Origin of the sequence: Marinobacter xestospongiae, assembly GCF_023156385.1 — a bacterium.
In the GTDB taxonomy this organism is placed as follows: domain Bacteria; phylum Pseudomonadota; class Gammaproteobacteria; order Pseudomonadales; family Oleiphilaceae; genus Marinobacter; species Marinobacter xestospongiae.
In genome coordinates, this window is sequence record NZ_JAKZAK010000035.1 from 1 (window position 1) to 48,985 (window position 48,985).

Annotated in this window: 50 protein-coding genes and 1 pseudogene; 23 read left to right on the forward strand and 28 right to left on the reverse strand. The window is 55.4% G+C overall.

From position 1 onward, the window contains the following. Positions 1 to 148 precede the first annotated feature (148 nt). On the forward strand, positions 149 to 751 hold the full coding sequence (locus tag MLD24_RS19950; RefSeq protein ID WP_248168854.1) for a GMC oxidoreductase: 603 nt from the start codon (positions 149 to 151) through the stop codon (positions 749 to 751). Positions 752 to 961: 210 nt separating this feature from the next. Here MLD24_RS19950 and MLD24_RS19955 read toward each other — a convergent pair whose 3' ends face one another. The 5 genes from MLD24_RS19955 to MLD24_RS19975 form a co-directional block, all read right to left on the reverse strand. After that, entirely contained in the window at positions 962 to 4,012 is a 3,051-nt protein-coding gene (locus tag MLD24_RS19955; protein WP_248168856.1) for an efflux RND transporter permease subunit, read from the reverse strand. A 1-nt stretch (position 4,013) separates the two neighbouring features. Further along, entirely contained in the window at positions 4,014 to 5,168 is a 1,155-nt protein-coding gene (locus MLD24_RS19960) for an efflux RND transporter periplasmic adaptor subunit (protein ID WP_248168858.1), read from the reverse strand. 21 nt (positions 5,169 to 5,189) lie between these two features. Further along, positions 5,190 to 5,726, reverse strand: a complete 537-nt coding sequence (locus MLD24_RS19965) for a TetR/AcrR family transcriptional regulator (RefSeq protein ID WP_248168860.1) — start codon at positions 5,724 to 5,726, stop codon at positions 5,190 to 5,192. A 162-nt stretch (positions 5,727 to 5,888) separates the two neighbouring features. Next, positions 5,889 to 6,671, reverse strand: coding sequence for a thioesterase family protein (locus MLD24_RS19970; protein WP_248168862.1), 783 nt, complete (start codon positions 6,669 to 6,671; stop codon positions 5,889 to 5,891). A gap of 80 nt (positions 6,672 to 6,751) precedes the next feature. Further along, a complete protein-coding gene (locus tag MLD24_RS19975) occupies positions 6,752 to 7,168 on the reverse strand; it encodes a MarR family winged helix-turn-helix transcriptional regulator (RefSeq protein ID WP_248168863.1) in 417 nt (138 codons plus the stop codon). A 129-nt stretch (positions 7,169 to 7,297) separates the two neighbouring features. On the opposite strand from MLD24_RS19975, the gene MLD24_RS19980 reads away from it, so the two are divergent. The 3 genes from MLD24_RS19980 to MLD24_RS19990 all read left to right on the forward strand — a co-directional run bounded on the left by MLD24_RS19980 (position 7,298) and on the right by MLD24_RS19990 (position 10,196). Beyond that, entirely contained in the window at positions 7,298 to 8,569 is a 1,272-nt protein-coding gene (locus MLD24_RS19980) for an MFS transporter (protein ID WP_248168865.1), read from the forward strand. 185 nt (positions 8,570 to 8,754) lie between these two features. After that, positions 8,755 to 9,357: a TetR/AcrR family transcriptional regulator gene (locus MLD24_RS19985; RefSeq protein ID WP_248168867.1), complete on the forward strand. Its 603-nt coding sequence runs from the start codon at positions 8,755 to 8,757 to the stop codon at positions 9,355 to 9,357. Continuing rightward, positions 9,354 to 10,196, forward strand: a complete 843-nt coding sequence (locus MLD24_RS19990) for a phytanoyl-CoA dioxygenase family protein (protein WP_248168869.1) — start codon at positions 9,354 to 9,356, stop codon at positions 10,194 to 10,196. Before MLD24_RS19985 ends, MLD24_RS19990 begins: the two co-directional genes overlap by 4 nt. Here MLD24_RS19990 and MLD24_RS19995 read toward each other — a convergent pair. Next, complete coding sequence (locus MLD24_RS19995; RefSeq protein WP_248168871.1) at positions 10,133 to 11,083, reverse strand: LysR family transcriptional regulator; 951 nt, start codon at positions 11,081 to 11,083, stop codon at positions 10,133 to 10,135. The genes MLD24_RS19990 and MLD24_RS19995 overlap by 64 nt on opposite strands. A 199-nt stretch (positions 11,084 to 11,282) precedes the next feature. On the opposite strand from MLD24_RS19995, the gene MLD24_RS20000 reads away from it, so the two are divergent. The 3 genes from MLD24_RS20000 (at position 11,283) to MLD24_RS20010 (ending at position 13,880) form a co-directional block, all read left to right on the forward strand. Then, the gene (locus MLD24_RS20000; protein ID WP_248168873.1) at positions 11,283 to 12,020 is read left to right on the forward strand and encodes a type 1 glutamine amidotransferase domain-containing protein; all 738 of its coding nucleotides are present in this window, start codon (positions 11,283 to 11,285) and stop codon (positions 12,018 to 12,020) included. A gap of 114 nt (positions 12,021 to 12,134) precedes the next feature. Continuing rightward, entirely contained in the window at positions 12,135 to 13,217 is a 1,083-nt protein-coding gene (locus MLD24_RS20005; protein ID WP_248168875.1) for an alkene reductase, read from the forward strand. 45 nt (positions 13,218 to 13,262) lie between these two features. Continuing rightward, positions 13,263 to 13,880, forward strand: coding sequence for a LysE family translocator (locus MLD24_RS20010; protein WP_248168877.1), 618 nt, complete (start codon positions 13,263 to 13,265; stop codon positions 13,878 to 13,880). A gap of 12 nt (positions 13,881 to 13,892) precedes the next feature. Here the strand turns inward: MLD24_RS20010 and MLD24_RS20015 are convergent, their stop codons facing one another. From MLD24_RS20015 to MLD24_RS20035, 5 genes are all read right to left on the reverse strand, one after another. Further along, complete coding sequence (locus tag MLD24_RS20015; RefSeq protein WP_248168879.1) at positions 13,893 to 14,513, reverse strand: hypothetical protein; 621 nt, start codon at positions 14,511 to 14,513, stop codon at positions 13,893 to 13,895. A gap of 357 nt (positions 14,514 to 14,870) precedes the next feature. Beyond that, on the reverse strand, positions 14,871 to 15,644 hold the full coding sequence (locus MLD24_RS20020; protein WP_248168881.1) for a DUF5131 family protein: 774 nt from the start codon (positions 15,642 to 15,644) through the stop codon (positions 14,871 to 14,873). A 2-nt stretch (positions 15,645 to 15,646) separates the two neighbouring features. Beyond that, positions 15,647 to 16,030 (reverse strand): VOC family protein, encoded by a 384-nt coding sequence (locus MLD24_RS20025; protein ID WP_248168882.1) that lies wholly within the window; start codon positions 16,028 to 16,030, stop codon positions 15,647 to 15,649. Further along, on the reverse strand, positions 16,027 to 16,335 hold the full coding sequence (locus MLD24_RS20030) for a nuclear transport factor 2 family protein (protein ID WP_248168884.1): 309 nt from the start codon (positions 16,333 to 16,335) through the stop codon (positions 16,027 to 16,029). The genes MLD24_RS20025 and MLD24_RS20030 overlap by 4 nt, the downstream gene beginning before the upstream one ends. 27 nt (positions 16,336 to 16,362) lie before the next feature. Beyond that, a complete protein-coding gene (locus tag MLD24_RS20035) occupies positions 16,363 to 17,166 on the reverse strand; it encodes an isocitrate lyase/PEP mutase family protein (RefSeq protein ID WP_248168901.1) in 804 nt (267 codons plus the stop codon). A gap of 115 nt (positions 17,167 to 17,281) precedes the next feature. Between MLD24_RS20035 and MLD24_RS20040 the strand changes: the two genes are divergently transcribed. Continuing rightward, positions 17,282 to 18,316 carry a GlxA family transcriptional regulator gene (locus MLD24_RS20040; RefSeq protein WP_248168903.1) on the forward strand — a complete coding sequence of 345 codons (1,035 nt, stop codon included), beginning with the start codon at positions 17,282 to 17,284 and terminating at the stop codon, positions 18,314 to 18,316. 186 nt (positions 18,317 to 18,502) lie between these two features. Then, positions 18,503 to 18,697 (forward strand): LysE family transporter, encoded by a 195-nt coding sequence (locus MLD24_RS21775; protein WP_425562318.1) that lies wholly within the window; start codon positions 18,503 to 18,505, stop codon positions 18,695 to 18,697. A 15-nt stretch (positions 18,698 to 18,712) separates the two neighbouring features. On the opposite strand, the gene MLD24_RS20045 is transcribed toward MLD24_RS21775, so the two are convergent. From MLD24_RS20045 to MLD24_RS20060, 4 genes are all read right to left on the reverse strand, one after another. Beyond that, positions 18,713 to 20,116 carry a TolC family protein gene (locus tag MLD24_RS20045; RefSeq protein ID WP_248168905.1) on the reverse strand — a complete coding sequence of 468 codons (1,404 nt, stop codon included), beginning with the start codon at positions 20,114 to 20,116 and terminating at the stop codon, positions 18,713 to 18,715. Next, entirely contained in the window at positions 20,109 to 23,300 is a 3,192-nt protein-coding gene (locus MLD24_RS20050) for an efflux RND transporter permease subunit (RefSeq protein ID WP_248168907.1), read from the reverse strand. Before MLD24_RS20050 ends, MLD24_RS20045 begins: the two co-directional genes overlap by 8 nt. 10 nt (positions 23,301 to 23,310) lie before the next feature. Then, positions 23,311 to 24,486: an efflux RND transporter periplasmic adaptor subunit gene (locus MLD24_RS20055; protein WP_248168909.1), complete on the reverse strand. Its 1,176-nt coding sequence runs from the start codon at positions 24,484 to 24,486 to the stop codon at positions 23,311 to 23,313. A gap of 170 nt (positions 24,487 to 24,656) precedes the next feature. Next, complete coding sequence (locus MLD24_RS20060; protein WP_248168911.1) at positions 24,657 to 25,601, reverse strand: NAD(P)H-dependent oxidoreductase; 945 nt, start codon at positions 25,599 to 25,601, stop codon at positions 24,657 to 24,659. Positions 25,602 to 25,721: 120 nt separating this feature from the next. Between MLD24_RS20060 and MLD24_RS20065 the strand changes: the two genes are divergently transcribed. Continuing rightward, the gene (locus MLD24_RS20065; protein ID WP_248168913.1) at positions 25,722 to 26,639 is read left to right on the forward strand and encodes a LysR family transcriptional regulator; all 918 of its coding nucleotides are present in this window, start codon (positions 25,722 to 25,724) and stop codon (positions 26,637 to 26,639) included. Here the strand turns inward: MLD24_RS20065 and MLD24_RS20070 are convergent. The 4 genes from MLD24_RS20070 to MLD24_RS20085 form a co-directional block, all read right to left on the reverse strand. Further along, a complete protein-coding gene (locus MLD24_RS20070; RefSeq protein ID WP_248168915.1) occupies positions 26,578 to 27,306 on the reverse strand; it encodes an RIO1 family regulatory kinase/ATPase domain-containing protein in 729 nt (242 codons plus the stop codon). The genes MLD24_RS20065 and MLD24_RS20070 overlap by 62 nt on opposite strands. 195 nt (positions 27,307 to 27,501) lie before the next feature. Next, complete coding sequence (locus tag MLD24_RS20075) at positions 27,502 to 28,455, reverse strand: LysR family transcriptional regulator (protein ID WP_248168917.1); 954 nt, start codon at positions 28,453 to 28,455, stop codon at positions 27,502 to 27,504. Positions 28,456 to 28,587: 132 nt separating this feature from the next. Beyond that, complete coding sequence (gene trxA / locus MLD24_RS20080; RefSeq protein ID WP_248168919.1) at positions 28,588 to 28,911, reverse strand: thioredoxin; 324 nt, start codon at positions 28,909 to 28,911, stop codon at positions 28,588 to 28,590. Positions 28,912 to 29,026: 115 nt separating this feature from the next. After that, the gene (locus MLD24_RS20085; RefSeq protein ID WP_248168921.1) at positions 29,027 to 30,052 is read right to left on the reverse strand and encodes a lipid A deacylase LpxR family protein; all 1,026 of its coding nucleotides are present in this window, start codon (positions 30,050 to 30,052) and stop codon (positions 29,027 to 29,029) included. Positions 30,053 to 30,343: 291 nt separating this feature from the next. Here MLD24_RS20085 and MLD24_RS20090 point away from each other — a divergent pair, with 291 nt between their 5' ends. Continuing rightward, positions 30,344 to 30,595, forward strand: coding sequence for a hypothetical protein (locus tag MLD24_RS20090; protein WP_248168923.1), 252 nt, complete (start codon positions 30,344 to 30,346; stop codon positions 30,593 to 30,595). A 77-nt stretch (positions 30,596 to 30,672) separates the two neighbouring features. Here MLD24_RS20090 and MLD24_RS20095 read toward each other — a convergent pair whose 3' ends face one another. Then, positions 30,673 to 31,581 carry a LysR family transcriptional regulator gene (locus MLD24_RS20095; protein ID WP_248168925.1) on the reverse strand — a complete coding sequence of 303 codons (909 nt, stop codon included), beginning with the start codon at positions 31,579 to 31,581 and terminating at the stop codon, positions 30,673 to 30,675. 114 nt (positions 31,582 to 31,695) lie between these two features. Here MLD24_RS20095 and MLD24_RS20100 point away from each other — a divergent pair, with 114 nt between their 5' ends. Continuing rightward, complete coding sequence (locus tag MLD24_RS20100) at positions 31,696 to 32,682, forward strand: zinc-dependent alcohol dehydrogenase family protein (protein ID WP_248168927.1); 987 nt, start codon at positions 31,696 to 31,698, stop codon at positions 32,680 to 32,682. Positions 32,683 to 32,727: 45 nt separating this feature from the next. On the opposite strand, the gene MLD24_RS20105 is transcribed toward MLD24_RS20100, so the two are convergent. Beyond that, the gene (locus MLD24_RS20105; protein WP_248168929.1) at positions 32,728 to 33,390 is read right to left on the reverse strand and encodes a zinc-binding dehydrogenase; all 663 of its coding nucleotides are present in this window, start codon (positions 33,388 to 33,390) and stop codon (positions 32,728 to 32,730) included. Here MLD24_RS20105 and MLD24_RS20110 point away from each other — a divergent pair. Next, complete coding sequence (locus tag MLD24_RS20110) at positions 33,347 to 33,949, forward strand: LysR family transcriptional regulator substrate-binding protein (RefSeq protein ID WP_248168931.1); 603 nt, start codon at positions 33,347 to 33,349, stop codon at positions 33,947 to 33,949. The genes MLD24_RS20105 and MLD24_RS20110 overlap by 44 nt on opposite strands. 3 nt (positions 33,950 to 33,952) lie before the next feature. On the opposite strand, the gene MLD24_RS20115 is transcribed toward MLD24_RS20110, so the two are convergent. The 3 genes from MLD24_RS20115 to MLD24_RS20125 all read right to left on the reverse strand — a co-directional run bounded on the left by MLD24_RS20115 (position 33,953) and on the right by MLD24_RS20125 (position 36,798). After that, the gene (locus MLD24_RS20115) at positions 33,953 to 34,780 is read right to left on the reverse strand and encodes a DUF4437 domain-containing protein (RefSeq protein WP_248168933.1); all 828 of its coding nucleotides are present in this window, start codon (positions 34,778 to 34,780) and stop codon (positions 33,953 to 33,955) included. Between the two features lie 131 nt (positions 34,781 to 34,911). Then, complete coding sequence (locus tag MLD24_RS20120; protein ID WP_248168935.1) at positions 34,912 to 35,829, reverse strand: DMT family transporter; 918 nt, start codon at positions 35,827 to 35,829, stop codon at positions 34,912 to 34,914. 75 nt (positions 35,830 to 35,904) lie between these two features. Beyond that, positions 35,905 to 36,798 (reverse strand): LysR family transcriptional regulator, encoded by an 894-nt coding sequence (locus MLD24_RS20125; RefSeq protein WP_248168937.1) that lies wholly within the window; start codon positions 36,796 to 36,798, stop codon positions 35,905 to 35,907. 98 nt (positions 36,799 to 36,896) lie between these two features. Between MLD24_RS20125 and MLD24_RS20130 the strand changes: the two genes are divergently transcribed. Then, a complete protein-coding gene (locus MLD24_RS20130; RefSeq protein WP_248168939.1) occupies positions 36,897 to 37,397 on the forward strand; it encodes a lactoylglutathione lyase family protein in 501 nt (166 codons plus the stop codon). A gap of 74 nt (positions 37,398 to 37,471) precedes the next feature. On the opposite strand, the gene MLD24_RS20135 is transcribed toward MLD24_RS20130, so the two are convergent. After that, positions 37,472 to 38,362 (reverse strand): LysR family transcriptional regulator, encoded by an 891-nt coding sequence (locus tag MLD24_RS20135; RefSeq protein ID WP_248168941.1) that lies wholly within the window; start codon positions 38,360 to 38,362, stop codon positions 37,472 to 37,474. 107 nt (positions 38,363 to 38,469) lie between these two features. Between MLD24_RS20135 and MLD24_RS20140 the strand changes: the two genes are divergently transcribed. The 8 genes and pseudogenes from MLD24_RS20140 (at position 38,470) to MLD24_RS20175 (ending at position 45,436) form a co-directional block, all read left to right on the forward strand. Further along, a complete protein-coding gene (locus MLD24_RS20140) occupies positions 38,470 to 39,642 on the forward strand; it encodes an MFS transporter (protein ID WP_248168962.1) in 1,173 nt (390 codons plus the stop codon). Between the two features lie 55 nt (positions 39,643 to 39,697). Then, positions 39,698 to 40,618: a TIGR03571 family LLM class oxidoreductase gene (locus MLD24_RS20145; protein ID WP_248168943.1), complete on the forward strand. Its 921-nt coding sequence runs from the start codon at positions 39,698 to 39,700 to the stop codon at positions 40,616 to 40,618. Further along, positions 40,608 to 41,597, forward strand: coding sequence for a zinc-binding dehydrogenase (locus MLD24_RS20150; protein WP_248168945.1), 990 nt, complete (start codon positions 40,608 to 40,610; stop codon positions 41,595 to 41,597). The genes MLD24_RS20145 and MLD24_RS20150 overlap by 11 nt, the downstream gene beginning before the upstream one ends. Before the next feature lie 3 nt (positions 41,598 to 41,600). Continuing rightward, positions 41,601 to 42,407 carry a 2,5-didehydrogluconate reductase DkgB gene (gene dkgB, locus MLD24_RS20155; RefSeq protein WP_248168947.1) on the forward strand — a complete coding sequence of 269 codons (807 nt, stop codon included), beginning with the start codon at positions 41,601 to 41,603 and terminating at the stop codon, positions 42,405 to 42,407. A 77-nt stretch (positions 42,408 to 42,484) separates the two neighbouring features. Next, complete coding sequence (locus MLD24_RS20160; RefSeq protein WP_248168949.1) at positions 42,485 to 43,084, forward strand: TetR/AcrR family transcriptional regulator; 600 nt, start codon at positions 42,485 to 42,487, stop codon at positions 43,082 to 43,084. 72 nt (positions 43,085 to 43,156) lie between these two features. Beyond that, positions 43,157 to 43,621 (forward strand): DMT family transporter, encoded by a 465-nt coding sequence (locus tag MLD24_RS20165; protein ID WP_248168951.1) that lies wholly within the window; start codon positions 43,157 to 43,159, stop codon positions 43,619 to 43,621. 286 nt (positions 43,622 to 43,907) lie between these two features. Then, positions 43,908 to 44,916, forward strand: a pseudogene (locus MLD24_RS20170) (MFS transporter); the annotation flags it as partial. Between the two features lie 355 nt (positions 44,917 to 45,271). Beyond that, entirely contained in the window at positions 45,272 to 45,436 is a 165-nt protein-coding gene (locus MLD24_RS20175; RefSeq protein WP_248168953.1) for a hypothetical protein, read from the forward strand. Between the two features lie 87 nt (positions 45,437 to 45,523). On the opposite strand, the gene MLD24_RS20180 is transcribed toward MLD24_RS20175, so the two are convergent. Genes MLD24_RS20180 through MLD24_RS20190 form a run of 3 tightly spaced genes read right to left on the reverse strand, consistent with a single transcriptional unit; the run spans position 45,524 to position 47,681 of the window. After that, complete coding sequence (locus MLD24_RS20180; RefSeq protein ID WP_248168954.1) at positions 45,524 to 46,222, reverse strand: pirin family protein; 699 nt, start codon at positions 46,220 to 46,222, stop codon at positions 45,524 to 45,526. 16 nt (positions 46,223 to 46,238) lie between these two features. Then, complete coding sequence (locus MLD24_RS20185) at positions 46,239 to 47,198, reverse strand: quinone oxidoreductase family protein (RefSeq protein ID WP_248168956.1); 960 nt, start codon at positions 47,196 to 47,198, stop codon at positions 46,239 to 46,241. 39 nt (positions 47,199 to 47,237) lie between these two features. After that, the gene (locus tag MLD24_RS20190) at positions 47,238 to 47,681 is read right to left on the reverse strand and encodes a DoxX family protein (RefSeq protein WP_248168958.1); all 444 of its coding nucleotides are present in this window, start codon (positions 47,679 to 47,681) and stop codon (positions 47,238 to 47,240) included. 112 nt (positions 47,682 to 47,793) lie between these two features. On the opposite strand from MLD24_RS20190, the gene MLD24_RS20195 reads away from it, so the two are divergent. Then, a complete protein-coding gene (locus tag MLD24_RS20195; protein WP_248168960.1) occupies positions 47,794 to 48,735 on the forward strand; it encodes a LysR family transcriptional regulator in 942 nt (313 codons plus the stop codon). Positions 48,736 to 48,985: the final 250 nt, after the last annotated feature.

A 48,985-nucleotide genomic window follows, 5' to 3' on the forward strand; every position in this document is an offset into this window, starting at 1 on the left:
GAATGAGGGTACCGGCAGCGACCCTCCTTCCTCCACCTCGTTATCTCAAAGTGCTGCGGTTATTGTCTGACATCAGGACGAGACAGTCACCAATGTCACTTCCAGCAATGAAAACCTAAACTTTGCCCAGGGGGTGACCATTGGCTCGGTGCTGAATACCGACGAAAACAGCCACGTAGAGCCCATTAACCACAATTCGAGATCGGGCTTCATGAGGTTCCTGAGTGCGCCGAGTGTTCAGGGAGAGAGCTTTATCGCCAGGCTCGCCTCATTCATCGCCTTAATGATGAAGGAGCCCCGACAACATTTCCGGGTGTTGTTTGCCAGAAATTGGGGCAAACGGACGATCATGCTGCTGTTTATGCAGCACTTGGACAGCACCCTCAAACTGAAGCGCGGCTTTGGCGGTGTCCTCCAGAGCTCGGAAGGTGATGGCCCCGTTCCCTCACGCACAATCCCGGAATCGCAGGCAGTCACCCGGGAAGTGGAGCAACTGGTCGATGGAAAGGCAACCACCGGTATAACGGAGGCCTTGTTCGGCACTCCGTCGACCGCCCACATACTGGGAGGGGCGGTGATGGGCGCCACTGTTCAAGAAGGGGTGATCAACGATAAATGCGAGGTCTATGGTTACCGCAATATGTGGGTGTGTGACGGGTCTGCGGTGTCTGCCAATCCCGGGGTTAATCCGTCTTTGAGCATTACCGCGATATCCGAATGGGCGATGAGCCACATTCCCCACCGGAACTGACCTACTCCCCAAGGCAACCGGTGTCCTAATTCAACATTATTGGAGCTTTATTGCCGATGCCATAGAGCGAAAGCGAAAGTTTAGGACTTTCTGTGGTCGTCTACCGGGCTCGCTCCTCGAACATCGTCGCTTGCTCCAGATCATCCAGAACAAGCAGCGATGTGGGCAGAGATGTTTTTCGAATCCCGATTGCGGATTAAGAAATCCAGATTAAGGATGGTATGAAATTCTCATCAGTGTGCAATACACCACTGGCAGAACTACGAGCGTCAAAATGGTTGCAATGCCCAGGCCGAACACAATAACCACCGCCATACTTGCGAAAAAGGCATCACTGAACAGAGGAATCATCCCCAACATGGTAGTTACGGCCGCCATGAGTACAGGTCGGACCCGGCTCACCGCTGCCTCAACCACCGCAGTGAATGCATCATCCTGCCGTTCTACCTGAATCTTGATCTCCTCAACCAGCACAATGGCATTCTTCAATACCATACCGATCAGACTCAGAGTCCCTAGCAGCGCCATGAATGTGAAGGGTGCGCCGAGCAATACCAGTCCACCAATGATTCCAATCATCATGAGAGGAACAATCATCCAGATAGACAGAGCCTGTCGGAAGCTGCCGAACAACAGCATTGAGATAATGAACATGCCCAGCAGCCCCAGAGGCAGCGAGGAAAAAAGCGAGGTCTGAGCCTCGGTTGAGGTCTCGTGTTCCCCACCCCACTCAATGGAATAGCTGTGGGGAAGCTCCAGCGCGTCGACCTGCGGGCGGATCCTTTCCAGTACACTCGCCGCTGTCTCTCCCGACAAAGGCATGGGTTCGGCATAAACCGCCAACATCCGCTCCCGGTTTCTGCGTTTTATCAACGGATCCCGCAGTTCCGTATTGATGGCATTGATGACGTTGCCCGCGCTGACATAGCGGCTCTGCTCTTCACTCCATACATTGATCGACGTGAGGTTTTCGATATCAAATCGCTGCTCCTCTCTTGACCGCATAATGATCGGGATGAGGTCGCTCCCCTCACGGTACACGCCAACCCGCTGCCCCTGATTGTTCAGCAATAACGCCTGGTGCAGTGACTCGCGAGATACGCCAAGGCGCCTTGCCTGTTCTTCAAGGAACTCCGGTACGATCACGGCTTCCCTATTGGCCCAGGACAATCGCACGCTGTCGGCCAGAGGTTCACTTTCAAAAACCGCCTGTACGCGCGCACCGATTTTCCGGAGTTCTTCAGGATCTTCTCCAAAGATACGAGCTTCGAGACTGGCTTTCGCTGAGGGCCCCACCTGTAATGCCTGCACTTTGTACTGCACGTTCGGGAAGTTTGCGCGCAGTTGCTGAATGACTTCCTCCATACGAGCCTCTCTCGACGCCTTGTCCCGGGTCTCTACGATTAACTGGCCAAAGCTGGCGTATCGCTGCTCCGGTGAATACGTCAACGTAAAACGCTGGGCTCCACCGCCGGTGACACTGGTGACCTGAACGACCTGTTCCATGTCATTCACGCGCGATTCCAGCCGCTTGACGGTCTCTTCGGTTTGCAAGATGTCGGTGCCTTCCGGCAACCACAGATCAACAAAAAAAAGTGGCGTTGTGGCGTTCGGGAAGAAAGCATTCTTCACCTGTCCCGAGAACGATAGAACCCCAGCAAGTAGCGCGATAGCGAGCGTGATTGTCACGAAGCGATAATGAATTGCGTAGGTCAGCAGGCGGCGGAAGATGACGAAGACAATGCCCTTATAAGGATCGTTATCGGATGACTGATCGACATTCTCTAGCTTGTCGGGATAGAACATATCAAAGAAAAACGGGGTCAGAGTCAGTGCCGTCAGCCAACTCAGGAAAAGCGAGTAGCATAGAACCCAGAACAGGGAGCCGATGAATTCACCGGTAGTGTCTGGTGAGAGGCCGATAGGAGCAAAGGCCGTTATGGCAATCACGGTAGCACCGAGCAGTGGGAAGCGATTCTGCGAGACCACTTCTTTGGCTGCCTGCCTTTTGGACTTGCCTTTGGATAGGCCAATCATCATGCCCTCGGTGACAACGATGGCGTTATCGACCAGCATCCCCAGCGCGATGATCAGCGCACCCAATGAAATTTTCTGGAGCTGAATACCGTGTATTGCCATAAGCACGAATGTACCCATGATGGTAACCAGCAGGATCAGCCCCATGAGCAGACCACTTCGCAGCCCCATGAACAACAGTAGAACGATTATGACAATGCCCACCGCCTGAGCGAGATTCATGAGGAAAGCCGATACTGCCTCCTCGACGACCTCGGGCTGGTTATACACTGTGGTCAGCGTCATTCCGATAGGCTGCTGTTTTTCAAGGTTTTTCAAAGTATCGCTAAGGCGCTCGCCTACATCAACAACGTTGGTGCCGGCCGCAAATGACACGCCGATGGTCAAAGCTGGCAATCCATCGGAATGGTAGAGCAAGGCGGGTGAGTCGTTGGTCACCCTGCGAACTTCGGCCAGATCGCTGAGCCGGATAATACCCGAATCAGCGCTTCCAACCGCCAGTTGCTCAAGGGCGTCAACGGAATCAAGCTGACCGGTTGGCTGAACTGATAACGACAGCCCTTCACTGCGCAGGTGGCCCGCGTTGCCCACCGTATTCTGGGCATTCAGAAGGCTGGCCAGGTACTCTGGCGAGATTTCAAGAGCACGCATACGGTCGCGGTCCAGTGACACGATCATCTGCTCGTCAACACGGCCACCGATGCTGACTTTTGCAACGCCCTCCAGCAATCGCAGTTCTCGCTGAATGAGGTCTGCATGGTCACCAAGATCTTTTAGTGAGTAGCCGTCACCACGCAACGTGAGCAGCAGGCCGAAGACATCGCCAAAGTCATCGTTTACGATAGATGTATTCACGCCTGGAGGCAGACCAGCCTGGGCATCGTTAATTTTTCGCCGAAGGATATCCCAATACTGGTCTAACTCCCCTTCTCTGACCGTCTTCTTGAGTTGGACAGTAATCTGCGACAAGCCGTCCGAGTTCACCGAGGTAATGTCATCGATTCCGGGCATCTGCTGGATCGCTTTTTCCAGAGGCAGCGTGACCTCTTCCTCGACTTCAAGAGGCGTTGCCCCGGGATATTGGGTGGTCACCAAAGCGGAACGTAACGTGAACTCGGGGAATTCAAGCTGGCCAAGCCCCAGAAACGCGAACATGCCCCCAACCCCAAGTAACAGCGTGACCATCCAGCTGATGGACTTCCGGTCAAGAAAATAATCGACCATCTCAGAGCCCACCCTCTTTTTCCCAGGGACGGACCGAACGATCCCTGTTCATCCGGTGAGCGCCGGCAACCACGATTCTGTCGCCCGGGCTGAGCTCTCCCCGAACAAGCACGCCATCGTTCATTTTTTTGCCCGGTTCGACATCGACTGGCTCGACGCTACCCGTGTTATCGCCTTCGTCACCGTCCGCAGCAGCCACGTATCGCCAAACCACGCTGGTTCCAGGTTGGGTGTCAGGCGTTACCAGCGCCGCAGATGGTATCAGCCAGGACGGAGCGCTCTCTCCAGCCAATGCGCCGTAATCAAGCAGAACGGTCGCGCTCATGCCCGAAAGCACGGTAATGTCCTCGGGTTCAGGAAGAGTTACGGTGACTTCGTAACTGAGCGACCCCTGAGAGGCATTGCTATCATGCTCTTTGTAACTAGCGGCGTAGCGTTTGTCTGGAACCTCTGGGAACTGGACCCAGGCGATGGTGGTGCCATTAGCACGAACGTTCCTGGATTTCTGAGGCTGAAGGCGGCGGACCTGTTGCTCCGGCATCTGGAACGAGACGTCAATGGAGCCGGGCCGCTGCAATTCGGCAATGGCCTGCTGGGCTGATACAACCTGAAAAACATCCACCGGTACCCGCGAAATGACGCCATCAAACGGTGCCTTGAGAATGGTATAGGAAAGTTGGTCTTGAGCGCTGGCCAATTGCGCCCTGGCAGAAAGGTACTCGGCTTCGGCCTCATCGAAGCGGGCCCGACTGATGGCCTGTCGCTCCAGTGATATGCGCATTCGCTCAAAGGTGGCCTGTGCCAGATTGAAATTTGACCGGGCGTTCTCCAGGCTGGTTCTTGCGTCCCGATCGTCCAGACGGGCAACAACCTCCCCTTTCTCTACAGTGTCGCCTGCTTTAACGGCCAGCTCTGTCAGCTCTCCCCCCACTCGGAAAGAGAGTTCTGAATGGTCAGACGCCGAGACTCTGCCCGGATACTGCTTGAGCGTTCCTGACTGCGCCTGCTCTAGTGTCATGAGCTTAACTGGGTAGACGGTTTGCTGGGTCAGAGGGGGCGTCTCCGCCGAACACCCCATCACCAGGAGGCTCAAAAGCATCGCAATCACTTCCCGTCCGCTCAAAGGCGCGGCTGTCTTGAATATTTTTAGTTTCATAACCCGTAACTCTCTAAAAAATCAGGTATTACGACGATCGGCAACCGCATCCCACGCCATATTGAAGGCTAATTCGATATGGTCATCGGTCCCCTCAAACGATCCTTGCAGGCACCGTTGAACGAGATGGTAGATAGGGCGGAACATAAAAGTTTCTAGAAGAGGAAAAGGCACCGGTTTAATCAACCCGGATTGCCTCCCCTGGTCAACTGCCTTCAAAAGCGTTGCGGCTCGTGTTTCGTTTCGCGCCTGAATCTCGGGAGTCATCCGGGCAGAATGCGTGAACGACTCGTGATAGCGGAATAGTTCCGGACGCTCAAGGCCGAGCCGGAACAGTGTGTGCCACTGGCGCCTCAGTCCCTCACGCAAATCCTTCCCGAGAGAAAAACTGTCCAGGGCGGCATCAATGACCTGATCGCTGACGTAATAAAATGTCGCCAATAAAAGCTGTTCTTTATCTTCGTAATAGATGTACAGCGTGGCTGGTGACAAACCCGCAGCCTTGGCTATCTTGCCAACCGAGGTTGCTGAAAAACCGTGATCTGCTACTTCCCTCACGGTAGCTTCCAGGAAGGCTATTCGTTTCGAGTCGTCTCTTTGCCGCATTCGCTTGCTCAACGCATCAATACTGTACCCCTAAAATAAATGAACATTCACTTATTTTCAAACCAAAAATATAGGCGCATACCGAAGCAGGCGCCCCCCTCCAGTGCGCCGGGTTCAGGCAAAAATCAGGTTGGTCTGCAGGCTCTTTGCAACCAGCCGACCATCCGGCGTCCAGATATCTGCGGTTGAAGAGCTGACTCCATCTGAACCGAAGTTGACCTTGGCCAGGTACCCCAAGTGTTCATCGTTAGGGACACTATCAACCTGGTCCGTAAAATGGATAGACCAGCTAACAGTTGAGACTGGCTTGAACCCTGTATAAAACGGAGCTGCCGTCGGAGGCCATGCATCGATCAAAGCCACGAGATGGGCCTCTGTAATCTTTTCTGGCGATTTGAGAAAACGCATCCAACCCCCAAGCTCCGGGACATTGTGCCCCTGGAAAGGCACGCCCTCGGTCGTCACGAAATTGTCAAAATGACCAACAAAGGCTGGGAGACCGACCCCACTCAACGCAGTTCCTTGATTCGGCTGCTTCAGTTTTGGTGGAGTAAATGTCTCAATACGAACATCTGATTCAATCGGCCTGACAAAATCAGCTCTGGCAGTGACCCGTATCTTGTCGTCCTGAATCAGGCGCACCTCTCTGGAAGTTAGTGTTTTGCCGTGGGAAATATCCTCAGATACGACTTGATAGGGGGTCTCCGCCAGGGTCGGACGAACAAACTCCACTTGGAAATGTTTCAGCCGACGGTCCGGTTCAACGCCTTCTGAGGCAACCTGGCAAAGGATGGCACCGGTGATTCCGCCAAATAGTGTTCTCCCCTGGGCCCACGAGGATTCGACGGGCTCGAAACGCTGCTGCTTTATCTGATTTAGAATCCTGTCGATGTGCATACCCACTCCTTCTTCAAATAGCCGGCTATTGTCTTGCATGCAAGATATATAATTAAGCTCGTCCCACGTTAACCAGTTTTTCAGAGCTGTTTCAGAAATTTTTTGAGAGCAGCAACTTCGTTCTCTGTCATGCCGTCCAGGAAAGCCTCGTTTGCAGGTACTACTCGGTCATTTATTTTTTGCCCGAGTTCATTACCCGCTGGAGTCAGGAAAATTCTTGCTACCCGGCGATCATTTTCATCTTGTCGCCTTTCGATCAGGCCCAGTACTGCTAACCGGTCCAGCACCCCCGTTATGGTGGCGCTATCAAGTTCAACCTGTTCTCCCAGCTCAGTTGCACGAGCGTCGCCCATCACCCATAAAAGGTTGAGCACGCGGCCCTGCACTGCCGTCAGGCCCAGATCTTCGATGGCTGCCTTGAAGGCGCGTCCACCACGGCGAGCTGCGCGGGTCAAAAGATGAAAAATGCATTCATTCGGGTGTTTCGATATATCCATGGTTTGACAGTAGCGACATTTTATCTTGCATGCAAGATAATGAATGGTAGTATTTCAACTGCCCAGCGAAACGCGCGCTCTTTTAAGTCCCCAAGGTACCCTCGCCGCATCGTCCCACGAAGGCCCCCAGTGCAGACAGCAACAACCAGCAGAGTACAAGATTCCCTGATTAATCCGGTCCTTATTGCCGGCTGCATCATCATTCTGGTGAGCTTTGCAGTAAGGGCTTCCTTTGGGCTATTCCAGTTACCCATCGCGCTGGAATTTGCCTGGCCGCGGGAATCTTTTTCTCTGGCAATAGCTATCCAGAACCTGTTCTGGGGTATTGGGCAACCCATTTTCGGTGCGCTGGCAGAGCGCTTTGGTGACCGAAAGGCAATTTTTGCCGGCGGAATGGTTTATGCGCTGGGCCTCGTGCTATCAGCGTTCGCCATTACACCAGGACAGCACCAGCTTCTCGAAGTGCTGGTAGGTTTCGGCATTGCCGGCACGGGTTTCGGTGTCATTCTCGCGGTGGTTGGCCGTGCGGCGCCTGAGAAACACCGGTCAATGGCGCTGGGGATTGCCACCGCGGCAGGCTCTGCAGGCCAGATCGTAGGGCCACCCGTTGCTCAGATGCTGCTCAGCCAGATGCCCTGGCAGTCGGTATTTATCGTGTTTGCCGGCGTCATTCTGGTATCCATGTTCGCGCTTCAGATGATGCGCGCCCCCGAGCGTGTCCAGACTACAGCCAGTGATGAGCCCATGGGCCTTGTATTAAAGCGGGCTCTGAAAGACCCCACTTTCTGGCTCATTTTCATCGGCTTTTTCTCCTGTGGCTATCAACTTGCCTTCATCACTGCCCATTTTCCGGCGTTTATCACCGAGATGTGCGGCCCTATCTCACCAGATAGCCTGTTGTACGTGCTCGGAGTGACCTCTGCGTCCGGGCTTGGTGCCATCTCGATCGCGATCATCGGCTTTTTCAATATCGGGGGCACGCTGTTGGCAGGTTGGCTTGGGCATCGTTTTTCTCGAAAGTACCTGCTGGCGGTTATTTACCTGCTCCGAACGCTCGTATCAGCGGCATTTATTATCACCCCCATTACGCCGGAGACAGTCGTTCTGTTCTCAGTTGCCATGGGCTCTTTGTGGCTGGCGACCGTTCCGCTGACATCCGGCCTGGTGGCACACATCTACGGCTTGAGGTACATGGGCACGCTTTACGGCCTGGTCTTTTTCTCCCATCAACTGGGCGGTTTCCTGGGCGTTTGGCTCGGCGGGGCCATGTACGACATGTACAACGACTACACCATCGTCTGGTGGGTTGGCGTAGGAGTTGGCGCGATATCCGCCCTGATCCATCTCCCGGTGAAGGAATTTCCATGGGCGCAAAGAGCGCAAAAGGCGCAAGCTGCTTGATCGCCTAGCCGCCCACCCCCTTTTATTGTTGCTCGGCGCCTCGTGCGCCGCTCCTATCAACGTGCTGTGCCATTAAGGCCCTGATTAGTCACCGCCCTATTCCACGCATTCAATCTGTTGACAAGGCCTCTTTCCCTTTATTAAATTGAATTCAATTCATTTTTTGATCTTAAGGCAACGGGTAAATGGTTGGGAAAAAAATCGCTGCGCATGAACGGCTGCTTGCTGCCGCCGAACAGGAGTTGATCAAAAACGACGGGCACATGGAAATCAGCGCCGTTGCAAAGCGCGCTGGCGCGTCAGCCGGATTGACCTATCACCACTTCGGATCAAAAACGGGTCTCGTTGCCGCAGTCGTTGACCGCTTTTACGAACCCCTCAGAGACATTCTCCTCGGCGATGCCATTTCTGCCGATCTTGCATGGCGTGAACGGGAACGCGCGCGAACCAGCGCCATGATCGACTATTTTTACGAGCACCCTTTGGCACCGCTCATCGCCGGGCGCCTGGCTCGTGAGCCTGAAGTGCTGGATATCGAACGATCACACATGCAGGCCCTTCTCTCTCATGGGGCTCGCAACATTGCACAAGGTCAGAAGCTGGGGCTGATCTGCCCTGAACTTGACCCGGATATCGTGGTGGCCATGTTAATGGGCGGAATCAGATTGGCCATCGATCAAGCCCTTCTGGATGACAATCCACCTTCGAAAATTGAACTGCTGAACCAACTCTGGCAGTTGATCAGCAACACACTCCAACTTGAGCCCATCGGAGATCAAAAACAATGAGCGACAACTTCGACACTCAGGCCTACAACACTGCCGACCACGCCAAGACCCATCGCAGACTGCAGCCCGGCCCTGAGCGCAACACGCCGGAGATCGAGCGGGATTTTGAAACGGTGATGCGCGATGGCTACGTGATCATCGAGAACCTGATCCCAAGGGAAACCTGCAAGGCGATCAAGGAGGAAGGGCTGGCACTGCTGGGCCAGACCGGGCGCAATCCTTTTGAGGGCCACAACACTCAGCGGGTATACAACGTGCTGGGCAAGACCCGGGTCACCGATCAACTGGCCGTGCACCCGCACATTCTGGGTCTGATGGACCGGCTATTTGAGCCGGGCTTCCTGCTTTCGCAAAGCCAGATCATCAATATTCTCCCAGGGGAAGCGCCCCAGGGTCTCCACTACGACGATGTCTTTTACCGCCTGCCCCGCCCTCGTCAGCCCCTGGGCGCGGCCACCGTGTGGGCCATCGACGATTTCACCGAGGAAAACGGTTCGACCGTGGTTATTCCGGGCAGTCACGAATGGGGTGCTGACCGCCGACCCACTCAGGCAGAAGCCATACCGGCGGTGATGCCGGCGGGATCGGTGGTGTTTTTCCTCGGCACTACCTGGCACGGCGGCGGCAAGAACCGCTCTGATCAAGCCCGTTTTGCCATCACCCACCAGTATTGCGAAGCCTATGTCCGGCAGCAGGAAAACTACCTGCTGGAACTGTCGAAGGACACCGTGCGAGGGTTATCACCGGAACTGCAGGCTCTTGTCGGCTACTCCATTTACCCGCCCTTCATGGGAATGGTTGAGGGAATGCACCCGCTGCGTACGCTGGAAAGGGACTGAATCTGTCGGCGCAACCAGGCCCTGAGCGGATCATCGTGTGTCCGCTGGTGCCAGGTTTGCAGGATCTCGATCTTGGGCAGATCAATCGGTGGCGGGTAGCGCACAAGATCGAGCTGTTGATCGCAGGCGTGTTCGGCCACCGAGCCAAGACAGGTAATGATCAGGTCTGTCCCTTCGATCACCGAAGCCGGCGACAGAAAGCTGGACACGCCGGCCACCACGTTACGCCGATGCCCCAAGCTCTCGAGTTGCCGATCAACCACGCCATCCAGGTCGCCGGTCAAAGTCGTGACCAGGTGGTCGCATTCCAGAAACGCCTCCAAGGTCAGCTCCTCAACAATCCGTGTGTTGGTCCGGCTCGCCAGCACCGAAAATTCCTCCTGGTGAATTTTCTGCTGGTAAAAGGTATCCGGCAGACCCTCGAAAAATCCGGCTATGGCGATGTCGCAAGCACCAGTTTCCAGCTCGCTCCTTGGCAGCTTCCCCCGAGTGTTGTGGAACACCAGCTGGGTATTCGGAGCCTGTTCCCTGAGTACCGGCAGCAGCTTTGGGAGCAATAGCTGCTCGATGTAATCCGTCGCAAAAATGTGGATTCGATCCGCCCGCAGTAAAAAGCTTTCCTCGTCGCAGTAGTCGTAAAACGATTCCAGCGAGCGAACCAGTTGCTGAACCAGCGGCGCCAATTGATGGGCCCGCGGTGTGGGCGTCAGTCCCCGAGGCGCTCGGGCAAACAGGGTGTCGTCGAATTCCTCTCTCAGCTTGGCGAGTTTATGACTCAAAGCCGGTTGGCTCAGGTTGATCCGCTCGGCCGCACCCGAAACACTGCGTTCTTCGTACAGCACCTGAAAAAGTTTCAGCAGGTTCAGGTCCTTGCCCCTGATATTCATATTCCGAATTCCAGATATAGAAACGTTAGATTTAATTTATACCAAAGACTCGCTTAGCATGGCCAACCATAGCTCTTTGAGCACTGAGTGACGCGCATTGCCTTTATTTCAAATTCAGCATCTTAGGTGTCACTCCTAGAAACGTAGTGAATTTCTAACCGACCCATTGCCAAAGGAAGATTACGCTATGAAATCTGTCATGAAACTTTTTACAGTCTTGGTATTGGCCGCAACCTCGGCCTTTGCCAGTGCCGAAACCCGCGCTCTGATTGTCGTAACCAGTCACGACCAGATGGGTGATACCGATGAGAGAACCGGGCTCTGGCTGGCCGAGATGACCCACCCTTATCACGAACTGACCGAAGCGGGCATCGAGGTCGAACTCGCCAGCATCAAGGGTGGCGCCGCCCCCATTGATCCGCGAAGCCTGGGAGAAGACGACGAGATCAACAAGGCGTTCATGGCCAACCCGGAAACCCGCACCCTGCTGGACAACACCCTGAAGCTGGCGGATGTGGACCCAAGCCGTTATCAGGCCATCGTGTTTGCCGGTGGTCACGGCACTGTCTGGGATTTCTCCGAAAGCCAAGCAGTGAATGACATTGGGTATGCCGTCTACCAGCAGGGTGGATTCGTTGCCGCCGTGTGTCATGGTCCGGCAGCTCTGCTCAACATCCGCGACAACAACGGCAACCTGATCATCGACGGCAAACAGGTCGCAGGATTCAGTAACGCCGAGGAAGAAGCCGCCGGGCTTACCGGTGTGGTTCCGTATCTGCTACAGGACGAACTCGTGAAAAGCGGAGCCGACTACCTTGAAGGCCAGATGTTTGAGAGCTTTGTGGTTCAGGATGGACGTCTGATTACCGGTCAGAACCCCCAGTCAGCGATGGAACTGGGCAAAACACTGGCCGCCTCCCTGGCTGATAACAGCTGAACAGCCTGTCGCATCAGTCAGGATGATGATTGATATATCTCGTCCGAATTAGTCCGCCCGGCCAACGGGCGGATATTTTATCAGCTCTTGTACACAAAATTTCCCGAGGATGCTATGAACACACTTTTTACTCCCCTGAAAATGGGCGCCAGTGAATTGGCCAATCGGGTCTTCATGGCCCCCCTCACCCGCGTCCGTGCCGACGCTGATCACGTTCCCACGGATATGATGGTTGAGTATTACGCCCAGCGTGCCTCTGCCGGCCTGATCATCGCTGAAGCGACCATGGCCATCGAAGGCAATTCGGCCTTCTGGCGCGAGCCTGGTATCTATTCCGAGGCGCAAGTTGAAGGCTGGAAGAAAGTCACTGATGCGGTACACGCCAAAGGTGGCAAGATTTATCTGCAAATCTGGCACGGTGGCCGCGCCTGCCACCCGGTGTTAAACAACGGCAAGGATCCGGTAGCGCCCAGCGCCATTGCCATCACCAGCGATGAAGTGCACACACCGGAAGGCAAGAAGTCCTACACCGTTCCCCGCGCACTGGCCGACAGCGAAATCCCGGCCATCATCGACGGTTTCCGCACCGCCGCCGAGAATGCCAAGCGCGCCGGCTTTGACGGTGTTGAGGTTCATGGCGCCAACGGCTATCTGCTGGACCAGTTCCTGCGTGATGGTTCCAACCATCGAGATGGCCCCTACGGTGGCCCGATCGAAAATCGCGCCCGACTGCTGCTGGAGGTGATTGAAGCCGTATCCGGCGTGTTCGGTTCCGAGAACGTCGGTGTTCGACTGAGCCCCCTCAACAGTTTCCAAAGCATGAAGGACAGTGATCCGGTCGGTCTGGTTACCTGGCTCGCCAAGCGCCTGAACGACTACGGCCTGGCCTTTGTTCATTTGATGCGCAGCGACTTTTTCGGGGAACAGCAAGCGGACGTCATTACTCCGGTCCGCGAACACTTCAAGGGCAAGTTGATTCTCAACATGAGCTACACCGGTGAAGAAGCAGAACAAGCCATCGAATCCGGACTGGCCGACGCTGTCGCCTTTGGCGTGCCCTTCATTGCCAACCCGGACCTCCCGGAGCGCCTGAAGCTTGGCGCCGAGCTCAACGAAGCAGATCCCTCGACTTTTTACTCCCAGGGGGCGGAAGGGTATATTGACTACCCTTACCTTGAAGAGTTAGCTGAAGCATAATGTCGTGAGGGGGCTGTTAGCCCCCTTTTTCGTTGCGGAGAAATAATGACCCTTGAAAGCGCGATCTCCTTTCTAGCCGCCGTTTTTATTTTCGGTATTACGCCGGGCCCCGGTGTCTTTGCGATCCTTGCACGGGCCCTGGTCAACGGTGCGGGGTCCTGTTTCACGCTCGCCCTCGGCATGACCGTCAGCGACATCGTATACCTGGTGGCAGCCTGCTTTGGCCTGGCGGCGATGGCCACCCATTGGGGGGACGCCTTTACGGTGGTCCGAATCGTAGGCGCTGCTTACCTGATCTATCTCGGCTGGAAAATGTGGAACGCCCCACTCGATCTCGAGGCGGTTGAGGGCAAAGGCAGCCGGTCCGGGTTGGTACTCGGCTTCATGCAGGGTTTCCTGATTTCCGCCTCCAACCCAAAGGTGATTTTGTTCTATATAGCTTTCCTGCCGACTTTTATGGACCTTTCAGTGTTGGACGGCGGCGACATCCTGCTCGCCTCAGCGTTGACACTGGTGGGCCTGATGCTCGGCCTGATGATGATTGCGATCTTTGCCGCGAAGGCACGAAGTTTCTTCCAGTCTGAGGCCGCAGTTAAGAAGCTGAACCGAAGTGCCGGATCCATCATGGTGGCGGCCGGCGCTTACCTGGCCAGCCGGCACTAACACAGTTTTGATCTATACCTGTACCGAACGACTCAGAAACCAGGTGAATGCGGCATTATCGCCGACCAGAGAAGGGTCAACTTGGGATTTCATCCGGTCTATATGACCTTTTAAGCCCATATAAAACCCATAGTCCGGCAACGGGCGATATACGAGATCATTCAGCTCGTATTGGGCGATGATCTTCTTGATGGTCGTCGGCTTTACGAAAACTTCCCGATTCGGGGCGAAGTAGTAGGGAATCACGGTAATCACCGGCCATTTGGCCAATTTGTGCGGCTTGAGCAGACTCACCATGGTGTCGAAGCCCCGCTCCTGATCGCCGTGCAACATGTCAAACAGAGAGAACGCGTATTGCTCCCGATCGCTCCATGTCATGTTCTCAATGAGGCGCTTGAACGCAGGCTTTTCAAACCGGGAAACCAGCGAAGACTGGGTGACGATCTTTGCCATATGCTCCGCCACCACCTGAGGCAAGGCGAATGCTTCATTGCTGAACCACTCCTGCGCCTGCTTCGTTCTGTGTTGAACATGATGCTTTTTCCCTTCCGCTACGAGAGCAGGATTGTCAAAGCCACCGGGAAAGATCGATAAAAATTCCCGCTCAGCTTGTTCGAGTTTTTCTTGATTCATAGCGCTTAACCTTCTCATGAAAAAGTACTAGACACTCGGGTTCGGCTTCCGAGTCAGCTTCCGTCAACGTCGCAGGTTCAGGGCATTCAAACGCGCCGTTGGGAGGAAGACTTGAGCAAAGTTGCTAATGACCTCGCACTGACTCCATGGAGAAAAATACTGCAGGTAACGTTGAGAGCGACGACATAAACGGTTGGAGAGCTTTCTGAGATAACCCCGCGGTCAATGAGAAACGCGATCCCTACCACGAAAATGGCAAGATAGACTGAGGACGTAACGGTATAAAGTTCGTTCACCAGGTTATGTCTTCCATGTACTTGCAGGGCTATTCGGCGAGCTTGTCCGCAGCCAGGTTCGTCACAGTGCAAGCTCTTCGGGAATAGACAGGTAGGACTTACCTTCGATCAAGTGCCCCGTTCGGCTTTTGCTGCTGCGAGAGCCATCAGGGCCATAGGTTCCCCATTGTTTCCAATATAGGTGCACGTTCTGGGCCAGGCATTGATCCCGGAGTGACGTTACCCATTCTGGCATTGCGCGCCGAGCCTCCGGACCACTTTCTCCGCCTCCTACAACTAGCCGTATGCCGGACAAGTCGAGCTCACCAAGGTCACCAAGGAGAGGCTCACAACAGATATGCTTGTTCCTAACCCTCGTTTTCTTAAGATCTTCAAGGCGAGGGAGGCCATATTCCCGGTCTTCAACAGTCACTCCCGCCCAAAGGTTGTCTGGAGCCTCTCTTCTATCGAAATACGCCCGCATTTTTTGGCTTCTTTTGGTCAGTATGTAGAACACATGCCAGTGGGCTTTTCTGACAATATCCATCACCCGGTCGATGCTCTCATCGTCCGCATCTTCGTGAAAGATGTCGCTCATGGAGTTGATGAAGTAGAACGTCGGCTTCTTGCGTTTCAGGGGCGCAGCTTTTTCTATGCGATCGGGGTGCACCGTAAACTTGAAGCCGTTTTCATAGCCGGGTGTGCCCCATTTATGGAGTTTCGCGGCGATGGTTTCTGCGTAGCAGTGCTTACAACCCGGGGAAACTTTCGTACATCCGGTAAACGGGTTCCAAGTCTTGGCGTCGATCTTCATTTCCTGATCGTAGGAGATCTTTCCGTTATCCGTCGTTGTCATGGTTACTCAGGCCTTTTCTCGCCGGCTTTGTCATAGTCCCAATAAGCCGCCTCAATATTGTGACCGTCCGGGTCGATAACGAAAGCCGCGTAATAGCCTGCCCAGTAGTCCTCGCGATAACCGGGACCACCGTTGTCCGCCGCCCCCTCGGCCAGTGCGGTTTCGTAGAATGCACGAACCTCTTCTTTGGTCTTTGCCTCAAAAGCCAGGTGCGTCGGAACGACGTCCTCTTTCAGAACCCACAGATCGGTGTTCTTGCCATCGTAAAAGCCAGCCGCTTGGCCAACTTCCATATTGTTGGTGTATCCAAGGGTGGCAAGAACCTTCGTGTAGAACTCCTTGGACTTCTCATAATTGCTAACGTGAAGATGCGTGTGGGCTATCATTTCGCGGCCTCTCCGCTTACTGTTCCATGGCTTCGTGATACCGACGACTGCGTTTCGTAGCGCCAGCTATTTGCTTTGCGTGCTTGCAACACGACCTGCCACTTGCTGTCGATCTTCCTCCAGATAGTGACGTACTTCTCTGTCAGCTGGCTTCCGTCCGGAAGTTTCATGGAGATTTCACCGTAGGCAAAGGCCATGTCACCGGATGAGCTGATCTCAGCACCCTTCGGTTCGAATGACATGTCCAAGCCTTCGGTGTCCCGGGCCGCCTCCAAGGCTTCTTTTTTCGTGATAATTGCCGACAAGAAGTTCCACTCCCGGGTTTAGGAGCTTCACGTCAGCAGCGGTTCTATTGCGTTTTCCGATGAGAGCTTTTTCATCCAATCGAAAGTGCCCTGTTTCTTCATCTCAAGCGCCCCCTCGATCAGTGCAGCGTAGGCAGCCATAGCCATAGCGCCCCCGATACTTACCCTTCTTGCGCCCGCCTCAGCCAGTTTCGCAACCGACAGATCGGGCGACATTGCCACAACGCTCAGGGGTGTATTGATCTCATCCACCACGGCTTTGACTTCTTCCACCGTGCGTAATCCCGGGGCAAACAAGACATCAACGCCTGCGGCTTCATAAGCCTGCAGCCGCCGAATGGTGTCATCCATATCATTTTGCTTGCGTAGTAGATTCTCGCAACGACCGATGACAGCAAACGGAAAATCGAGCGACCTCGCAGCCTCGACTGCTGCCTCAATCCGCTCGACAGCATGGTTGAAGTCGTAGATGCCCTCACCACTCCAGTCTTCAATTGAGCCGCCAACTACGCCGGTTTCCGAAATCCGGCGGATCGTTTCCGCAACACCTTCCGGGTGGTGAAAATAACCATTCTCCAAATCGGCAGTAATCGGGATTTGAGTAGCTTCTGCAAGAGCGCGGCAATGGACCACCTTCTCTTCAAGGGTGACCTCTCCATCAAGCTTTCCTAGGGAGTACGCCAAGCCACCACTTGTAGTAGCCAGCGCCTGAAACCCGAGAGACTCGAATACCCTCGCGGAAGCGACATCCCACGGGCCAGGAATCAGAAAAGTCTCCGAACCCTGATGCAGATCCCTCATTGTTTGTGCTTTTTCAGATTGTGATGGCACTTCGAATTCCTCCCGACACAGTCGTGAATAGGTATTTAATGGTAGGCACTGGAAATTACTGTCACAATGACAAAACATCAAAGGATCATGCCAATTAATAGCATAAGGTTTTCCAATGCCCCTCTACCGAGTGCCGACGCTGCAGACTCCCCTGGACCTTGAGAAAACCCCGCGCCGGGTCGTCATTGTCACAAACCGCGCGTCCTCATCGCTGGAGTACATAGGCTTTCTGCAAGTCTTCGCAGAAACCACCTTTTTTCTTGAGCAATCCGGCTACTGCCCCGCCTATGAAGTTGAAGTCGTATCTCGCGGTAAAGGCTGCATCTATGAGCGCAACGGCCTTTCTATAACAGCCTCCCGATCCTTCGATGAGCTCCAAGGTTCCGTGGACACACTGATCATTCAGGCGGCCGATGACCACGATGAGTGTCTTCATGACAAACAATTCATCGACTGGATCAAGGTGATGGCCAAGAACGTCCGCCGTATCGTGAGCGCCTGCACGGGCTCTTTTATACTGGCAGAGGCAGGACTGCTTGATGGAAAACCGGCAACCACCCACTGGGCCGCCGCTGAGGATTTCCGTGCCCGGTACCCCGAGGTTCGCCTCACCCCGGAGCGAATCCATGTAAAATCTGGCAATATCCACACAGCCGCTGGTGTTACCGCCGCCACGGATCTTGCCATTGCTCTCGTCGAAGAGGATTTGGGCTCCGAGCTAGCGCGGCGAGTCGCACAGGCGATGGTCGTTTTTATGAATCGACCAGGTAACCAGGCCCAGTTTTTTGGTACATCAACACAAAGCGTGACTGAGCACCGCCTCGATGCTTTCGCGGACTACATTCAGGAGCATTTGTCCGAGGATCTGCGCTTAGAGACCTTGGCCGACCACTTCAACCTCAGTCTTCGAAGCTTCAATCGCCAGTTCCGAAAGCGAGTCGGAACTCCGCCCGGTCGCTACATTGAGCAGTGTCGCGTCGATCGTGCTCGTCGGTACCTGGAAGAAAGCACTGCGACCATCTCTCAGATCGCTCAGTGGTGCGGCTATGAAACCTCCGATGGGCTTTGCCTCGCGTTTGAAAGGAACCTCGGCATAACTCCTCGGCAGTATCGAAACCGCTTTACGACTTCGCTAAAAACTGAAGCATGATTATCTAGTAATTTTAGGGTAACAGCGGCCTCTTGCAGGGAGGGGGGCGCGCGATCGTTTGTTTGCCCGCCGTTTTTATTTTCGGCATTACTCCGCGCCTCGGTGTGTTTGCAATCCTTGGACGGGCCCTTGTCAACGGCGCTGGGCCCTGTTTCACGTTTGCCCTCGGCCTGACGGTGAGCGACATTGTGTGCCTACTTTTGCCTGGCAGCGATTGCCAGCCATTGGGGCGACCTCTTTACGGTGGTCCGAATCGTGGGCGCCGCTTATCTGATCTACGTGGGCTGGAAAATGTGGAATGCCCCTCTCGACCTGGAGGCGGTTGAGAAAAGAGGCAGCCGGCACAAAAAAGGGAAGCAGCGCTTCCCCTTTTTCACCTAAACCATACCCTCTTCCTCAAGACTCGCCACCCATTGCCTCCAGCACTCGCCGGTGCGCCTCCGACGACCAAACTCCACTGAATTCCTCAATCACCCCAATCTGGGCCGCCGCATAGGACAACCTGGCGGAAAGCCGGTCCTGCTGAGCGGAAATGAAGGTTCGGTTGGCGTCCAGCAGATCCAGGTAGCCGATGGCGCCCTCACGGTGCATAGTTCTGGCGATCGCGAACGATTCGTTGGCTGCGTCAAACGCCCTGCCCGTTGCCTGATCAGCTTCAAGCGCCCGTCCGTATGCAAAGACGGCAACACGCGCACTGGCGACCGCGTCAATGATGGTTTGGCGGTAACGAATGTAACTTTCTTCCGAGACTGCATTCTGGCTTTCGACCCGTTGCAATATGACCGGATAACTCAACAGCGACCAGGAAATGCGAGGAGCAATGCTGCCGGTACCTTCAAAGCCATCGGACACTTCCGCCACGTTGGTCAGGCCCAGAAATCCCTCGACCGAGAACTGGGGATAGAGTTCTGCGCGAAGGGCGTTGCCAACCGCCACATCCCGGGCCAGCGCTGCAAGCGCACCGCCGATATCCGCACGCAGCTGCATGGCCTCGTTGGCCCGCTCCGCCTCCGGTACCCCAATGGAAGCGGCCAGTGCACCTGAGGCCGGTTTCAGGACCAGCGATTCGGGATCTTCATTGACGAGCACGGACAGCACGGCTTTGGCCCGATAGAGCTGGGCTCGCGCGTCAGGAAGCTTGGCACGCTGCTGTTCCAGCAGCGTGTCTGCGCGGGCGAGATCAAGATTCGGCGAAACGCCTTCCTCCACGCGCAGGGCCATGACTTCCCGGGTGTCTTCCAATGCCCGGACGTCCGCCTTGATCAACTGGACCCGCTGGCGAGCGGCTTCCCACTCCAGATAGGCTCGGACAACTCCAACGGTGACTTCTTTCAACACCGCTCGCTGGTTGTTCAGGGCAACCTCAAGGTTGGCTTCACCGGCATCGATCAGCGCGCTCAGCCGGCCAAACAGGTCCACTTCCCAGGTGGCCGCCAGACCGACCGCAGAAGATTCCTGAACACTGTTTCGATCGATCGCCTCGTATTCGCCGGTTACTCCGCCCTGAGGAAGCAACCGGTTCTCGTCCGCACCCAGGTCCGCAAGCGCCTGACGGACCCGCTGCCGGGTTGCCAGCAGATCGAGGTTAGCGGTCTGCGCAACCTCGACCAGTTGATTGAGCTGCGCATCCTCGTAGCTCTTCCACCACTCGACGGTGGTGGCGTCTGTGCTCTGAACACCGAATTCGAGGCTGTCGAGGTAACGCTCGTTCGCCTCCTGCTGGGGCTCATAATCCGGGGTTGCAGCGCAGCCGACCAGCAGCGCTGACCCAAACAAGACACTCACCGCCCGTTTAAGCATGGTCGTTCTCCGTGATCTGTTCAGGAATTGCCTTGGCGCTGGCAGGCGCCTTGGTATCGGCCTTCGCACGCTGAATCACCGCGTAAAAGACCGGGGTGAACAGCAGGCCGAACACGGTGACACCAATCATTCCCGAGAACACCGCTATGCCCATGGCGTGACGCATCTCTGCACCGGCTCCGCTCGCAAGAACCAGCGGTACCACGCCTGCAGTGAAAGCAATCGAGGTCATCAGAATGGGCCGTAAGCGCAAACGACACGCCTCTACAATGGCCTGATAATGACTGCGTCCCTGGAGATTGAGATCCCGGGCGAACTCCACCATCAGGATGGCGTTTTTACTCGCCAATGCCACCAGAACAATCAGGCCAATCTGGGTGAACATGTTGTTGTCACCATCAGTCAGCCAGACCCCGGCCAGAGCTGACAGCAAGGTCATCGGCACAATCAGAATGATGGCAAACGGCAGTCGCAGGCTTTCGTATTGAGCCGCCAGCACGATGAATACCAGCAAGATAACCAGCGGGAACACATAGACCATCGTGTTGCCGGCGAGTTTTTGCTGATAAGTCACCTCGGTCCATTCAAACGCCATGCCTTCCGGCAGGGTCTGTGCGAGAACCTCTTCGATAGCAGCCTGAGCCTGATCCGAACTGAAACCCGGAGCCGGAGACCCGTTGAGTTCAGCCGTTGGATAGCCGTTGTACCGCATCACGCGATCCGGGCCGATGGTCGATTCGACATTCATCACCGCGGACAGCGGGATCATCTGGCCCTGCTGGTTGCGAACCTTCAGATTCAGGATGTGCTCCGGATCAAGGCGCTTGTCAGACTCGGCCTGGGCAATCACCTGATAGGTGCTGCCGAACATGTTCACGTCATTGACGTATACCGACCCCAGATACACCTGCAGTGTGTCGAACACGGACTCCAGCGGAATGCCCAGCAGCATCGCACGCTCCCGATCGATATCCAGGTCAAACTGGGGTACCTGAACCCGGAAGCTGGAGTAAAGACCCGTCAATGCCGGATGCTTGCGAGCTTCGTTGATGGTGGTTTGCAGGGTATTGAACAAGGCTTCAAACCCTTTGCTGCTTCGATCTTCGATTTGCAGTTTGAAGCCACCCGTGGTGCCCAGGCCCAGGATCGGTGGTGGTGGGAACACCGCCACAAACCCTTCGTCAATGCCTGAAAACGCGCCGTTCAACTTGCCTGCAATCGCCCCCGCACTGAGCTCCGGAGACGTGCGTTCGGTAAAGTCGGTCAACGGCAGGAACACGATGCCGCTGTTCGGGCTGTTGGTGAAACCGTTCACGGACAGGCCCGGGAACGCAATGGTGTTTGCCACACCCTCGGTCTCCAGCGCGATTTGCTGCATTTCGTTGACCACGTCCACGGTCCGGTCAAGGCTCGCGGCGTCCGGCAGCTGGGCAACAGCGACCAGATATTGTTTGTCCTGCTGTGGAATGAAACCACCCGGTACCGCGTTGAACAGGCCTCCGGCGAAAATGGTCAGTCCCACATACACCACGCCAACGATGGCGCTGTATCGGATCAGCTTCTTCACCAAGGCTTCATAGGCATTACCTGTGCGGTCAAAAAACCGGTTGAACGGCCGGAACACAAAGCGACCAAACACCTTTTCCAGGCCGCGGGAAAGCCGGTCGGGCTTCTCGTCTTGGCCCTTGAGAAGCAGCGCGGAAAGCGCCGGCGACAGGGTCAGCGAGTTCAAGGCGGAGATCACGGTTGAAATCGTGATGGTCAAGGCGAACTGCTTGTAAAACTGACCGGAAAGACCCGATATGAAGGCTGTCGGAATAAAGACCGCACACAACACCAATGCAATGGCGATGATCGGCCCCGTTACCTCATTCATGGCCACTTTGGTGGCTTCACGCGGCGATAGCCCCCGATGAATGTTCCGCTCCACGTTCTCGACCACCACGATGGCGTCGTCAACCACGATACCGATCGCCAGCACCATTCCGAACAGCGACAGCGTGTTGATGGAAACACCCAACCACTGCATCACGGCGAAGGTGCCCACCAGCGATACAGGCACCGCAACGAGCGGAATGATGGACGCCCTCCAGGTTTGCAGGAACAGCACCACCACCAGCACAACCAGTAGAATCGCTTCCAACAAGGTGGTGATGACCGCGTCGATGGAGCCGCGAACAAACACAGTCGGGTCGTAAGCGATTTCATACTCAACGCCCTGCGGGAAATCCTGCGACAACCGCGTCATGGTTGACCGAACATCGTCGGAAAGCTGAATGGCGTTAGCCCCCGGGCGCTGGAAAATCGGCATGGCAACCGCCGGCTTCCCATCGAGACCCGCTTCAAGGGCGTAGGTGTTCTGGCCCAGCTCGACTCTCGCAACGTCAGAGAGACGCGTGATAGCTCCGTTGTCACCGATTTTCAGAACAATGTCCCGAAACTCATCCAACGAGGTCAGGCGTCCGCGGACGTTCAGCATCAACTGGAACTGATTGTCGTTCGGTGCAGGCTGAGCACCAAGCGTACCGGCTGCAATCTGGCGATTCTGGGCACGGACAGCGTTCACCACATCCGAGGCGTTGAGATTCCGGGCGGCCAGTTCATCCGGCTGCAGCCAGAGACGAACCGCAAATTCACCGCCACCGAACAACTGAACGTCACCAACGCCGCCAAGGCGGGAGAGTTCATCTTTCAGATTCAGCTCGGCGTAGTTGGCCAGATAGGTAATGTCCCGGCTCTCATCCGGAGAATGAACGTGAACAACCATGCTCAGGTTGGGGGATGATTTCTCAGTCACCACACCCAGGCGCTGCACCTCTTCCGGCAAACGCGGCAGCGCAATATCAACCCGGTTCTGGACTTGGACCTGCGCCTTGTCGAGATCCGTACCCAGCGCAAACGTTACCGTCAGGGTCATGCGGCCATCGGCAGTTGCCTGGGACGACATATACAGCATGTTCTCCACGCCGTTGATCTCATCCTCTATCGGCGACGCGACCGTTTCTGCAATCACCTTCGGATTTGCGCCCGGGTAATTGGCGGTGACCACCACCGTGGGCGGAACCACTTCCGGATACTCACTGATCGGCAACTGGAACAGGGAGATGCCACCCCCGATCAGAATGATCAGGGACAGCATGGAGGCGAATATTGGCCGGTCTATAAAAAAATGGGGAAATTTCATCACTCAGGCCTCAGAACTTTACGCCAGCGGTCTGCTGGACTTCCGGTGCGTGTTCTTCAAGTGTGAAGGCCACGTCGGACGGTGCTTCTGACAGCATGACCGGAGCGATGGTCATGCCCGGACCAACCTTGGCCGTTCCGTTCGCCACCAGCACATCGCCTTCGGCAATGCCCTGCTCAACCACACGGAAGGTACCGAAACGCTCACCGACGGTGACCGGGGTGTAGCTCGTCTCCCCCTGCTCGTTGACCGTCAGCACGAAGCGGCTGTCGAGATCGGTCGCGATGGCACGATCAGGAACCATGATCTTCCGCTCGGTTGCGGCCACGGCAACCTTCACACGGGCAAAGGCACCCGGTACCAGAGCCTCTCCGGAATCGGCCAATACCGCACGCAGACGCAGGGTGCCCGTGTTGGTGTCGATGGTGTTATCAACGAAGTCGATCTCGCCCACTTGGGGGAAGTCCTGCTCACCGGTCAGTTGAATGCGCACTGGCGCGCCCAAGGCACGATCACGGGCGCGGAAGAATCGATACCAGGTGCCCTCATCCATATCGAAATAGGCGTACCGGTCCTGATTCGAGGCTATGGTGGTCAACCGGCTCTGGTTGGCGGTCACGGTATTTCCGGCGGTAATGTTGGCCCGGGAAATAACCCCGTCGATTGGCGAACGGATCGTGGCGTAGCTCAGTTGCAGTTCCGCCTCCTTGAGCTGGGCGTTGAGTGAGGACACCTCGGCCTCGGCCTGCTGGCGCGCGGAATCCCGCAGTTCAGCCTGTTCTTCAGAAATGGCGTTGCTCCGCAGCAGGCGCCCTGCCCGTTCGGCTTCCGCCTTGGCCTGGTAAAGGGCCGCTTTTGCCCGGGCCAGTTCGGCATTTAGCTGCTCCACTCGGGCTGTCAGGTGACGGTCATCCAGTTGGAACAGGATGTCGCCCTTGCTCACCTTCTGGCCTTCTACAAAGTGCACCTCATCAACCACACCGGACAGTCGGGGCCGCAGCTCGACGTTTTCCGGGGCTTCAATACGGGTGGTGTAGGTTTTCTGGGGCTGAACCCGGGCACTGGCGGCGGCAACCACCTCTACCGAAGGCGGCTCCGGCTGGCTCGCGGTGCCCTGAGCTGCGCTTTCGCAGCCGGCAAGAACAAACACGGCCGCGCTGAGCACGGCAAGAATTCGATAAGTCATGGACTCGATCCTTAATCGTTCATGATGGGGACTTCGGCGCCGGCGCGGACAGGTTGGTCCTGAGACCCGCGCCGGAGTGGTTCGTGGCGGGAATTATCTTTGCTGGAGCAGGCTAAAAATAATCACCATGCGGTATTGCGCTCATCACCACTGGTGATAATGTTCAGGATTTATGCAGGGGTGACCTGGTACTCATGAATAAGGAATTCGTTATCGTCACCCTTGGCGACCACCCAGCGCTCGTTCATCAGCAGGTTCACTGAACCGCCCTCATACAGCTCAGCCGTCAGGCGCACCTGCACGCGAGTGATCAGATGTGTCGCCTGCACCTCAATCTTCACTTGCTCAATCTGATGGGTGCAGCCGGGCTTGAATTCGCTTCTGATCAGGCGATACCAGTCTTTGAACCCGGCATGGCCGTGAAAGGTGCCCTCGGGCATGCTCCAAACGACTTCCGGTGACAGATGCGAGAGGAAAAAACGGTTGTTTTCCGGCAACTCGTCGAACGTTGCAAACCAATGCTTGATAAATTTCCGCAGTGCCGGTTCGGGAGATGTGAGTACATGTTCGATGCGATCAATCAGACGATTCGCATGCTCCGCCGCTTTTTCCAGAACATCTTCAAGGGTGTTGTAAACCCCCGGGATGTAAACCATTCCGTGGGTGTATACCGGTGATAGATAAGTCATCCCAGTGAGATAAGCCGTCTGTTGCAGCGGACGAACCAGTTGCTCGATGGTGAAGTGATTAAAACCGAGAGGATCGTAGGCTTCTTCTGAACCACCCACCGTTGTGGAAATAATGAAGTTCTTGTCTTTCAGTTTGTCACCACGGGAGCCGTAGGCAAAGTTGTAGGCCAGAACCTCATCGATCCACACTTTCATCAGCGCCGGAACCGAGTACCAGTAAAAGGGAAACTGAAGCACGATGACCTCGGCTTCAAGCAACGCCGCCTGCTCCCGCTCGATATCGATCCGGTAATCCGGGTATAGCTGATCCAACCGTCTGATATCGACCCGCTCAAGCCGTTCCTCTAATTGCTCCAGAATCAGTTTGTTGGCGTTGCTCTTTTCAAGATCGGGATGTCCCGAAATCACTACCACTTGTGAAGACATAACCAGCCTCTTTCCGTTCGTTCATTGATTGCCTAACGATAAGGGCCGATGAATATTTCGAGAAGGCTAGCAATATCTATAAAATAATTAGGCCCAGACTAATAATCGGAGATCTGTTTAATGGATGGTTCCTTGTATAACCAACTCACTGTGTTCCACACGGTGGCGGATACCGGCGGTTTTAATGCGGCGGCCCGCAAACTTGAAATTTCGGCCCCCTCTGTCAGCCAGGCTATCCGCTCGCTGGAACAGACCCTGGGACTGCCAGTGTTCACACGTTCAACACGAAGAGTGGAATTAACGGAGACCGGACGACAGCTTCGTGCAGACACCCGTGGGCCAATGGACCAGCTGGCCCACGCAATCGAACTGACCAAAAGCCAGAGCATGCATGCCCGGGGAACGGTGCGCATTACTGTGCCTAGGTTCGCCTACGAATTTTTGATCAAACCCAACTTGAACGAGTTTTGCCAACGCTATCCGGACGTTACCCTCGAGGTCGCTTTGGCCGATGCCGTTGTCGATATCGTTGAGGAGGGGTTTGACCTGGGTATCCGCTTTGGCGACCGGGTCAAGGATTCAATGGTGGCCATGGAGCTAGAACCGAAAATGCGAGAGGCGCTGTTCGTATCCCCGGAGTACGCGAACACTCGGGGGGTGCCACGCAACCTCAAGGAACTGGCGGAACACCGGTTGATTGATTACCGGTTTATCAGCTCAAACACCCTGGCGCCGTTGAGGCTGCGCAGTGATAACGAAGTGATTGATGTGAAGCTGCAATCCGCCTTGGTGGTCAACGACACAGGCGCTATGGTTGACGCGGCCCTGGCGGGCGTGGGAATTGGGCGCCTGGTTCTGCCAGGCGTCCAACCAAAGCTAGAATCCGGTGAGCTGGTTCCTGTCCTTGAGGATCATTGGTTCACGTATCCGGGGCTTTTTCTCTATTTTACCCAGAAGAGCCAGAACGCTCTCAGAGTCAGGGCTCTGATCGATTTTTTGCGAGAGAAGGCACGGGAGCGAAAAGAGCGTAGCCCGTGACCCAGCGGCGCGCCGCTTTGGCAAATCGTTTAGGCGTATAGATGTTCTTCCGATAATGTTTCCGGAAATAGTCCTGCAGCAGCTCGGGCATAGACTCTCTGTCAAATCGATCCCACAACTTCAGCACGCCGATCAGATCTTTACGCAAAGCCCAGTCTTTCACCATTGGCGGCAGCTTGTCCGTGGGTATCGCGGATCCGAAATCAATGACGACTGGATGACCTTCTCTGGAAACCAGAACATTTCCGGAGTTGCCGAGATCCAGGTGAACCACACCGCTCTGATGCATCGTTTTGACGTCGTTGAACAGCTGCGAGAAGAAACCCTCCGGTGCGCCGTTGCTCTGCGCGACTGCCTTAATGGCGTTCCCTTCGATGAATCGATAGTGGATAGTCGGCGAGGCACCTAGGTGCCTATGGACCTGGCTCGGCGTGAACTTAAGGTGTTCGACCTTTTTCAGCATTTTGAACTCGTGGAGAGCGAGAAACCGAAAATAGCGGCCCAGGAGACCTCGGGAAAACCTGAAGGCCTTGTAAACGTGTTTTCTGCCTTCGCTGTCAGCTCCTACAGAGATCACCGGCTTATACCATGGTTGACCAGTGGCCAGCTCAGATTTGGCGGACCCAATGCCGGAACCCATCGCTGGGCAATTCGCGTGGCTGTTCATTTCCCCTCCTAATTCTCAATGCGTGCGGATTGACGGAGCAGGAACGACAAACTGGAAGTGGCCAACTCATCTCGCCTGCAAATGCCGCCTCACGCGCCATTTGCAGGGAATTATTGAGGGTTTGGAGAGTTCTGAATAATTCTATTGCGGTATCTTTATCATCACCGGAAATGATGATTGCTTTGGCAGGCCAGTTCAGGCGATGGCTTTTGTCATGGGTTGACCGCAAGGGGAATTTGTCATGATGTCATGCCAACGTTCGCGGAGCAGTCGCTCCATGTGGTCCCGAAGCCAGACTATACCGGGGTCCCGGTCATGACGAGCGTGCCAAATGAGATACAAGCTGGTGGCATCTACCTCGAAGGGCAGTTGCCCCATCCATAGCCCCTCAAGAAAACCGCAGTCCTGGCTGATCAGTTCGGGAACGGCCGCTATGAGATTGGAGTCTCTCAGAACCTGGGGAACAATCGAGAAATGGTTGACGGTAGCGGCAATGCGGCGGCTGTATCCCTTCTGATCGAGGTAGCTGTCAACGAATCCGTGAGCATCACCAGACATGGTCACGAGCAGATGCTTGGCCTCGAGGAACTCATCCATAGTGATCTGCCGGCCTGCCAATGGATGGTCCTGACGCATTGCCAAAACATAACCGCCCTCGAATAGCCAGGTACTGCGCAGGCTGTGGTCGTGTTGATTAAGCATTCCCACCGCAAGGTCCACGTGCGCCTCACGCAGATCATCGTAGGTACCATCCGGCGTGTAAGGCACCGCGTGAATATCAACCCCGGGTGCCTGATGCTCCAGAAGCTCAATCAACTGGCGCCAGATCATCTCGACAATGACATCAGTGACCGCGATGCGAAAGGTGCGCTTGGAGCTCGGTGGATCAAACTGCGTTGCACTGACTGCGTTGGTCAACGCAAACATGTGATCGCCCACCTGATCCCAGAGGCTAAGAGCATAAGACGTGGGTTCAATCTGACGGCCCTTTCGAACGAAAAGGGGGTCATTCCAGATCTGACGCATTCGGGATATGGCGTTGGACACTGCGGGTTGCGTCATGGCAAGGCGATCCGCTGCACGGGTGACCGACCGCTCCGTCATGATGGCGTCAAAAATATACAACAGCTGGAGTTCTTGCGTTTTCATTGCGTGTTCCTGGCGATTGAAACCGCCTAAGTCTGGCCCGGTTAGCTCTGAACCGCAATTGCGATATTCCTGTAGGCCTTTTGCGGCCCACGAAACGCGAAAAGCCTCCGCGAGGGAGGCTTTAATGCCGCTTTATAGGTTGCCTTTTACAAAGGTTCTTAGTTCCCCAAGACTTCCGGCGCCAGTTTTCTGGGCGACCATGCCGCCGTCATCAAACAGTGCCAGTGTGGGAATGCTGCGGATACGCATCTTCGCGGTGATCTCGGGGCTGTCATCCACATTGACCTTTGCAATCGTGAGCGCTTCACCGAATTCATCGGCGATCGCTTCAAGCATTGGTGCAACCGTTTTGCACGGCCCGCACCAGGGAGCCCAAAAATCAACGAGCACCGGCTGTTCGCTTTTTTCGACGGCCTCTTTGAAGTTTGCATCGGTTACTTCGATGATGTTGCTCATTTAGATACCTCCTTTACCCTTTGGGTTAGTTCAAGAATGAGGTCTCGACGCGGTAAAGACCAATTCCAGTGCGGTATATGTTTCATTCATCTGGCTGATGAATACCCTCTTGCCATTACAGCCGCGTGCTGAGCACAATCCCTCCCCAGGCGAGGGTGCGGTCTCCTTTACCCGATTTGATTTCAGAGCTTTGCACTCGCAACACATAACTGATCTCGCTGCCACCAACGAAGCTGTGGGTGTAGCCGCCCCAGACTTCGGCCAACAGAACGTTCAGGTCATTGGCGCCCAACTCGTGGTCCGAATCACGGAACTGCCCCTGAAGAAAGGCGTTGTAGGCCCGCGCTTTCACCGACAGGCCTCCCCAGAAATAGCTCTCACGGCCGCCTGGGGCCGACACTCCCGGCGCACGCTCGCCGTAGGCCATCAGCTCAGGATTAAAGCGGTTGTCGGGCGAGGAGATTAAACCATCACGGAACACCAGAGCCGCGCCAAATTCCGTCAAATAGCCAACGGACCCAAAATAGGTGACTTTGTATTTCTGGTTAGGTTGGCTGGCGTCCAGATACTGGTGATACGCTGCCGAGTACCTGAGCGTAGCCTCACCGCCGTCTGAGATCTGATGATCCCAACCGTTTGCCCGATCGCTACCCACCAGTTTATGGACCGCATTTTGACTTGCGTTGAACGCGTTTAGCCCCAGAACTCCGACAGTCATCGACGTTGTCCAGCCGGAGTCTGCGTCTGGCGATTCGTAACTCTGGCTGGCAGACAGGTAGACCAGGCTGCTATACGGCCGATCACTTCGATCAATGTCCGATGCGCTGATCTCTTCAGGGGTAAACCCGTACGCACCTAACTCAAGCGCGGCGCTCTTTGGTATTTCAACGCGGCCACCCAGAACAGGCAGTAACACCCCATCCAACCCCTGACTCACTTGCGAGACGGGGTTATCAATGAATTCCGCGGAATTGGAGGAATAGGTAATCGCGAGACCGGCTGTGTAGTCTCTGTCTGTTTGTGTCGGCGCAAACAGGTCATTGTCTGTCGAAATTGCGAGTACCGAGTCGCCAGACTGAGCGTGCGCAGAGGAAGCGAAACCAACGGTTGCCAGAGAAGCGATCAATAAACGACGAAACATAGCCAACTCCGAATTCAAATCGGTCGAAAAGTTGGCTGCTATTTTTCAAATCAGGGACTGGCAGGACTAATCATGCGTTGATATTCAAAACATCACTCAATGTTATATGTAAGTAGTAATACGACCCGAAAATGCCCAGTCTCGAGTCAGAGCCATCACAAAAGATGATGTTCTCCATACCGTTTCAGAATTATTCTTTGAAAACCTTCGCTCTCATAATTCTCCCATCTGATGCCCGACCGAATTAGGCGACGGGATCAGCTGAACTCACTCAATGATTGGAGAATTGAAATGCGTAAAGCTGCACTGATTAGCCTGGTTTCACTCATGGCTGCGACCGCCCTGCCCGCCCACGCGACCCTGGCAGACCGCAAGTCGGACCAGCTAAACACCGAAGAAGCGCGCCCCGCACCCTACAGCGGACAGGTCGTCATTCGTGGGGAGATTCAGGATCGCAACGCGAACCATCAGGACGCGGAGCCTGCGCCATACAGCGGTCAAGTTGTTATCCGAGGCGAAGTTCGTTCCGAAAGCCACGGCTAAGGAACGCGTTTTGTAGAGGTTTCATTTGCGTCTTTGCACCAGGGATGGTGCCTTTTATTCAGCTTCTTGCTTCATGTTTATTTAATCAGCCAGGGCGGCTCCCGTCCGATCTTATCCACCAGAAAGTCGATAAAAACCCGGACCTTCGCGGTCAGTACGTTGGATTTCGGATACACCAGCCAGAGCGCAGGCTCCGCATCCATTCGATAATCCTCCAACACCTGCACCAGCGTTCCCTCAGACAGCTCACGGTGAACACTCCAAAGTGCATGCAAGGCAATGCCCGCGCCTTCCAGCGTGGCAATTTTATAGCTTAGTCCATCGTCAATAATGAGTCGGTTCTGGGTGTTTCGAGGATCCAGGCTTTGCTTCACTCCCCCAGGCCCAAGCAAGGCAATCGAGGTTTGCGACTTGAAGGCAATCAATTGGTGAGAGGCCAGATCCCCCGGGCTATCGGGTGTGCCCCATTTCATTAGATAGTCCGGTGACGCGCAGAATACACGCCGGTCATCTGCGAGCCGGCGCGCCTTCAGGTTGCTGTCCGGCAACACCGAATCTCTCAGTGCCAGATCAAAGCTCCCTTGAATGAGATCAAGCTCCATATCAGAAAGCCTCAGATCCAGATTGATTCCGGGATACTGCTCAAGAAAGGTAGGCACCAACGGCACAATATATTGCTGAGCGAAGGTACTGGAAGCGGTGAAACGGAGTGTGCCGGACACATGCTCCCGCCTGAAGCCCAGAGCCGCCATCGCAGCATTTTCCTGAGCCAGGATTTCTCTGGCAAACGGCAGAAACTCGGCGCCCTCGGTCGATAGGGCAACTTTTCGGGTTGAGCGCCTCAAAAGGTCAGCGCCGACCACATTCTCAAGCTTCGCGAGCCGGGCGCTAGCCACTGCCGGGGGCATGCCCAGCTCCCTACCTGCGGCACTGATGTTGAGTTTTTCGGCTGCCAGAACGAACAGCTTTACACCTTCGGTATCCACGCTTTATATCCAATTTGCGAATTCTGAAAACGATTATTGACCGTTTATTCAGGTTTATCGAGTCTTTATTCTGTTTTCTACCGCTAGAAACCCCCTACAAACTGGAGTTAACCAATGAAAGCCATGGTTCTGAGTCAGTACGGCCCTGAAGCATCATTCGAGCAGACCGAGATGAAAGCACCTCTGGCCAACCCGGGCCAGGTAATCGTCCGCGTTGCGGCAACGAGCATCAACACCGTCGACACCATGATTCGCCAGATGGGCAAGGACCTCCCGCTGGCACCGGACCTGCCGGCAGTGCTCGGCATGGACTTCGCCGGAACCATTGAGGCAGTGGGCGAAGGCGTGACCAGTTTTGCGCCCGGTGATGAAGTGTATGGTTGTGCTGGCGGTTTGGCCGATCTGCAGGGCGCACTCGCCGAATTGATGCCCGCCGACGCACGGTTGATTGCCCACAAGCCGAAACGTCTGTCGATGCGTGAAGCAGCTGCATTGCCGTTGGTTGGGATCACGGCATTTGAGGGCCTGCAGAGAGCCGGCGTAAAGGCCGGGCAGAAATTGCTGGTGCACGGTGGCACCGGTGGTGTGGGCCATGTCGCGGTTCAGTTGGCCAAGCACTTTGGTGCCACTGTTTATTCAACCGCCTCCGGTGAGCAGGCATTCGACATCGTCAAAAGCTACGGCGCTACCCCGATCGATTACAGGACTGAAACCGTTGCAGACTATGTGCAGACCCACACCTCAGGTAACGGCTTTGATGTGGTCTTCGATTCGGTCGGTGGCGAAAACATGACCAACAGCTTTGATGCGGCAGCCCTCAATGGCCATGTGAGTACGACTGTCGCCATGGTTGAACTTGATCTTACCACCGCTCACTTTAAAGGCCTGTCGATTCACGTTGTCTTCATGCTGATTCCCATGCTGCACAACCATCACCGGGAAGCGCACGGTGAAATCCTGGCCCAACTGGCGCAGATTGTGGATCAGGGTGGAGTCAAGCCGCTTCTGGATGAGCAGACATTCAGCCTCTCCGAAGTGGGCAAAGCCCATGATCGTCTGACCAGTGGCCAGGCCATCGGTAAGGTGGTCGTGGAGGTGTGAGAAAAACCGAGACCGCAGGGTTCGCCGGACTCGACGGTCTCTTGTTCAGAGATTCTGGTTGGCGACCTCAATGCCAATCAGATTCTCGAACACCTTTTGGGGCTGCCAGGTGGAACCCAACAGGCTCAGATCTTTCAGGTACAGAGTGCGAACATCCAGCTCCACCATTGGCCCTGCAATGGCACCGGAGGCCACATACCGACCACCCCTTGCCAATACCTCCAACAGCTCCGGCCATTGGGGGCCTGCCACCAGATCTGCCACAACCTGAATACTGTCTTTCTCCAGACTATTCAGCAGCGACTGCCCCCGTGCAATGACGTGATCCGCTCCGGGCCTGCGAACCTCCTCAAACTTGGACTCACCACTGACGGCGATGACTTCAGCTCCGCGGCGCTTGGCCAGTTGGATAGCCGCTGACCCGACACCGCCCGAGGCGCCGGTAATGAGTATCCGTTCGCCGTTTTTCAAGTCAGCCTTTTCGAGCATGCCTTCTGCGGTCGAGTAAGCGCATGGGAATGAAGCGAGTCCTGCATCGCTCAGTGAACTATTCACTGCAAAAACTTCGCTGGATCGTGCAACGGCATACTCGGCGTAGCCACCGTTGCATTCGGAACCAAACGTGATCAGATTGTAAGAGGACGGATTATCTGGCGATTGCTGCATGGGGCGAACCAGTACCCGTTCGCCAATCCAGCCTGAATCCACGCTGTCTCTTCCCAGAATTCACGATGCCTTCCCTGAACTGGTGCCCAGAGTTACTTGTGGGCGCAGCCGTAGACTCCGGGAGCTGGTGAACACTGGCGAGCTTGACGTGGCCATCGTGACGAGTGAGCAGCAGTTCGAGCCTGAACAAAGTCTCTGGTCAGAGGCTTTGTGCTGGTATGCGTCGTCCAGTCTTTCGGTAACTGGAGAAGACACGCTGCCCGTCGCTTTGCTGGAGAGCGACTGCGCACTCAGGGATATGGCCGCCACTGATCTGAAGCAGGCTGCCCTCAATTACGAGGCGGTTTTGACAAGCACTGACGTAGATAATCTCTACGCCGCAGTGGAATCAGGATTGGCCATGGCCCTACTCCCCGAATCTTCTGTAATCTCGCCCAAAGTGCGCCCGGTTCGACTGAACCAACTGCCGGGGCAGAGGCAATTGACCATGAATATCATCACCGCTGGCACCCTGAGCTCCAGCTTTAATGAACCTCTTCACGAATGTTTGCTAGCTGCCGCCCGGGCCACTCATGACCGGGCAGCAGCCAGGTCGGGATAGGCATTATTGTACTGAGTAGCGGGTATTGGTGCGGATGTACAAAGTAACTTCCCCATCCCCGGAATTCGCGAGATGGTGCGTATAGCGGCCGGTGGACTCCAGATAGCTTCCAGCTTTGAGGATCTTCGGTTCTTCGACATCATGAGCGTCATAGGACACCTCACCGCCAATAACCACAGCCCGGAATTCACTGGCGTCCGTCATCAGTTCGCCTTCGAAACCGGCCCCAAGTTTAATCATCGAACCGCCCATATCAGCAGTGCTGCCCCAGACATGAGTGATCTGCACATTGTCTGCATTGATGGCGTGAAGGTCGCTTTTCTTGAGCCAGACGACGTTGTCGGCGTGCAGGTTAAGTGGCCGCTCTCCGTTGTCAAATTGCTCGTCAGAAGGTTGTACCAGATAAGGGCCGGAGTCGATCTCCAGATAAATCAGGTTAGTGTCGCCGTTGGCCGCTGTGGTGTGGTCTTCACCGGCGGGCTGAGTCCAGAAAGAACCTGGCGGCATCCACATCTTGGCTGCAGAAGGATCGTCATTGTGCATCATTCCCTCAATCACAACGCCGCGATAGGTAATGTTATGAATGTGGGGCGGGGATTCGAAACCTTTCTTGAATCTAACGAGCATGCCTGTCGCGTTGCCGCTGGTGCGGTCTCCCCAGAGATCAGCTGCGCCAGGGCTGAGAACGCCGCGCAATGGATTGAGGTAGCCCCATTCCACCTCCTCAGCCGACGTGATATTTACCAGGGAACCTGTGTCTTGGTTATCGGCATTCACCAGTGTCGCGGTACTGGCAAGGATAATGATGGATATGACTCTGCGCGAGACCATTTGGTAGCTCCTTCTGCTTAAAAATTAAACCAGATAGGCAAGCTACGCTCGTTTAAAAGGAATAAAAACGGGCCATTCCAGATTTCAGTTTTCGTAAAATCCGCATAATCATGACGGAACTTTTGTGAGTGTCAGGAAGCACCTGCCCTGACAGGCTCCGCTTGGCCTTCTGAGTCGCCGGTGCGGGTAGAAAGCCACGCCTGAGCAATGCCTGAGGTTATGATCAAAGTGCACCCTGCCAGTTGCAGGTTGTTCAGGCCTTGATCGAAAAGCAGCCAGGCGAGCGCCACGACGGTTATCGGCTCTAGGTAGGCCAGTGTGCCGAATGTGGCGGCCGGCAATGACCTCAGAGCGATCACGGCCAACATGATGGCCAGAAAGCCCGGAACAATCCCGGCTGCGACCAGCCAGCCCCACTGATTGAGGCTCATGGGTTCTATCTCGAGCGCCATCAGCGGCAGCATGCATAGCGCACCGGCCAGCATCTGGTAACCGCTACGGGTCAATACCGGAATACGGTCATCAATCAGACGGTTGGTCAGCATGAAGGCAGTGTAGCAGAGCATCGCCAGCGCGGCATAAGCGAGCCCCACCGCTTCGTCTGCACGGCCACTGATGCTGAAATTGAACTCCATCATCATCGCAAACCCCAGCAGTGCCCCGCCTATCAATCCTACACCCAATGAGGTCAATCGCTCTCCAAGGAAAAAATGAGCCACCAGCGAGGCCGTGACTGGCGCCAGATAGAGCACCATCACCGCATTGGCCATCGCCGTGTAATCAACCGCCATGATGTAAAAAACGACGAACCCGGCCAGAAACGCGCCGGTCAGAAGGACTTTGCCTCCGGGCCACATAAAGGCCTTCTGGCGTTGCCCGCTGGCCAGCAAATAAACCGCCATGAGCACGGCGCCGATAAACAGACGGAAGAAGGTTACAACTTCTGCCCCGGCATTCGCGAATACCGAAATCGCGCCAATGGTGCCCATGAAAACAGCAGACAATGCCGCTGCCCACAAGAAAACGGCGGTGCCTTGTGACTGGTTCATACTACTCCTGACCGGTTTTATAGAGCGTTGGGTGGAAGGTGCTGAGTGAAAAGTGTTGGCAACCCGCGTTTTTGTTCACGCCTCACGTGGCATTCCTACCAACTTTTTGATTTCAGTGGCTATGGTTCGTATGCGAGCAGGTTGTTCTCGCCCGAACAAAGAGACCAGATACAAGGTCTCCACGACCGCAACCGCAAGCTCATGCACGTAGACTGAAGAACCAGCAGGGTAAGCTTCGACGGCATGACGAGGCAGTACGGTAAAACCGAGCCCTCGGCTGACGGGCTCCAGAATTAGACCGATCTGATTTGAAAAACCTCGTCGTGTCAGAGAGTTGAACGAATGTTGTGAGAACTCTTCGAAGTTTGCACCCAATAGAATCTCAGCGTGGTGTTGGCCGTCCGGGTGATCGATGAACCCCAGTGCCTGCAATACTGCCCAATCAGGATGGGTCAGATTTTTTGGCGTCACCAGCAAAAGGGATTCCTCGCCAACCGCTTCCCAATGCAAACCGGGTTCATTGGGCTTTCGAGTCGTGAGCCCAATATCAATACGATCATCCAACAGGGCTCGCTCGATATCCGGGTTGGGAGCGAATCGATAGTCCAGTGCCAGGAGCGGATGCGCTTGCTGAAGGTCCAGCAAGCGCGGATAGAGTTTCAAGCCAACGCTCCCCGGGGACATTAGGCGAACCTCTCCGGCATCGGCCGGGTCCTCTCCCACTTCTGTCGCCAGGTTTGTCATCGACTGAAGAATGTCACAGCCCCGCGTGTACAACGTCCGCCCAGAATCGGTCAGCGTGAAGCGTTTTTTGTCCCTGACCAACAGGGTGACCGACAGCGAGTTTTCCAGTTTGCGAATGTGCTGGCTGACCCCGGATTGGGTCATGAACAGTTTGTCTGCAGTGCGGGTGAAATGGCCGGTCTCAACCAGCGTGCAGAAGGTTCTGAGCCAAATCGGATTTATCATTACATTACGTACTCAATACCAGTCTAAATGATAATTTTACGTGATCTTTGGCCCATTGCACACTGATGCAACACGTCACAATACAGAGAGGCCATACGATGACTTATCCCTACCCCAGAACCTTTTCTCACATTGGGATCTCAGTTCCCGACCTGGAACGCGCCGTGGAGTTTTATACCCAGGTGCTTGGCTGGTACCTGATCATGGAACCAACCGAGATTGAGGAAGACGACAGCGCCATTGGCGAAATGTGTACCGATGTTTTCGGCGCAGGCTGGGAACGCTTCCGGATTGCTCACCTCTCCACAGGAGACCGGATCGGCGTTGAAATATTCGAGTTTCAGGGTCAGGAAAATCCAGAAAACAACTTCGAGTATTGGAAAACCGGCATTTTCCATTTCTGCGTGCAGGACCCCGATGTGGAAGGACTGGCGGAGCGCATTGTCGCTGCCGGTGGCAAAAAACGCATGTCCGAGCCCCGCCACTACTATCCCGGTGAAAAACCTTACCGCATGATTTACATGGAAGACCCTTTCGGAAACATTCTAGAGATCTATAGCCACAGCTATGAGCTGATCTACAGTGCTGGTGCCTATTAACCGGGTTGGTAATCGCCGAACGGCTGGTTGGAGAAATCCGACCAGCCACCAAGCGTCAAGGTTCAGAAACCTGATCAGTCGTTGCAGGCATTCCAATGTTCCTCAAAGAAGTCGAGGAATACCTGAATGCGCGACGACAGCGAGGTGTTCCGATAGTAAACGGCGCTGACCAGTTCACGGGGATTAGGTCGGACCAGCTGATCGTTCAACACTTCTACCAATCTGCCCGAGGCGAGATCCTCGCGGATCATGAAATGAGACAGGTAGGCCAGTCCGTTTCCCTCCAGGCACAGTTGGCGCACGGTTTCTCCGCTGCTGGCACGGATGGTTGGGCTCACTTTCAACCCTTCTCCCAGATGCCACAGATTCAGCGATTCTGGCGCAGTGAAGCCGATGATTTCATGCTGGCCCAGGTCCGAAAGAGAGCGGCATTGCCCACGACGTTGAAGATACTCCGGTGAAGCCACCACAGACAGTGGCGAGCGGCCGAGCGCTCTGGCATGAAGCGTCGAATCGTCCAGGGGGCCAATCCGGATCGCGATATCGATCCGTCGCTCCAAAAGATCGACGATCTGATCGCTGGCCGTTAATTCGAGCTCAATATCTGGATAGGTGTCCCGAAATTTCCGAACGTGGGGCACAATCTGATGAAGCAGGAAAGGGTTCGCGGCGTCTACTCTCAATCGCCCTGCCGGTCTCTGTTTTCGAACAGCCAGCTGTTCTTCTGCCTCCTCCAGGGAGGCAAGCCCCTCACGAACCTTGTCAACGAACACCCGCCCCTCTTCAGTAAGCCCCACTTTTCGGGTGGTTCGATTCAGCAGAGTGGTATTCAGGGACTGTTCGAGACGAGTGACGGCTCTGGAGACTCGCGTTACCGATACCTCCAGCTGTTCTGCCGCATTGCTGAAGCTCCCACTATCGACCACTGACAGCAGGAAGTGGAGATCGTCCGACCGGCTTTTCATTTCATTTACCGCAAAAGTTATTTTCGAAAACGACCGTTTATCGCAAAAGTATGCGGCCTCAGACTTACCAGCGTCAATTAATCCTCCTCTATGAACTGGAGTCCGCTATGCCCATTGCACTTTTCGCGCTCACGTTGAGCGCCTTCGCAATCGGGACCACCGAATTCGTCATCGTTGGTCTGGTCCCGACCATTGCCCAGGATCTGGGCGTCACCCTGCCATCAGCTGGCCTACTGGTCAGCCTCTACGCCCTCGGCGTTGCCGTCGGCGCCCCGGTGCTGACCGCACTGACCGGTCGCTGGAACCGAAAACTGGTCTTATTATCGCTGATGAGTCTGTTTATCGTTGGTAATCTCCTTGCCTGGCTGGCGCCGAATTACGGGTCGCTGATTACCGCCCGCATTCTCACCGGCCTTGCCCACGGTGTGTTCTTCTCGATCGGCTCAACCATCGCTACCAGCCTGGTGCCGAAGGAAAAAGAAGCCAGTGCTATTGCCATTATGTTCACCGGGCTCACTGTTGCCCTGGTAACCGGTGTTCCCCTGGGCACCTTTATCGGCCAGACCTTTGGTTGGCGAGCCACCTTCCTGACTGTTGCCGCCCTCGGCGCAATCGCCCTGATCGGAAGCGCACTTCTGGTGCCGAAGAACCTGAAGCAATCCAAGCCGGCCACTCTGCGTCAGCAGCTTGAGGTGATTACCCATCCACGGCTGTTGCTGGTGTATGCAATGACCGCCATCGGCTATGGCGGCACCTTCACGGCGTTCACCTACCTGACGCCCATTCTTGAGGACGTTACCGGGTTCGCGTCCGGCATGGTAAGCCTGCTGCTGCTCGTGTACGGCGTCTCTGTGGCAACTGGCAATATCTGGGGCGGCAAGCTAGCCGACCGACTGGGGCCAACTTCTGCGCTGTACATCATTTTCGGCGGTCTGGCAGCCATCCTTTTTGTGCTGACGTTCACAGCCTACAACCCGATTGCGGCAGTCATCACCCTGCTGATCTGGGGAGCCTTCGCCTTCGGCAATGTCCCCGGGCTGCAGGTTTACGTGGTCCAGCTGGCTGAACGCTACACCCCGCATTCAGTGGATGTGGCCTCCGGCCTCAACATCGCCGCATTCAACATCGGTATTGCCGTGGGCGCCTGGCTCGGCGGCCATGTCGTGGCCGATATGGGTCTGATGAACACCCCGTGGATTGGCGGGGTTATCGTCCTCGCGGCACTGCTGCTGACACGACTTTCGGCTTCGCTGGATAGCCGCCAGACAGCCGTCGCCTAAAAATCAATCGAATGAAATGTGAAAGGCCCCCACAAGGGGGCCCAAGAGGATTTATATGGACCTTTCAAGATTGACTTCGGGGCCCCTGACCCTTGGTCTTGAACTGCCACTGGACAATGACTGGACTCAGGCAGGCCAACGCCAAAGGATGCTCGACAAGCGACCGTTTGGCGTACCGGATCTCAGCGAGCACCAATCGCTGGCCAGGCTGGCTGATGAGCTGGGTTTCAGGGCTTTGTGGGTTCGGGATGTTCCCCTCTATGACCCTTCGTTTGGCGATGCCGCCCAGGTGTTCGATCCACTGGTGTATTTGGGGTTTCTGTCTGGAACTACCCGTAACATTCTCCTTGGCACGGCAGCTGTTGTGCTCCCTCTGCGCAGCCCCTGGATCGTCCGCAAATCTGCGGCGTCGGTCCAGGCACTGAGTGAGGATCGCTTGATGCTTGGTGTGGCAAGTGGAGATCGCCCCTCGGAGTACCCGTTATTTGGCGTGAACTACGAGAATCGTGGACAGGCCTTTCGGGAAAGCGTGGAGATCCTGACCGGTAAACAGGATTCCCGACTGTCGCCGGGCCAGTCCATTTTGCCCGAAACCCGGACACCGCCGCTGCTGTCTGCCGGGTTATCACAGCAATCACCGGGATGGATTGGTCAACACATGAGCGGCTGGCTGGCGTACCCGGGAACGCCGGAGGAGCACGTGCACCGGGTCAAGCTGTGGCGAGAGGTTGCCGGTGAGAAGCCCTATGTATCATTCATCCATCTGGACTATCTCGACGAACCCTACGCGCCGCGCCGGCGTCACCGCTTCGGGCTGCAAACCGGTCGGGATGGCCTGTTACGGGAGCTGGAAGAGATGCAGAGTGCTGGCGTAAACCACATAGGGCTTCATTTCCGGCGCAATCAGGCGCCGGTCGACGAGTCAATGCGGCTCATTGCTCAAGATGTTCTGGGAGTATTTCATCATGAAAACTGAAAGGTTTATGGCCTGGGGCGTGAAGGAACAGAACACGCCCATCAGGGCCCTCCAAAGCAAGAGTACAGACGCAATACCAACTCCGGGACCAAACGACGTCGTCATCCGGAACGAGTACATCGGTCTTAACCCTGTTGACTGGAAAGTGATCCAAAATTGGCCCGTTTCCTGGGCCACCGGACACATACCCGGCGTTGATGGCGCCGGTACAGTGGTTGAGGTGGGCAAGGACGTGAGAGGGGTTGTTCCCGGCCAGAGAATCGCTTATCACCAGGACCTGCACCGTAATGGCAGCTTTGCCAGCCACACGGCCGTGAATCAAAAAACGCTACTGAGAGTCCCGGATATACTGCCGCTGTCACTAGCTGCCGCGCTACCCTGCCCGTTGATGACCGCCTGGCAGGCAATTGAAAAAATCCCACGCATGCCAGAGGCCGATGTACTCATTACCGGTGCCGGCGGCATGGTAGGCCGTTTCCTGGTTCAACTGGCCGTGCAGCGGAATTACCGGGTGACAGCCATGGCCTCGGCCCGGCACCACAAAACGCTTCGTCAGCTGGGCGCAGAAACAACGATCGGCTGGAATACCGAACAGTCTGAAAGCGCATTTTTCGCTGTGTTTGACACCGTGAATGCGCAGCACGCCTCGTCAATGGCCGGCCTGGTTGAAGCCAATGGCCATATCGTTTGCATACAGGACCGCCTGGAAACACCGCCGCTGCCAGCCTTCGACAAGGCCCTCTCCCTCCATGAAGTGGCCCTTAACGGGCTTTTCCGGGCAGGCAGCGATCGGCAATGGGCTCAATTCCGGCAAGCCGGAGAGGACCTTCTCACCATGGTGACCCATGAAAAACTGAGAGCTCCGGAACCACACATCGAGCCCATGACAGCGCTTCCTGAGGCGCTGGAGGAACTAACAACTCAGGATCGTCCACTCAAGACGGTCATCGACGTCCGTCACTTCACAAACGAGGAGTAAACCATGACAACTGCTATTCCGAATCCCGGCCTTGGCACCTTCCGCCTGAAAGGCGACGATCTGAAGTCTGCTGTCACCGAGGCACTGGATCTGGGTTACCGTCACATCGACACCGCCCAGATCTACGAAAACGAAAGTGAAATCGGCGACCTGCTCGCAACATCAGGAGTGGATCGCTCCGAGCTGTTTATAACTACCAAGGTCTGGTACACCAATCTTACACGGGATGCGTTCATACCCAGTGTGCGCGAGAGCCTGGCCAAGTTGAAGACAGACTACGTTGACCTGTTACTGATCCACTGGCCCTCGCCCGATGAGGAAGTGCCGATGGAGGAATACATCAGCCAGCTGCTCGAATCCAGGGAGCTGGGCCTGGCCAGAAACATTGGCATATCCAACTTCACCATTGATCAGATGGAACGAGCCATCCACATCGCCGGAGAAGGTGAAATCTTAACCAATCAGGTAGAGGTTCACCCTTTCCTGCAAAACAATGCAGTGGTTGAGTTCTGCCAACGCAATAACATCGTGGTTACCGGATTCATGCCATTGGCCGTCGGCAAGGTGCTAGAGGACGACACCCTAGCCATAATTGCTGAAAAGCATAACGCAACAATTGCACAAGTTGTCCTGGCTTGGCTAAAGCAAAGGGGTATCGTGGTGATTCCCTCCTCCACCAAGCGCGCCCATTTGGCGTCCAACCTGGCTGCCTTTAATCTCAGCCTTCCCGAAGAGGACATCGCTGACATTCAGCAACTGGATGCTAATCACAGGATCGCAGCACCTGATTTTGCTCCTACCTGGGACTAACCCCGAGTCCGTCAGTTTGACATGATGCCCATCATACGAAATACTATTTCACATGATGGGCATCATGGGACACCGGCATGCAGACTCGATTGGAAAAGAAACAGGAATCCAGGCGCAGAATTCTTCAATCCGCCTCGAAACGACTTCGTCGAGAAGGTTTAAATGGTGCAGGTGTGGCATCGGTTATGGACGATGCCGGGCTTACCCACGGCGCATTTTATTCCCACTTCAGGAACAAAGGTGAGTTAGCAAGAGCCGCCCTTGAAGAGGCCTTGTTGCATAATCGAAAACGCTGGACGGGGAAATGGCGCGACGGCTCCTGGTCGAAGCATCTCTCTCGCTTGGCAAGTCGCTATCTCACCACCAAACACAGAGATAATCCAGAAGACGGATGCGCCCTCGCCGCACTATGTTCGGAGGCTGCACGTAGCGACCCGGATTTCCAGCAAGCCTATGAAACTGAGTTGCTAAAAACCCTCCGCGCAATTGGTGGGGACATTGAAGCTGATATCGAAGGCCAAAAACGTGATGACGTCCTTGCGTTCTTCTCGTTGGTGGTCGGCGCGATAGCGCTCTCGCGGGCCGTATCCTCAGAACAGCTCTCCAATGACATCCTCGAGTCGGCAAAGGAAGCAGCCGGTAAACTCGTGTCTGGAGAGATAAAAAATGAGCATTAATCGCCCTCTACTTCGCAGAAACCACTCCCCTGAAGATCAAATTGCCTACTTCCATAAAACGAGCGCAGGACTATGAACAATTACGTTTTGTATTCGATCGTCATGCTGGTCGCTGGCATCGGGATTCCGGTCATGGCGACGCTAAATGGTGGACTGGGAGCAAAACTCCAAAGTCCAACGCTGGCCGCGACCATTCTTTTTTTCGTCGGCCTTGTTTGCGCACTCGCCTATTTGCTTTTGACTGAAGGCTTGCCGGGAAGGGTCTATCAGCCAGATACCCCTATTTATTATTATTTTGGCGGTTTCTTCGTACTCTTTTACATTTTGACGATTACCTGGATAGCGCCCAGGTTCGGTATTTCCAATGCCATTGCCTTCGTTCTCTTGGGCCAACTGATCGCAATGAGTCTAATTGACCATTTTGGACTGATGGGGGCCCAGAAATTCAGTATTGATAGCCAAAGGCTTGCAGGCTTGGTTTGCATGGTTTTTGGTGTTTTCCTTGTGTTAAACAAAACCACGCCGGGGACTAACTGATTCTTTTCCCAAGGGTGTCCTATCTCGGTGACAATAAGCTGCTTCGGATTTAACTGCCTCCTCAGCCTTTGATTAGGCAGGTCCTGTTTCGTTCCAAGGTCTCACCAGATTAGAGGTCGTTACTTTTCATTTTTGGTGGACGCCAGATTTAGTACTTTGCGTGGAAACCTAAACGAGCACCCTATTCTAGAATTTACTTTAAGTTTGTTTAGCACTTTGCGTGGAATTTGGTGGGTAAGTCACTGATATTATGCTGCAGTAATTTAGTACTTTCTTTGGTCGTCTACCTGTCCTTACTGCACTAACAGGACGCTGGAATCGAAAGTGGGTTCTGCTATCCCTGATGAGTCTTTTCATCATCGGTAATGTGCTTGCGTGGATGGCCCCAAATTACGCCTCGCTAATGACCGCTAGAATCCTGACGGGGCTCGCCCACGGTGTGTTCTTCTCAATTGGCTCAACGATTGCGACCAGTCTTGTTTCAAAAGACAAAGAGGCCAGCGCAATAGCCATCATGTTTACCGGCCTGACGGTGGCACTGGTTACAGGCGTTCCTCTGGGCACGTTTATCGGGCAAACCTTTGGCTGGCGCGCTACGTTCCTGACTGTGGCTGTGCTTGGCGCAATCGCCTTAGTCGTCAGCTGCCTTCCTTGTGCCCAAAAACCTGAAACAATCAGCCCCAGCTACCCTGCGCCGACAGATTGAGGTCATTACTCATCCCAGACTGTTGCTCGTATACGCAATGACCGCAGTCGGCTATGGCGGCACCTTCACCGCATTCACCTACCTCACGCCCATTCTGGAGCATGTGACTGGGTTTGCTTCTGGCGTCGTCAGTATCTTGCTACTGATTTATGGCGTTTCCGTAGCGACCGGCAACATCTGGGGAGGAAAGCTGGCAGACCGTCTTGGGCCGACTTCAGCCCTGTACATTATCTTTGGCGGCCTCGCAGCGATCCTGTTTGCGCTCACATTTAGCGCCTACAACCCCATTGCAGCCGTCATCACGTTACTGGTTTGGGGCGGTTTTGCATTTGGCAACGTACCTGGATTGCAGGTCTATGTGGTGCAGCTGGCCGAGCGATATACCCCGCACTCCGTCGATGTTGCATCGGGCTTGAATATCGCAGCTTTCAACATCGGTATTGCAGGCGGCGCCTGGCTTGGCGGCCACGTAGTCGAAGGCATGAGTTTGATGAATACGCCCTGGATCGGCGGCATTATCGTCCTGAGTGCGCTTCTGCTGACGCGGATTTCAACATCGCTGGACAATCGTCAAACAGCAACCGCATAAGGCGTGAGTGGCCTCCCGAACGGGAGGCCCAGAGAGGTCTGTTATGACTATTTCAAAGTTGACTTCAGAGCCATTGACCGTTGGCCTTGAACTGCCCTTGGATAATGACTGAGTGAGAGAATACCAACGCTTCCGAATGTTTGAGACTTTTGGGCCCGAAGGTCGCAAAGCGAACGTTCAGACGGATCGACCGAAAATTACCTGCAGAGAGATTCAGCCTCTTTTAAAGAATGTTCGCAGGGAGGCGGGAACTAACCGAGCGATATATGGCACAATCCATGCGTTCCGGCAACTGCCAAGTTATGCCGGATAAAGTCGAAGAATGCCAGTGAGTTGGCAGGGATTCCGGAGGAACGTGACCGATGATTCCGGAAAACTACCCGAGACCGGTCACGATGCGCCGGAATATGCAATGAACGCTCAGCTTCTGGCCGCCGCCTATGCCGGTGGAGGCGAATACGCTGGCAACCATTTTCACTTCCTCTTCCTGTATGTTTGCGTTGTCGGAATCGCCCTTTAGGCGGGCGATCCAGCCACTCAATAATCCCATTGGAGCGTCTCCGACAACCGTAGTTCAGACGCATGGTTTCGGCCACCGCCGTCGCTTTCAGGCCACATCCACCAGGACAATTTCGCTGTCCTCAGAAGCGGTGACCTGCAATCGCTCCTCGTCACAAATCGCGACGCCGTCGCCCGCCGAGGCCGCCACGCCGTTTACCATGATTTTCCCCGTCGCCGGCACCAGGTACACCTTGCGTCCCTTCGCAATGGCGTATTCGGCGCTGTGTCCGGCCTGAAGGGTTGCCGCTGCGAGGCGGGCGTTGGTGCGGATGGTCAGAGCTTCGGTATCTTCGGTAAAACCGCTGGCCAGAGTGACAAAAGCGCCGCTGCGATTGCCTTTGGGGAACGGCCGGGTGCCCCAGGCCGGCGGCAAGCAGGTTTCAGTGGGGATGATCCAGATCTGGAAGATCTGGGTGGTTTCGTTTTCCAGGTTCATTTCGCTATGGGCAATGCCAGTGCCGGCGCTCATCACCTGCACATCGCCGGCTTCGGTGCGGCCGCGGTTACCGAGGGTGTCCTCGTGGGTAATGGCGCCCTTGCGAACATAGGTGATGATTTCCATGTCGCGGTGCGGGTGGCGTGGGAATCCCGAGTGTGGCGCGATGGTGTCGTCATTCCAGACTCGGAGATTCCCCCAGTGCATACGCCTGGGATCGTAATATTCCGCGAACGAGAAATGGTGGCGGGTATCAAGCCAGCCATGTTTGGCACCACCCAGTTCGTTAAAAGGTCTGAGCTCAATCATTTCAGAAACTCCTGTGTCATGGGATCAGGACCACCTTTTCGGAGCCGACCTGGTCAAGCTTTTGATAGGCAGCAATAGCATTTGAAAGCGGTAGCTCGATAAACGTGCCGGGGAGCGGAATGGCATCCTCGAAGGCAGCCGCTATGCGCTCCAGCATCCTCGCGCACTCCTCCAGGCTGTACAGCAGTGAGTTGACACCTATGATGGAGCCGCCCCGGCGATAAAGGTCAAGGACCGGGGTGCTGACCAGCCCGTCTGCCGGTGCTGCAATGACTGCAATCCGACCGAACGGCGCCAGGGCGTTAATCGCCGCCCCGAGCCAGTGTCCTGTGGTGTCGAAGATGACCTCGGGCGAGTTCTGTTCGAATCTGTCCCGCGCCTGCTCAGCGAGCCGGTCTTCACCCTGCAACTCAAAGGCTGTGACACCCTGGCTACCCAGCTCCTGAACAACCTCTGCGCGCCTTGCTCCCACTACAACACTGGCTCCCCTGGTCTGGGCCAGCGCCTGAGCAGCTCTGGCGACAGCCCCGGCACCGAGAATCAGTACACGGGTTCCAGTTCCCACCTTGCTTCGCTCCAGGGCATCCCATGCGGTGATAAACGGGACGCCGATGGTGGCCGCCTGGGCAAAGGTGAGCGACTCTGGCTTGAGCGCGATGGCATTGACAGGGACAGCCACGTACTGCGCGTGGCAGCCGTCCCGGGTAAAACCAAAGCCCTTGCCAGTGCCGCCCCAGACCGCTTTACCCAGCAGTTCTTGCGGCCCCTCCACGACAACCCCGGAAAAATCCCGACCGGGAATACGCGGCACCGTGGTGTAGGGAAAGCGCCCAAGGACATTCTTTACGTCACTGGGATTGAGGCCCGCTGCCCGAACCTCAACAAGAACTTCCCCGGCTACCGGTACCGGCCTGGGCACGTCGCGTAACTGCAACGAATCCAGTGTGCCGGTGGATGAAAATTGCAAAGCTTGCATCACATCAACCTCGAAAATTGGGTGTGGCTCAGTAAACCTTTACTTGCCGCTACTGAGTGCGCGATCCAGCGAAAAGCTGCCGCCGCCGCTGAATGCCAGGGCGACCGATATGGCCAGCAGAGAGAGGCCAAACTCATAACCGTTGTTACTCATGAACAACCCATTTGAGATATGAACGGTCAGGATCGCGACGATCATCGTGAACGCCAATACGACGGCTGCTGGCCGGGTCAGCAGGCCAATCAGTAAGGCAATGCCGCCAAAGAATTCTGCGCTGCCCGCTCCAAGCGCCATTAGGAAGCCAGGCTCCAGGCCAATGGAGGCCATCCACTGCCCGGTGCCTTCCAGTCCGTAGCCGCCAAAGCTACCAAACAGCTTCTGGGCCCCATGGGCGACAAAAATGATGCCGGCGGGAATGCGCAGCGCAAGGCCGGCCAGGCTGTTGTCGGTAGACAGTACGCGATTGATAAAGGTGTTATTCATGGTAGTTCCTCCAGTTTTTGTCAGTGCTCTTGATCGATGGAACTACTATAGTTGACGTATTTTGGAACAAATAGCGGAACAAATTGACCTGACTGATCAGGATTACTGAACTATGATTTCGCCCATTACCCTGGATGCCTTGCGAACATTGGATGCCATAGAGCGCCGCCATAGCTTTGCGGCCGCTGCCGAGGAGCTGTACCGGGTTCCATCAGCGGTGTCCTACACTATCAACAAGCTGGAGGAGGACCTTGGGGTTGCCTTGTTTGACCGCAGTCGACGTAAAGCAGAGCTAACCCCGATCGGCCGTTTGGTCCTGACGCAGGGCAGGCATATCCTGAAAGCTACCGATGAGTTGACGGCGCTGGCTCGCCAGGCCGCTGACGGCTGGGAAGCGGAACTTCGGATCTGCGTTGACAGCGTGCTGAGCTGCGACCCGGTCTTTGAGCTCATTGAGGCTTTTCAATGCATACAGCCCAGGACAGAAATACGGCTCAGCGAGGAGGTTCTTGGCGGGAGCTGGGATGCTCTGAATGACGGGCGCTGTGATCTGGTGATCGGCGCGGAGGGCGCGCCGCCTGCTCAAGGGTTCGGGGTTCAGTCACTGGGGCAGGTAGTATTCGAGTTTGCGGTGGCAGCCGGTCATCCTTTGACGGAACTGCCGGCACCCTTGTCACCGAATGCGATTCAGGATTATCCCACGGTCGTCGTGGCGGACAGCTCACGACATCTATCCACTCGTTCCTCAGGGCTCTTGGATGGCCGTAGTCGCATTATTGTGCCCTCGATCGAGCGTAAAATAGAAGCTCAGTGCAAGGGGCTTGGTGTCGGCTTCCTGCCGCGTCACCGAATCACACAAGAGCTGGCTGAAGGAAAACTAGTACTTCTCCCACTGGATGTGCCACGCCCCCCCGTAGAGATATCGGTTGCCTGGCAACGCAGCAACACCGGCAAGGGGCTCAAGTGGTTCGTCGACCACCTTAATAAGATGCAGTTTGACGCCGACCGGGGCATCCTGCCGGAAAATCCCACACAAGCAGGAGAGAAGCGATGAGCACACACTCAACCAAACCGGACGAGGCTTTTCAGCAGGACTGCGTGAAGCCTGAGGGATACAGAGCGGTCGAGCTATTGATCGAGCCGCTCGCCGGAGATATCGGTGGTTTCATGGTCAGGAGGCTGCTCCCGACCCGACAAAGGCGAGATACTGCATCGCGACTCCGTTGGCAGGGCGGTCTCCAACTCCAAGTGCAACACCCCGGGTTAATGAACGCCTGACGGCGCTTCCTGGGTTCGCTTGATCA

Bases quoted from the DNA above. Each gene is read 5' to 3' on its own strand.
- MLD24_RS19955 (WP_248168856.1), bottom strand. From the start codon at position 4,012: ATGGTCGATTATTTTCTTGACCGGAAGTCCATCAGCTGGATGGTCACG.
- MLD24_RS19960 (WP_248168858.1), bottom strand. From the start codon at position 5,168: ATGAAACTAAAAATATTCAAGACAGCCGCGCCTTTGAGCGGACGGGAA.
- MLD24_RS19970 (WP_248168862.1), bottom strand. From the start codon at position 6,671: ATGCACATCGACAGGATTCTAAATCAGATAAAGCAGCAGCGTTTCGAG.
- MLD24_RS19975 (WP_248168863.1), bottom strand. From the start codon at position 7,168: ATGGATATATCGAAACACCCGAATGAATGCATTTTTCATCTTTTGACC.
- MLD24_RS19985 (WP_248168867.1), top strand. From the start codon at position 8,755: ATGGTTGGGAAAAAAATCGCTGCGCATGAACGGCTGCTTGCTGCCGCC.
- MLD24_RS19990 (WP_248168869.1), top strand. From the start codon at position 9,354: ATGAGCGACAACTTCGACACTCAGGCCTACAACACTGCCGACCACGCC.
- MLD24_RS19995 (WP_248168871.1), bottom strand. From the start codon at position 11,083: ATGAATATCAGGGGCAAGGACCTGAACCTGCTGAAACTTTTTCAGGTG.
- MLD24_RS20000 (WP_248168873.1), top strand. From the start codon at position 11,283: ATGAAACTTTTTACAGTCTTGGTATTGGCCGCAACCTCGGCCTTTGCC.
- MLD24_RS20005 (WP_248168875.1), top strand. From the start codon at position 12,135: ATGAACACACTTTTTACTCCCCTGAAAATGGGCGCCAGTGAATTGGCC.
- MLD24_RS20010 (WP_248168877.1), top strand. From the start codon at position 13,263: ATGACCCTTGAAAGCGCGATCTCCTTTCTAGCCGCCGTTTTTATTTTC.
- MLD24_RS20015 (WP_248168879.1), bottom strand. From the start codon at position 14,513: ATGAATCAAGAAAAACTCGAACAAGCTGAGCGGGAATTTTTATCGATC.
- MLD24_RS20020 (WP_248168881.1), bottom strand. From the start codon at position 15,644: ATGACAACGACGGATAACGGAAAGATCTCCTACGATCAGGAAATGAAG.
- MLD24_RS20025 (WP_248168882.1), bottom strand. From the start codon at position 16,030: ATGATAGCCCACACGCATCTTCACGTTAGCAATTATGAGAAGTCCAAG.
- MLD24_RS20040 (WP_248168903.1), top strand. From the start codon at position 17,282: ATGCCCCTCTACCGAGTGCCGACGCTGCAGACTCCCCTGGACCTTGAG.
- MLD24_RS20045 (WP_248168905.1), bottom strand. From the start codon at position 20,116: ATGCTTAAACGGGCGGTGAGTGTCTTGTTTGGGTCAGCGCTGCTGGTC.
- MLD24_RS20050 (WP_248168907.1), bottom strand. From the start codon at position 23,300: ATGAAATTTCCCCATTTTTTTATAGACCGGCCAATATTCGCCTCCATG.
- MLD24_RS20055 (WP_248168909.1), bottom strand. From the start codon at position 24,486: ATGACTTATCGAATTCTTGCCGTGCTCAGCGCGGCCGTGTTTGTTCTT.
- MLD24_RS20060 (WP_248168911.1), bottom strand. From the start codon at position 25,601: ATGTCTTCACAAGTGGTAGTGATTTCGGGACATCCCGATCTTGAAAAG.
- MLD24_RS20065 (WP_248168913.1), top strand. From the start codon at position 25,722: ATGGATGGTTCCTTGTATAACCAACTCACTGTGTTCCACACGGTGGCG.
- MLD24_RS20070 (WP_248168915.1), bottom strand. From the start codon at position 27,306: ATGAACAGCCACGCGAATTGCCCAGCGATGGGTTCCGGCATTGGGTCC.
- MLD24_RS20075 (WP_248168917.1), bottom strand. From the start codon at position 28,455: ATGAAAACGCAAGAACTCCAGCTGTTGTATATTTTTGACGCCATCATG.
- trxA (WP_248168919.1), bottom strand. From the start codon at position 28,911: ATGAGCAACATCATCGAAGTAACCGATGCAAACTTCAAAGAGGCCGTC.
- MLD24_RS20085 (WP_248168921.1), bottom strand. From the start codon at position 30,052: ATGTTTCGTCGTTTATTGATCGCTTCTCTGGCAACCGTTGGTTTCGCT.
- MLD24_RS20090 (WP_248168923.1), top strand. From the start codon at position 30,344: ATGCGTAAAGCTGCACTGATTAGCCTGGTTTCACTCATGGCTGCGACC.
- MLD24_RS20100 (WP_248168927.1), top strand. From the start codon at position 31,696: ATGAAAGCCATGGTTCTGAGTCAGTACGGCCCTGAAGCATCATTCGAG.
- MLD24_RS20110 (WP_248168931.1), top strand. From the start codon at position 33,347: ATGGGGCGAACCAGTACCCGTTCGCCAATCCAGCCTGAATCCACGCTG.
- MLD24_RS20115 (WP_248168933.1), bottom strand. From the start codon at position 34,780: ATGGTCTCGCGCAGAGTCATATCCATCATTATCCTTGCCAGTACCGCG.
- MLD24_RS20120 (WP_248168935.1), bottom strand. From the start codon at position 35,829: ATGAACCAGTCACAAGGCACCGCCGTTTTCTTGTGGGCAGCGGCATTG.
- MLD24_RS20125 (WP_248168937.1), bottom strand. From the start codon at position 36,798: ATGATAAATCCGATTTGGCTCAGAACCTTCTGCACGCTGGTTGAGACC.
- MLD24_RS20130 (WP_248168939.1), top strand. From the start codon at position 36,897: ATGACTTATCCCTACCCCAGAACCTTTTCTCACATTGGGATCTCAGTT.
- MLD24_RS20135 (WP_248168941.1), bottom strand. From the start codon at position 38,362: ATGAAAAGCCGGTCGGACGATCTCCACTTCCTGCTGTCAGTGGTCGAT.
- MLD24_RS20140 (WP_248168962.1), top strand. From the start codon at position 38,470: ATGCCCATTGCACTTTTCGCGCTCACGTTGAGCGCCTTCGCAATCGGG.
- MLD24_RS20145 (WP_248168943.1), top strand. From the start codon at position 39,698: ATGGACCTTTCAAGATTGACTTCGGGGCCCCTGACCCTTGGTCTTGAA.
- MLD24_RS20150 (WP_248168945.1), top strand. From the start codon at position 40,608: ATGAAAACTGAAAGGTTTATGGCCTGGGGCGTGAAGGAACAGAACACG.
- dkgB (WP_248168947.1), top strand. From the start codon at position 41,601: ATGACAACTGCTATTCCGAATCCCGGCCTTGGCACCTTCCGCCTGAAA.
- MLD24_RS20160 (WP_248168949.1), top strand. From the start codon at position 42,485: ATGCAGACTCGATTGGAAAAGAAACAGGAATCCAGGCGCAGAATTCTT.
- MLD24_RS20165 (WP_248168951.1), top strand. From the start codon at position 43,157: ATGAACAATTACGTTTTGTATTCGATCGTCATGCTGGTCGCTGGCATC.
- MLD24_RS20180 (WP_248168954.1), bottom strand. From the start codon at position 46,222: ATGATTGAGCTCAGACCTTTTAACGAACTGGGTGGTGCCAAACATGGC.
- MLD24_RS20185 (WP_248168956.1), bottom strand. From the start codon at position 47,198: ATGCAAGCTTTGCAATTTTCATCCACCGGCACACTGGATTCGTTGCAG.
- MLD24_RS20190 (WP_248168958.1), bottom strand. From the start codon at position 47,681: ATGAATAACACCTTTATCAATCGCGTACTGTCTACCGACAACAGCCTG.
- MLD24_RS20195 (WP_248168960.1), top strand. From the start codon at position 47,794: ATGATTTCGCCCATTACCCTGGATGCCTTGCGAACATTGGATGCCATA.